Below are 48828 nucleotides of genomic sequence, written 5' to 3'. Positions count from 1 at the left end.
GCGTTTTAATTTCGTCATTTTTTCACCCAAATTTGTATGCTTATTAGCATAACATTTCTTTCTTAATGGGTGGCCAAATTAACTATGCCACTATAACTCCTTATGATAATCGGTAATGAAGGTTATGAGATTGAAGACTCTGAAAGTTATCAGCAACTCTTTGATTTGTTGGGCTTGAGTGGAAAAGGTATTTACTATCAGGAAATTAATCATCCTTTGTTTAGTAATGTCGAGGTCAAAAATGCAGTAGAAAAGTTAAATCATGAAGGTATCGTTGTTAACTTAATCCCAGTAGAGGATTTAGAAAAGCCAGAACCTATTTTTGTATTGAATATTGATAAGAATGAATTAACTGATGACGAAAAACGTAGTTTAGATAAATGTAATTTAACAAGGGAGTGGCTTGAAGGACGTCAACTCAATTATTTGCAGCTTGATACATTCGAATCAACGCCTTTTATTGAATCAATTAAATCGTCACCTGAATTTTATTTTTGTAAAAATCAACAGTACCCAGATGATTTTCCCCTCATTAAAAGTCAGTTTACTGAAATGAGAAAACAGATCACTCAAACAATAGCGAATCAGAATACTTCACTAGAAAAACTTGATTTAACAACGTTAGATGTACCAGACACGATGTTACCAGAAGTTAAATCTATTTTAGGAATCATTCTTGCTCGCGATTATTTACAAGCAACATCACTCAATGAGCAAGAAATTATGATGAGATTGGGTAATGTTGGCTTAAAGCCGTCAAGCAAGCATATTGCAAGTTTTTCGGGATTGGCTAGTTTGAAAGGTTTCACAATGTGGCTTGAAACGCTTTCTTTCGACGAACCAAAGGACGCTAAAGCCCTTTTAAATGAGTTTGCCAGTAAAGGTGCATATAAAGCATTTTCTGATCTTAATAGTATGGTAGGGGCTGAGTTTGATTTAGAGACTGAGCTGGATCCATTTTATTTTTTTATAAAAAACTATTCTTCTATGACATTACACTTTGGTGATATTAATGCTTATGAACAGAAAGATAATGCGGCTTTCATAAACTATTTTAAGGTGAGTGGGGTAAAAATTAAGCCTCAACATCGGCGAGCTATATTTAAACGTAAAATATCTGAGCAAGATGCTTATAAAGCACTAATTAGTCATTTCCCAGAGTTAAAGGTCGAAAATGTAGATGAGTTCTTCTCTTTAAGTTGCTTATGAGTACTTTTAAGTAAAAGTATTGCTATAAATTCTAAAACTGCGAAATAAATAACTATTTCGCAGTTTTATTGATAACGTTTAGAACGTCCACTCAACATGAAGTTGTGGGACTGATTCAGTGGTATCTGTGCCTAGTTTGTTATGCCAGTATTGCCACTCAAGCCCAAGTAACAGGGTATTTTCTTTCATGCTGATTGCATGACCTAAATCCCATGTAATAATAGGCTGTGCTAAAATCCATGCTTTAACGTCTTGACCGAATTCGTTTTCACGCTCTGCAATGTACTCAACATGGCCTGTCACATTAAATTTTTGTGAGCCAATAGTGAATGGGTAGCCCCATGCTACATCAATCATCCAGCTGTTTGTTTCAGTAGGAGCACCACCACGAGCAACACCTTCACTGTCATCAATGTAGGCTGTAAACAACGTTGATAAAAAGCTAAAACCTGGTGCTTGCCAGCTTAGTTTTACACCGGGTAAATATTTTAGAACCTTTGAGTCTCCAGCAGCGTTAAAGCCCGCAGTTAAACCTACGTCAGCAATCGCACCATATGAAAAATCGTTGCCTGAGATTTTTGACAGGCTAAAGGTTGAATACCATTCACCATAAAAGTCTTTATCTTGATATCCATCTTGTAAATCATCATCACTGTAGTCAATAAAAAAGAAGTTATCGCCATAGTCATAACCAGATGCATGCTGTAATGACACAACCGTTGTGTTTGATTTAGCCAAAGAAAACGGATTTTTGTGCTCACCGTTATTGATGTGTAATTGCGTTGAGCTCCAATTAGCCGCATAGCTCGAAGTACTCGCTGCACATAGCGCAGCAATAGAAAGGATCTTTTTCAAGTTCATATCTCAATATTGATGTAGTCATAACAATTCACTTGATTAAGCGAATTAGTATATAAAGGGGGATACAAAGTGAGGATTATAGCAGATACGTCCTTAAAATGACGTATCTGCTCAAAAATATTTAACTTAGGCTTTATTACGGCGTAAGCATATTACCGCAATCGCAGTAAACGCGAGAATAAAACAATAATATGACGATGTAGATACTTGCCAAGGGCTGATTTTAAACGTTGCACCTAACAATAAGGCTTGTGCGCCGTAGGGCAAAGAGCCTTGTGTTACACAGGCAAAAATATCTAATAAACTGGCTGAGCGCTTGCCAGTGATTTCACCGTCATCGGCCAGTTTTTTCGCAATAGGGCCTGCAACAATAATAGACACCGTATTATTAGCAATACATACGTTACTCGTCATTACGAGTGCTGCAATACCTAATTGATCAGCAACTTTACGATGCCATTTAGCAATAATTTTCGTGATTGCCTGAATTTTGTTAGCAATGTAATCAAGGCCACCGTTTATACGAATAAATTCTGACAGGCCGCCAATAAACATAGATAACAAGAAAATTTCCTGCATATCGGTAAAGCCTTTGTAGATATCTTTTACAAAGCTTGCGCCTTCATAACTGCCTGTAAAGCCCATTAGTGCTGCGAAAATAATCCCGCTAAACAGCACCACAAAGACATTAAATCCCATCACCGCTAGCACTAAAATAAAGGCATACGGAAGCACGAGTAATATATCGTAATCCTGTGTTTCAACCGCTTCAGCTGCCGGTGTTAAAAAGAACAATAATGCAATGGTGAGTGCAGCAGCAGGCAGAGCAATCTTTAGATTCTCGCGAAATTTATCTTTCATTTCACAACCTTGTGTACGGGTAGCCGCAATTGTTGTGTCAGAAATGATTGATAGGTTATCGCCAAACATTGCACCCGATACAATTGTACCGGCCATCAATGCCGGATCGATACCCGTTTTTTGCGCTACGGCGTAGGCAATAGGGCCAATCGCGCCGATGGTGCCCATTGATGTGCCCATGGCAGTTGAAACCACGGCAGCGATTAAAAATAAGCCCGGGAGTAATAAAGCTGGGGGAATAAGAGATAAACCGGCATTCACGACGGCATCAACACCCCCGGTTGCGCCTGCGACGGCAGAAAACGCACCTGCAAGAAGGTAAATCAAGCACATAGTAATGATATTGCTATGACCTGCACCTTTTATAAACGTTTCAACACTGTGGTTAATCGTGTTTCTATTTAAAATAAAGGCCAACATAATGGCAGGTAAAATAGCGACCGGTGCCGGTAGTTGATAAAAGGCGTAATCAACACCTTGAGATTGTAAGTATAAGCCTGCGCCTAAAAATAAGCCGACAAACACCAAAAGCGGCAGCAAAGAAAGTTTTGCTTTTGTTTTATTAAATGATGGCTGCATCATATTCCTCGTTAGATAACCAAAAACACAGCCAAAAACTTCTTTTAGCTGTATTTAGTTGTTGTTTTATGAAAGTAAAAACAACAACAGCGCCCGCAAGCCAAAGACCAAATCGGCGCAAAGGAAGAAGTTTAAATGTATAGATGGCTAAATGCAAAGGCTATCTGTTATTATTGTTGTTATTTTATAAATCCAAAAAATTAGCGCTGTATTTTTTATAAGCTAACCTGACTATTACATGAGTTTTCGATAAAATCTAGCCAGCTAATAAGAATAGATAAGGTAAAAGTATGAACCGTATAGGTGTATTTGGTGCCAATGGCCGCATGGGGCTTGCACTATTAGAGGCTGTTACAAAAAATGAGCACTCTGTGTTAACGGGGGCGTATGTCCGTGAAAATTCACCGCTTATTAATTTAGCTGTTAATCAATTAAACAGTGCCGCTGATGCGGATGTGCAATTTAGCAAAGAAACTGATGTAAAAGAGACTGACGTACTTATTGATTTTACTTTACCCGCGGGGATGCGTAATCACCTCAAAACAGCGGTAGAAAAAAATATAGCCATGGTGATCGGCACGACAGGCTTAACCCACGACGGCCTTGAAGCGTTAAACGATGCAGCAAAGCATATCCCGATTGTTTTTGCTCGTAACTATAGCGTAGGCGTTAATTTACTGCTTAACTTAGTGCAGACTGCAGCTGTGAAATTTGGCGATGACATGGACATAGAGATTTTTGAAGCGCACCATCGTCATAAAATTGATGCGCCCTCGGGCACGGCTTTGGCTATTGGTGAGGCTATTGCAGAGGCAAAAGGCTGGCAACATGATGACGTTGCACGTTTCGATAGAAGCCACGATGAACAAGCAAAATCGCAAAATGAAATCGGTTATTCGGTCATGCGAGGCGGAGATATAGTAGGTGAACACACCGCATATTTCGCAACTTCTGGCGAAAGACTAGAATTAACTCATAAAGCAAGTTCTAGAATGACCTTTGCCTTAGGTGCTGTAAGAGCTGCGGGCTGGTTGAAAAATAAGCCGGCTGGACTTTATGACATGCAAGATGTGCTTGACTTGAAGTAGTTTAGTTTCTTTTTTGGCAGTTTCAGTGAAAATTAAGTTAATAACGCTTATTTTTACTATTTTATTAATTATGATTAGATCTGAAAAGCAAATTACTGTAAAATAGCGCCAATTTGCCAAAAATTCATAAATGCGTGTTTCCAATCGCTTTAAACGGGCAGTAGAGCAAATGACTTTACTCCCGTTTTTTACTGTTAGGAGGTTAACTTGACTAAATCCGCTCTGTTAGTCCTAGAAGACGGCACAGTGTTTCGCGGTACTGCAATCGGCGCTGACGGCATGTCAGTCGGTGAAGTAGTATTCAATACGTCTATGACTGGTTATCAAGAAATTTTGACTGACCCTTCATACGCGGAACAAATCGTAACTTTGACGTACCCACATATCGGTAATACGGGTACTAACAGCGAAGACGAAGAAGCGGGTCAAATCTGGGCTAAAGGCCTAGTGATCCGTGATTTGCCACTGCTAGCAAGTAATTTCCGTAACGAGCAATCGTTAAGTGATTACTTAAAAGAACGCAATATCCTAGGTATTGCTGACATCGACACTCGTAAATTAACACGTATCTTACGTGATAAAGGCGCTCAAAATGGTTGTATCATTGCAGGCGACGAGTTAGATGAGAATAAAGCGCTCGAAGCTGCGCAAGCCTTCCCAGGCTTAAAAGGCATGGATTTAGCAAAAGTTGTCTCAACCAAGGAAAATTTTGTGTGGCGTGAATCAAGCTGGACATTAGGTGAAGGCTTTAAAACGCTAGAAGCAGCAGACGAGAAATTTCACGTTGTTGCTTATGACTTCGGTGTTAAACGTAATATCTTACGCATGTTAGTTGACCGCGGTTGTAAATTAACCGTTGTGCCGGCACAAACATCTGCTGAAGACGTACTCGCACTTAACCCAGACGGTATTTTCTTATCGAACGGCCCTGGTGACCCTGAGCCATGTACCTACGCAATTGATGCAATTAAGACCTTTTTAGAAACAGATACGCCAATTTTTGGTATTTGTTTAGGTCATCAATTACTTGCGCTTGCCTCTGGTGCAAAAACAGTAAAAATGAAGTTCGGTCATCACGGTGGTAACCACCCAGTTAAAGACCTTGACCGCAATGTGGTTATGATCACTGCGCAAAACCATGGTTTCGCAGCGGATGAAGCTACATTACCAGCGAATTTACGTGCAACTCACGTTTCATTATTCGATGGTACGCTACAAGGTATTCACCGTACTGATAAGCCTGCATTTAGCTTCCAAGGTCACCCTGAAGCAAGCCCAGGCCCACACGATGCAGCACCTTTATTCGACCACTTCATCGACTTGATGCAAGCTCGTTCTAACTAATTTAACCGGAGTAACAATGCCAAAACGTACCGACATAAAAAGCATTCTTATCTTAGGCGCGGGCCCGATCGTTATCGGTCAAGCTTGTGAATTTGACTACTCTGGTGCACAAGCGTGTAAAGCACTACGAGAAGAAGGCTATCGAGTTATTCTTGTAAACTCGAACCCTGCAACTATCATGACTGACCCTGAAATGGCTGATGCGACGTACATCGAACCAATTCACTGGGAAGTGGTAGAAAAAATTATTGAAAAAGAAAAGCCAGATGCTGTACTCCCAACAATGGGTGGTCAAACAGCATTAAACTGTGCGCTTGACCTAGACAAGCACGGTGTGTTGGCTAAACACGGTGTTGAGCTAATCGGTGCAACTGCGGATGCCATCGATAAAGCAGAAAACCGTGAGCGTTTTGACGCTGCAATGAAAAATATTGGCCTTGAGTGTCCGCGTGCTGAAATCGCTCACTCAATGGACGAAGCACACGATGTACTTACTCGTATCGGCTTCCCATGTATTATCCGTCCATCATTCACCATGGGTGGTACCGGTGGCGGTGTTGCATACAACCAAGAAGAATTTGATGAAATTTGTGAGCGTGGTTTAGATTTATCACCAACAAATGAACTTCTAATTGATGAATCATTAATCGGTTGGAAAGAGTACGAAATGGAAGTTGTTCGTGACAAAAACGACAACTGTATCATCGTATGTTCTATCGAAAACTTTGACCCAATGGGCGTTCACACGGGTGACTCAATCACCGTTGCACCAGCACAAACGTTGACGGATAAAGAATACCAAATCATGCGTAATGCATCGATGGCGGTACTTCGCGAAATCGGCGTTGAAACAGGTGGTTCAAACGTACAGTTTGGTGTGAATCCAGTTGATGGCCGTATGGTTATCATTGAAATGAACCCTCGTGTATCTCGTTCATCGGCTCTAGCGTCTAAAGCAACGGGTTTCCCAATTGCCAAAATCGCTGCGAAACTAGCTGTAGGTTATACGCTTGACGAGCTTCAAAATGATATCACGGGTGGTAAAACACCTGCTTCATTCGAGCCTTCAATCGATTACGTTGTGACTAAGATCCCACGTTTTAACTTCGAAAAATTCGCAGGTTCAAACGACCGTCTTACTACACAGATGAAATCTGTGGGTGAGGTTATGGCTATTGGTCGTAACCAACAAGAATCACTACACAAAGCATTACGTGGTCTTGAAGTGGGTGCAACAGGTTTTAACCCAATTGTTGCGCTTGATGACCCGAAAGCGAAAGAGAAAATCATTCGTGAATTGCGTGAGCCAGGTGCCGAGCGTATTTGGTATGTTGCTGATGCAATGCGTCATGGTATGAGCGTTGAAGATGTATTCGAATTGACTAAAATCGATCCATGGTACTTAGTACAAATCGAAGATATCTTAAAAGACGAAGAAACAATCAGCGAAGTAGGTATGGCTGGTTTAAATGCCGAGTTCTTACGCAAGCTTAAACGCAAAGGTTTTGCTGATGCACGTATCGCTGAAATTGCGGGTGTATCTGAAGCTGAAATTCGCAAAAAACGTCACCAATTAAATATCGTGCCAGTTTATAAACGCGTTGATACGTGTGCGGCAGAATTTAGTTCAGACACAGCTTACATGTACTCAACGTATGACGAAGAGTGTGAAGCGAACCCGTCTGATAAAGATAAAATCATGGTAATTGGTGGTGGTCCTAACCGAATTGGTCAAGGTATCGAATTCGATTACTGCTGTGTTCACGCGGCATTAGCGCTACGTGAAGACGGTTACGAAACAATCATGGTTAACTGTAACCCTGAAACTGTTTCAACAGACTACGACACATCTGACCGTCTATTCTTCGAGCCAATTACGCTTGAAGATGTGTTAGAAATCGTTCGTGTTGAAAAACCAAAAGGCGTAATCGTTCAGTACGGTGGTCAAACTCCACTTAAACTGGCTCGTGCACTTGAAGCGAATGGTGTGCCAGTTATTGGTACATCACCTGATGCAATCGACCGTGCTGAAGACCGTGAGCGTTTCCAACAACTTGTTGAGCGTTTAAACCTTCTTCAACCTGAAAATGCAACAGTAACGTCTCTAGAAGAAGCGATTGTAAAATCGGCTGAAATCGGTTTCCCTCTGGTTGTACGTCCTTCATATGTACTTGGTGGTCGTGCGATGGAAATCGTTTACGATGAAGATGACTTACGTCGTTACATGACTGAAGCGGTATCTGCATCAAATGAAGCCCCAGTATTGCTTGACCGTTTCTTAGATAACGCAATCGAAGTTGACGTTGATGCTATCTGTGACGGTGAGCAAGTGATTATCGGCGGTATTATGGAGCATATCGAGCAAGCAGGTGTTCACTCAGGTGACTCAGCATGTTCATTACCTGCTCATTCATTAACTGCTGAAGTACAAGACGTAATGCGTAAGCAAGTGACAGACATGGCACTTGAGCTTGGCGTAGTGGGTCTTATGAATACACAGTTTGCAGTGAAAGACGGCCAAGTTTACTTAATCGAAGTAAACCCTCGTGCAGCGCGTACAGTACCGTTTGTATCAAAAGCAACGGGTGTAGCACTTGCTAAAGTAGCAGCGCGTTGTATGGCAGGTCAGTCATTGGCAAGCCAAGGTATCACCAAAGAAGTGATTCCTCCTTACTACAGCGTTAAAGAAGTTGTATTACCGTTTGCTAAGTTCCAAGGTGTTGACCCAATGCGTGGCCCAGAAATGCGCTCAACGGGTGAGGTAATGGGTGTTGGTGAAACATTCGCCGAAGCGTTCGCTAAAGCACAATTAGGTGCAAGCAACACTTTACCACGCGGTGGTCGCGCGTTACTATCGGTACGCAACAGTGACAAACCACGTATTGTTGAACTTGCTAAAACTATGACTGAACTTGGTTTTGAGCTAGATGCAACAGGTGGTACTGCCAAAGCACTTGAAGACGCTGGTATTGCAGTTCGTCGCGTAAACAAAGTATTCGAAGGTCGTCCTCATATTCTTGATAGAATTAAAAATGGTGAATACAGCTACATTGTAAACACTACTGAAGGTCGCCAAGCGATTGAAGATTCGAAGGTGTTACGTCGTGGTGCGTTACAGCACAAGACTAACTACACAACGACACTGAACGCGGCATTTGCTAACTGTACTGCAAACCAAGCAGACGACCGTAGCAAAGTGACGTCAGTTCAGGAACTACACCAGCGAATGAACTAAGGAAATGTGCCAAGGGCGAGTGATTCGCCCTTGGGATTAAGTGAGAATAATATGCAATCAATTCCGATGACGGTTCGTGGTGCAGCATTACTGCGCGAAGAACTTAACGAATTAAAAACAGTTACCCGTCCAAAAATCATTGCTGATATTGCTGACGCACGTGAGCATGGTGATTTGAAAGAAAACGCGGAATACCATGCTGCTCGTGAGCAACAAGGTTTTTGTGAAGGTCGTATTCAAGAAATTGAAGCGAAGCTTTCAAATGTACAAATCATCGATATAACTAAGATGCCTAAGACAGGTAAAGTTATTTTTGGTACAACGGTTACTATCGTTAATGTTGAAACCGACGCTGAGGTTAAATACCAAATCGTGGGTGATGATGAAGCAGATATCAAAAATAACCTGATCTCTGTAAACTCGCCAATCGCGCGTGGTTTAATTGGTAAAGAGGTTGATGACGCTGTTACCATTAAAACACCTAATGGTGAAGTTGAATACGAAATCATTGAAGTTGAGTATATTTAATAGCTTAACCAAGCATTGATGAAGCCGCGGTTTTATACCGCGGTTTTTTTATGCCTGTTTACAGCCACCCAATTATTCGTTACGTTGGCGTTCTATTAACGATTATATAGAGGTGAAAATGGCAAAAATTCACTACCCTAAAGCGCTTTCAAAAGGCGATAAAATAGCCATTTGCGCTTTTTCATCAGGGGTTGAACAAGCATATCACGCACGTTTAGATCTTGTGTTGGCGGGCTTAAAAGCAAAAGGCTTTCAAGTTATAGAAGGGGCATGCTTACGCGAAGCCCATAGTCCTGCAAAACAGCGTGCAGATGAATTAATGCAGTTTTTAACAGATGACTCAATTGCCGCTATCATGCCGCCATGGGGCGGCGATCTCACCATGGAAATTTTATCTTTACTTGATTTTAATGCGATAAGCCAAGCACAACCGAAGTGGTTAGTGGGATTTTCAGATATCAGTACATTTGCATGTGCTTTAACGACACGATGTGGTTGGGCAACACTGCACGCAGCAAATTTAATGCAAATTCACCCAGACGATCCTGATGAATACTTAGCAAACATTTTCAAAGCACTACAATTAGGTGAAAAAGGTCAATTAAATCAAGTGGCCTCACCTTATTACCAGCAGTCTGTTATAGATTATTCGCACCAGCCGCAGGCACAGTTTGATTTAACTGCACCGAGCCAATGGCGTTGTATAAACTACAAAGACACACGTAAAATTGAAGTGTCAGGGCGCTTGATAGGCGGCTGTTTGGATACGTTAGGTTTACTATTACCTTCTAATTACTACGCATTACATGAATTTAAAAAACAGTATGCACCTGAAGGACTTATTTTATATTTAGAAAATGCAGAGCTCAGCCCGATGGCACTTGCACGCTGTTTGTTATCGTTAAAATTGAATGATGTTTTTACCGATGTAAATGCCGTTGTGTTTGGTCGCAGCCCTGCAATAAATAACGACTGCTACTTTGATGAATACCAAGCAATTGAGCTCGCATTTAAAGGCAACTTATTTCCGGTTATTGTCGATGCAGACATTGGACATGTTGCGCCAAATTTAGCGCTTATTAATGGTGGTTTTGCAACGATTACTGCTGACTTAAGTGAAGGTATGGCGCGTAATGTGAAGGTCAATACAACGTTAAATTAAATATTACGCCTACGAGAGTAGGCGTAATACACGGCATGTAGCGCTTAAATCACTGAAATAATAGTATCTTTATCTAAACGCGATTTTGGTAATGCAGCATTATAATCTTGCTCAGGTTCGTGATAGCCAATTGCCAAAGCAACTTCACAGACATACCCATCTAGCTCATCAGCGAAAAGCTCACCGAGTAAATCTTTATCAACCCCTTCCATCGGAGTAGAGTCAATGCCTAAACGAGCCACGGCATGCATGGTATTGCCTAACGCAATATACGTTTGTGACTTAGTCCACTGTGCATTATTGCCTTGTTCATCGGTATTTAAATCAACAAAAGCAAAGGCACCAAAAGCGCTTTCTTTGTTTTCTGCTTTTGTACGTCCATTAGCAATGTCTGCCTCTATGACTTTTTCATAATCTTCACGTTTGTAGCGAGGGTTATAAGCAAATAATATAGTGTGTGAGGCGGTCTTCGCATGTAATTGATTAAACTGAAACTTGTTTGCAAAGCTGTCGTGTAAACGCTGTTTTGCTTGGTCTGATTCAATTACTACGAATTTCCATGGTTGCGAGTTAATCGATGAAGGAGTTAAGCGCAGTGCTTCTAAAATAACGGCCAAATCATCTTGGCTAATGCGTTTAGTTGCATCGTAGCGCTTGCTTGTATAACGGCGTTGTAAGTCTGAAATAATAGGGTGTGTCATGTAATTGCTCCCGCATGTATAACAATATGACCGAGTGTACGCCTTGAATACTTAGTGATAAAGCGCATAATTCAATAAACATTATCAAAAAATTTTAGTTAATATGTTGGTTGAAGATCTGAAATTAATCCTCAAGGTCGCTGAATTCCGCAGCATTACTACCGCTGCTGCAAAACTAGATATGCGCTCAGCAACAGCGAGTGCAGCAATAAAGCGTGTTGAGGCAGCACTCGGTACTGAGTTATTTGTGCGAACAACGCGTCATTTACGTTTATCAGCAGCTGGTGAGCGCTTTTTGCCTCAATGTCAGCAGGCAATTGCCATGCTTGAGCAAGCAACTCTTGCATTAAAAGGCGAGCATGATGAAATTGAAGGGGAGCTCAGAGTGGCGTTATCATCTGATCTGGGCCGTAATATGATTATTCCTTGGCTTGATGAATTATTAGATGAGTACCCCAAACTCAGTTTGAGACCGCATATCAGTGATAGTAATGTTGACTTTTACCGTGATTCAGTCGATTTTGCACTGCGCTATGGCTCGCCATCAGATTCCAATCTTTATGGTTTCAAAATTTGTAATGTGCCACGTATTTTATGTGCAACCCCAGACTATTTAGCCAAGCATGGTATGCCTAAGCACCCAAATGACTTAAAACAACATCAGGGGCTTTTTTATCAACTGCAAGATATCATTAATAATGTCTGGGATTTTACTGACGGCACAGAACGTTTTAAGGTAAAAATGCAAGGTCGCCGTGCCTCTAATGATGGTGATTTAGTCAGACGATGGTGTGTTGCAGGTAAAGGCCTTGCAGTTAAATCATGCATTGATATCAGTGATGATTTGCTTAATGAACGTGTGATACCTGTTATGCAAGACTATCCACATTTATGTGCAGAGCTGTGGCTTATCTGTCCAAGTCGGCAATCAATTACACCTGCTGTTCGTTTAGTTCGGGATATATGCCGCGAAAAAACCAAAGCTATACTCAATCAACTGATTGAAAAGGGTATTTTAGATAAGCGGGTACTCGATAACTAATTATTTTAGGTATAGAATAACGAGGCTTTTTCATCTTTATGGCTAAGCAACATTCTCAGAGCAGGGTGAAATTCCCCTCAGGCGGTATACTTTGAATTAAAGTGAGCCCGCGAGCGCTTTAGTCATGCTAAAAGTAAAAAGAGGCCACGTGGCGTGGCTTCTTTTGTTATTGCAGTTTTTCAATCGCGTCGTGTGCGCTGTTACTTTCTGGGTCTAGCTTGAGCGCTTTTTTGTAACTTGCTAATGCTTTTTGTTTATCACCGGCTGCTAAATATGCTTCACCTAAACTGTCAAACGTATTTGCGGAATCTGGATAAGATTGATTGTTGAGTTCAAACACCGTGATTGCAACGTCTAGCTCACCCATCTGCATTAATTCATAGCCAAAGTAGTTTAGCGACCTTTCTCTTGGCGTATTACCATCACTCACCATTTGCTGATAGGTTTTCTTTAGCCCTTCAATACCTTCACGTTTAAATACGTTATAAAGTTTGCTATCTACATGCTCTGTCGCTTTTTCGTAGGGTTTGTCATAGTAGATTGCAAGTAAGCCATTAGTCATGGGGGTGAGTGGCGCACCACCGGTATTATTTAAAATGATAACCAGTAATTTGTCTTCGATTATCCTACTTATAAATGCATTAAAACCATTGATGCCACCGCCATGTTGAATACGTGTAAGGGGTTTTCCATAGGTGCTTTTATCAAGGTTAGTTACTTCCCAACCAAGCGCATAATTTCTTTGCTCAGACACGTGATACATCTGCTTTTTATATTCTTTGTTCAATAACTTATCTGAGTAAAGGGCTTGATCCCATTTTAGTAAATCTCGTGCTGTTGAATACATAGACCCAGCAGCATACGGGATAGACATATCTAAGTAGTCTGTATTGCTGTAGCCAGTTAGGCCATTGTCGTAACCCGATACGCGAAATTTAATTATTTTATTGTGAGAATCATAGCCAGTGTCGTTCATTCCGAGTGGATCTAAAATATTCTTCTGTAATACGTCTTTGTATTTTTGACCCGTTACCTTTTCAATTACTGCACCTAAAATAAAGTAGCCTGAGTTGCTATAACGAAATTCAGTGCCGGGTTCGAACAATAGATCATCACTGCACAATAAGCGGATAAATTCATCAACGCTGTAGTTGTTTTTACTATATTCGTCGCGAAATGTTTTTAATTGAGTGTAATTACTAAGCCCAGAAGTATGGTTGAGTATTTGTCGAAGAGTAATTTTTGCTGCGATATCTTGCCTGTAATCAGGAAGGTACGTTGCCAGAGGTTCATCAAGTTTGAGCTTACCTTGTTGCGCAAGTTGTAAAATGAGCATGGCAGTAAATTGTTTTGTAATCGAACCTATTCTAAATTTACTTTTCTCGCTGTGCTCAATATCCCATTCAAAGTTTGCGTAGCCATAACTTTTTTCAAACAGTACTTTTCCATCTTTAGCGACTAGTACATTGCCATTGAACTGCTTGTAGTCATGAAAACCTTGAATAAAGTGAGCCATCTCAGTTTGCATATCTTGGCTGCGGGCAAGGCTTGTAAAAATAATTATTGAAATGATAAAGAGCAGTTTTATGTAATTTATAAATGTTTTCATTGCTGTCCTTGTTTTGTTTTGTGTTGGGTTACATTAATCGATGTAAAACCTCATTTCGCATGGCTTGATTGATAAGGCTTACCATTCTGACGTGATTTAAATTACTGTAATGCACCACTGAAACACTCTCATTTTGTAGCGCTTGCCAATAATATGCAGGACTTACTGTATCCCCATTACTCACATAGAGTATTGTTCTAGTTCTATAAGCTGGCTTTTTGTTAGTTAGTAGGGCGTTCAAATCGAGTTGAGATTTATCGATACCGCTGTCACTAATTACATTTTCTGCAGCGTTTTTAAAGTCATCATCTCTGACAAATAGGCTTAAGGTAGGTTGATAACTTTTAGCTACGGACATCAATGCTGAATCAAAGTTTACCATTGGCGCAATCATAATTTGTTGATTGATATTGGGTATATTTTCAGCGAGTTGTATCGCTGCAATACTGCCCATAGAATAACTTAGAATATCGATTTGTTTATATTGGCTGTTACTTAAATAGTGTATTAATACATCAAGACTGTTTAAACCAAATTTAAATTCTTGGTACTGATTGCTTGCAGGCATAACGATGACATCTTTGCCCGTAAAGTGGCTGAGCCAACGCGCTTGAATGCTATATATCATACTATTTACACCGTGACCTGGGAAAAGAACAATCACTGAATCGTGGATCTTTTTTGTTCCATTTATTGAGGTTAAGGTTGTGTTAAAAGTTTCAATTACATCTTTAGAATTTAACTCAAAATAAAGCCTAAACTCTTGACCTTTCCCAAAATACTTTTTTAAATCATTGTTAGAAAAAGTTCTAAACGTTAAACAATGCTGTTTAGTTTTACATATTTTGGTGGGGAAACCTTTGTAAGCATCACTCAACATCTGATTGTCAGGGCCATCGAATGATATTTCCTGCACAGGTTTAGTCACTTGATAAGCAATAAAAGTCTGGCAACCACTGAGTAAGAAAATAAAAAAAGTACAGAGAATAAAACGCATAAGTCCCTTTATGATTATTATAGTATTTCCATTAATAACAGTAACTTATCAATCGAACGCCGATAATGCAACAATGATACATTTCGATTTCGGGACTATCAGTAATTTGTCAGTTACCACCTTGCGGTAAAGCCACGGTTGTCTATGTGTACAAAACCACCATGATGAGACGCAGGTTTATAGCGGCCAATACCGCCAGTGTAGCGGCTTTGCTTTTGAAATTTTTCGAACAGTTTATAAAGTACATCGACATCGGCAATGGTGAGCTTGCCATCACCGTTTAAATCGTCCATGCGGCCATCGCCGTTTTCATCTATGTATAAATCAAATGCATCACCATATTGATGACGACTGTGTCGTCCATTACCAATAGAGCGGTTGTAATGAGGCGTACGGTAGCCACTGATAAAGGCAAATTTAGTTACTTTAATTCCTTCACGTTGCACAAATTTAAGTAAATCTTCGAGCATCATTAACCCGTCGTTATTAACATAAAGGTATTTTGGGAAACCACTCACTTGTTTACAAATCACATTTCTAACTTGCACATGAGGTGTTAATTGGCGTGTTAAATCCTGCTCTGTTATTTCAATAAGCCCTGATGGGGCACTGTACTGTGGGTTGTTTTTGTATGGTGCAGGGTACGTGCCAATTTGGTAATTATTCAGTACTTTGTTTTTGGCGTTAAACGGCTTTTTTACAATAACCATTAAGGTGCGTTCAGCGTGTGAATTTGTCAGTACTAAAGAATAAAACCCAGCTTTTTCAGGAGCATAAACGGCGAGGCTTGCTGGGCCTAACCGTTCTGTTTTTACATCTGACACATCGGTAGCAGAAAAGTCAGCCGTGTTATCAAGGGTGAGCACTTCATTCGCATCCATTACAATACTGTGCAGCGAGTTGTTGAGCTCAAGTGCACTGATAGGCAGCGTTATGCATGCAAACAACGTACTGATAACCACTAGGCTAAATTTCATAGATACCTCTAGATTGAATCATTTGAAAGTGGCTTAGTGAGTTTTTTTAGTAACACAGGATCGCGATTATACACATCAGAGTAAAAATGCAGTCCATCATCTGTATTTGCAGCCACGGTCCAATACATTAAAAAGACATCAAGCGGGTTTGACAGGGTTACTTTTTGTGTCTCTTTAGCTGAGATAGCGTCATCAATTTTACTGCGAGACCAACCATCCGAGGTTCCTAATATTTTTTCAGCGAGTGTGAGTGGCTCATCAACCCGCACACAACCATGACTGAATGCACGTTGGTCTTGCTGGAATAAACTTTTTGCAGGAGTGTCGTGCAAATAAATTGAGTATTTATTTGGGAACATGAATTTGATTTGTCCCAGTGAATTATTTTCTGAAGGTTGCTGTACAAACCAATACGGGAAGTTTTTGCGGCTCGCATTAGCCCAGTCAATGCTCTTGCTATCTACGGGGTTACGGCGGCTATCTACTACCACAAAGTCCTTTTCATTTAGATAGTTGGGGTTATCTTTCATTTTCTTAATAATCCCTCCAGAAATACTCCGTGGTACTGTCCAAGTCGGGTTCATTACTATGTAACTCATTTGCCCTTTGAATATGGGGGTTTTTGTGTAGTTTTGGCCTACAACTACATTGGTTTTCCATTGAAGTTTGTTATCTTCGAACAGATAAAGCATATACCCCGCAATATTAACGATTAAAAAACGCTCGGTAATGGTGTTGTCTACCCAGCGAATGCGCTCTAAATTAACCAAGATATCATTAACATATTCACTGTAATCTCTATTGAGCAGCTTTATGGTTTCATTTCCTATCACACCATCGTCAGCAACTTGATGTAAATATTGGAATTTTTTAACAGCTTCAACAAGTTCAGTGTCGTAACTGGTTTCATCTGAAATACCAGAAGAGTAGTAGTTTAAGCGTTGTAGTTTTTGTTTTAATAGTGGCACAGCGGGGTCTGATTGACCGGGTTTTAATACCTTATTTTGTAATGTGATATTCGCAAGCTCACCTTTGGTGTCAAGTTCGCGATAAAAAACCAATGCATCTTTCAAGGTTTTATAGTGGGGCAGAGTGGGTTTTAAATCATTAAGGCCTTTTTCGAGGCTTTTTGATTTTACATGTTTAAGCAGCGCTTTTGCAGCGGCATCTGGGGTGACATCAGACTGCTCGTAATTCCATGTGTCGGATAGTAGTTTAGGGTTCACTTTACCGCGAATCAGGTGTTTTGCGTAAGTCATGATGGCATCGGTCATCAGCACATCGAATTGTGCTTCGACGGCTTGCGTGCCGCGCTTGTCAATTTCTTTTGCCAATGCCATCAGCGTGTCAAAGTGGTAATCGTTAGGGAAAAGTCCTTCAAGCTCAGCTTGTGCAATTAGATTAAGAGCTTGTTTTGTGTACGCAAAATCAGACCAAACACGTTCAAAGTTATTTGCTTTGTAGGTGGCAACAGTCATTTCAGGGGAGTGGATTAGTTCGCTTTCTACAGAATGAGATTCGCCAATTAAAATAGGTTCAAGCTGTTGTTGTAAATATGGGTTTTCAGCCAGCGCAGGAATACAAAAAGATAAACAACTAACCAAGGCAGTGTAGCGAATAAATTTCATAGCTATGTCCTTATAACGTGTTTGTAAGAGTGACACTAATTAGCATTAATACTTAATTATTCAGAGGGGTAAAACCTGATGCTGACAGCGTTAAAAATTTCTGATTTTGAACAACGAAATTTTGCAGTGCTCGCGACGAGGGTTTTCGCCTAAAAATAACTCTTAGAATAAGCAAATTAGTATTCTTTGAATTTGTTTCTTTTTTACACACTTAAGCTTAGCAAAGTTATGAAAATTTTAGGAACATATTTGTTTATTTTTTAACAAAAAACGCTTGGTAAGAAAGCTTACCAAGCGCTTGGTTGGGATAGGGAGAGGGCTTAGTTACTCGATGTCTGTAGTGGGGCATCAGGCGTTGTTTTTTTGCCTCTTAGTTTAGCAATTAAACGCTTGAAGTCTTCTAATGCTACGTACTGACAAGGAATTAAAATTAATGTAATCACGGTCGCAAATAACACACCAAACGCCAGCGATACAGCCATTGGGATAACTATTTTGGCTTGTAAACTGGTTTCCATAATTATTGGCAATACACCTATAAATGTAGTGATCGACGTTAATAAAATGGCTCTAAAGCGGCGTGCCCCTGCTTGCATTACTGCCTCTTTAATTGCGACTCCTTCTGCTCGGGCTTTATTAACAAAATCGACCATTACGAGTGAATCATTCACAACTACACCTGCAACCGCAATAATGCCGAACACCGACAGGCTGCTCATGGTCATCCCTAAAATCATGTGACCAAACATGGCACCAATCACACCAAATGGAATAACCGACATGATAATAAATGGCTGAGAATATGAGCGAAGTGGAATCGCTAATAATGCAAAAATAATCATCATCGACAGAGCAAAATCACGTACTTGCTCAGCCACACTGTCCATTTCTTCTTGAATACGTCCTGCTACATTACTTTCTACACCTGGGTAGTTTTTAAGTAGGCTGGGTAAATACTCATCACGAATTTCTTTTGCGATTGCAAATGGTTCTGCTTGCTCGGTATTAACCGCAGCCCACACATTAACAGTACGCTTTGCATTTTCTCGGCGAATACGGTTAACCCCATCTACGATATTTACTTTAGCAACTTCTGCCAGCGGCACTTCAACACCCGTTGGCGTAATGATACGTGCATCGGTAATGTCGCTCACAGCATTGCGTGATTCTCGTGGATAGCGAATCATGACTTTGATCTCTTCACCTTCGCGAAGAATACGTTGTGCCTCTAATCCGTAGTAACTAAAACTCACTTGCGAAGCAACATCAGACAGTGTAAGACCTAAGCTATACGCAAGAGGTTTCAGTTCTAGCTGTACTTCATCGGTCGCCGATTGTAGTGAGTCATTAACGTCACCAACACCTTCCATGCTGTTAAGTTTCTCTTTAAGTTTTGCTGCGACTTCTTTTAGTTTGTTAATGTCTTTGCCTTCTAAGCGAAAACTTACATCGCCATCATCACGGCCGCCATTCATTATGCTGTCTTGAATGTTAAGTGTTTTTACACCAGGCAGTGGCGGCATTTGTTCACGCCATAACGCACTTAACTGAAATGTATCGATAGGGCGTAAGTCAGGCTCAACTAAAATAGCCATAATATTGGCATTGGTGCGACCTCGTAAGCTGACTGATAAGTCACGGATCATCGATTGACCATACTGCTCTTGCAGTTGCTTATCGACATTTAATATGACGTTTTCAATTGTTTTTGCTGTCTCAAGCGTTGCTTGCTCAGATGACGATAAGTTCATTTCGACTGAGATGCGCGGAAAGTCATGCGGAATTTTAGGGTTCGCAACAAACTTCACTAAACCACCTGCAAACATACCACCGCTCACAATAAGGACACAAATAAAGCCAACAATAACGGTATATCGATAGTGGATACAGTGACCAATAAATGGCGTGTAATAATTATCGACAAAGTTTTTCAAACCGTTATCCATACCTAAACGCAAACGATGTAAAGGGTTTTTAGGGTTGGCAGGTTTATTTTTCATTGCCGCTAGGTGAGCTGGTAAAATAAGTTTCGATTCAATCAAAGAGAAAATTAAACATAAAATAATAACCCCACCAATGGCTTTAGAGAACGCAGAACCAGGTCCCGACGCCAATGTTTGCGGTAAGAATGCAGCAATGGTTGTTAGTACACCAAATGTGGCAGGAATGGCAACGCGTTTTACACCACGTACAACGTTATCAAGGCTATGGCCGTGTTTTTCAATTTCAGCACTGGCTGACTCACCGACCACAATGGCATCATCAACGACGATCCCCAGAACTAATATGAAGGCAAACAAGGATGCAAGGTTAACGGTGATATCTAAAAAGCCCATTGGCATCATTAAAAAAGCACCTAGGAAAGACACAGGCAACCCCATCATGACCCAAAATGCTAATCGCAATGGCAAGAATAGGGCGAGTACCACCATCACCAAAATACCCCCCCAAATCATATTATCGATCATCATATTTAGACGACCTTCAAGGTAGTAAGTTAAATCGACAATAGGCGATAATTTTACACCCTCTGGTAAGAGTGGGGCTTTATCAGCAAGGTACTGTTTAAGAACCGCTGCAACTTTGGTGATATCTTGATCTTTAGAGGCATTAACTTCAAACGTTAATGAGTTTTTGCCATTGTATTTTGAGTATTGCAGACCCTCTTCAAAGCCATCGTTCACGGTGGCTACATCGCCAAGTAGCACTTGTGCGCCATCGGGTAGGTGCAATAACGGGAGGTTCTCAAACTCTTTACCACGGTAAGCTTGGTTTTCAACACGCATTGAAATATAACCATTTTCAGAGCGAATTTGACCCGCCGACATATTTGCCGAAAAGCTACGCACGGCAGTCGCAATATCCCGGAAGGTTAAACCATACTCGCGCAGTTTATCAGGGCTTATTTCAATACCAATTTCATAGTTTAGGCCACTGTGAAATTCAACTAAGTTGATTTGCGGTAACGCTTGAAGTTCATCTTTTATGTCGTTACCCAGCTCTTTTAGTTGGTAATTGCTCATATCGCCATAAAGCGCCAAGATCATGACTTCTTGCTCGTATTTATCACGGCGAACAATAGGCCGTTCCATCTCTGCAGGAAAGGTATTAATTGAGTCAACTTGCATCTTGATTTCGTCAAGCACTTCTTGCGGATCGTATTGTTCTTCAATTTCGATCCAGGCTTGTGAAAACCCGCGGTTCGAATAGGTAATTAAGCGTTTAATACCTTCGAGTCCTTCAAGTGACTCTTCGACTTTTATTGTGATGCCTTCTTCGACTTCTTGTGGAGCAGCACCCGGATAAACAGCTTGAATGCTGATCCAGTTACTTTCAAACTGTGGGAACATCTGTTTACGAACAGACATAGCTGTTAGTAAACCGCCCACTAAAATAAAGATCATGAGGAGATTTGCTGCAACAGGGTTGCGAGCAAACCACGCGATTAAACCTTTTTCTCTTTGCGTGGTCATGGCTTAGTCCTCTTTTAACGCGAGTTGCGTGGTTGGCGCGCTTAACTCAGCGTTATCTAACTTTACTGCCATCCCCTCAGTGGGGTACTCAAGGGCTGAGGTAATGAGTTTTTCGCCATTCGCAAGGCCGTTATCCGCGATCACCATACCATTTTGTTCACGCACGATATGAAGGGTTTTAAATGTCAGTGTTTCGCCTTCTTGTAAAACGGCAATTTTGTTGTCTTTTACTAAGTGGTGTGGCACAACAATGGCATTATCTAAAGCGCGACCTTGAATAGTCGCGTTGATGTATGAGCCAAAACGTAATGGATTTTTTTGCTGGTAGGGCGTAGCAACTTGGGCAACTAAATAATTCATTCGACTGCGTTGGTCTACCACACCTTCAGTGCGAACAATGGTAGCTTGCCATGTGGTTTGTTTACCAGCAAACTCGGCGCTAATAGAAACGTTTGCACCAATACCTTGATTATCCAAATACTGTAAGTCTTTATCGGCAACGGGTAAGCGGATTTCAGCAAGTGAGGTAGAACTTAAACTGCCAAAGCTGTTACCCGGGTTAACAACACTGCCTAAACTAATTAAGCGTTCTTCGATAATGGCATCGTAAGGGGCTTTAATATAAGTACGTTCTAAGTTGCGTTTAGCGCGCTTAACGCTTGCTTGGGCTGCACGGTAATTAGCAAGCTTTTCAGCGAGTTGTGGTTTACGTAGGTAAAGTTCAGAGGGAATAACTTGATGAGAGTCGCCTTTAATACGATCCCACTCAGCTTGCGCAACAGAAACTTGTGCACGTTCAATCTCCAGTGCAGAACTTGCTTGTGCAAGCCCAGCTTCGGCTTCGATAAGTGCTGCTTCGTAATCATTTGGGTCAATTCGTGCTAGAATGTCGCCTTGCTTAACAAATCCGCCTTGTACAAACTGATCAGAAAGCGATACAACTTGGCCGCTAACTTGCGCTACAAGCTCGGTGTGATTCTTTGGCTTAACAATGCCGTACGATTTTACATCGAGAGTAATCGTATCGAAGCTCAATGGTTTAATCGATACAAGCGGACGCGTATCTTGTTCTGGTTTTTCGACAGGGGCTTGCTTCATTGAGGCAAACGCAAAAGCCATTCCTAAGCCGCCGACTAAAACGGCAATAGGGAGAATGATTTGTTTTTTACTAGCCACGGGATATTCCCTCACGGTTGACGGTAATGATTAAATTTAAAATTTGTTAGGCTAAGCATACGCAATAAAGTGTTTACAAGGCGTTTGAAGATGTAACAAACCATTACACATATTACAAAGACGCGATAAAGGTTCTTAAAGAGGTACGTGATGACAGATAAAATGGCATGTAGATTAGGCTGTGGCGCCTGTTGTATTGCACCTAGTATTAGCTCACCCATTCCAGGGATGCCAAATGGCAAAGCGGCCGGAGAGCGCTGTATTCAGCTTGATGAGAATAATTTGTGTAAATTATTTGGTGACGAATCAAGACCCAAAGTATGCAGTGATTTTTCTGCCACGATAGATGTGTGTGGCACGACTAACGAACAAGCATTGTATTTAATTACCGAACTTGAACAGATGACATAAATTTGGCTGTTGTTGCTGAAAAGCTTTAAACAATATTTATCATAAAACATTTAGCAAGCTGGTTCTATTTTAGTTACGATACATTGATTTTGTAATTAAGGAAGAATATGAGACACACATCCAATGAAGCGTGGTTATTTTTGTTGTTAGTTGTATTAGCTATCGTCATGCCATTCATTATCGGTTTAGTGGTGGTAAAAACTTACCGAAGATTTAAACCCATAGAACAGGCTGATACGGATTCTGTATCGATTATGAGTTCGATTGAAAGCAAAGATAGTTTTTTTAAAATATTATTTGTGGGTTTTTTAGTTAGCTCCCCGATATTTTATGGCTTATATCATTCATTTTTAGCCTAAGAATGTTATTGAAAATGCCAGTCTTATTGACTGGCATTTTTGGTTTGTGAACTACCAGCTATACGTAGCGCTTAGTGTGTATTGCTCGCCCCGTCCTGGAGTGCCGGGGACTTCTTCGAATGATTCATCCCATATGTTGTCTGCTGCTAAGGTAATAAACACATTTTCAAGCTGAGCCGGAGTGAATTTTAGCGTCAGTTGCGTAAAGAAGGCTTCATCGCTTGAGCGTCTCAGGCGATTGCTGTGCTGTTTACGCCATTCATTATCAATACGCAGTTCAAGTACGTCCATTGGTTGCCAAACTGCACCGAGTGTTACACGGTGATCTGGATAGTTTAGGGCGTAAAAACTCGCATCAATATCCGCTGCGCCATAATCTTCGGACTTTTCTAAATAGGTGTAGCTGGCAATAAGCTCGGTGGTGTCAAACGACTTATTAGCTAGGAACTCAACCCCTAAAGTATCAATATCAACAGGGTTGGCAAAACGCGCTGAGGTTGCATCAAAGCGGTAGGTCCAGTCAGTGAGGTTTTTATCTTTACGATAAAATATCGCTGAATCTAAGCGCCAAGTTTGCTCTTCAATTAGTAAGCCTAACTCGAGGTTGTCGGTCGTTTCGCGCTCAAGGTTGTAGTTACTTCTGAATAAACCACCTGTTTCGCTGCCACCAATCGCTGTATAACCTGGTACTTGAGTTGCCTCTGCGTATGACGCATACCACGTGTGTTCACTGCCATTTTGATTGACAACTTTAAGGCTCGCATCAGCAATGAAGGAGGTATCTGAACTATCACGATTTGTGTTATCAAATGCTACACCCGCACGCACGGTAAGCTGTTTGTCAGTAGCAAGTGCCGTTGTGTATTCTGGCAATACGCTTAACTTCGTGTAATTGCGTGAAGTAAAGTTGTTTTCAAGAGAAGTAGACTCAATAGAATCTGCAATAAATTGCCCTGAGTAGTTAATTGCATATGCCGTGTTGAGTGCGTGGCGGCCCGATAACCCCAGTGATTTTACCGTTGTTTCGTGAAAAGCTTCAAAAATAGCGGGGTTTTCACGTGATAATACATAGTGATCGTTATGTTTACGATAATAACCGGTCACTTCAAATGTATTGCTCGCACCGTACAAGTGTTTGTGGTTTAACATTACCAATGTGGTTTCAAGATCTTCGGTTTCATTAAAATTAAACGGCGTGTATAAGTTGGGCCAACCAAAAAACTTTGCTTGTTTACCGAACATTAAATCAGTTTGTGAAGTGTCACTTGCCAGTTGAATGCGTGCCGATGCGCGTTCAAAATCATGGTCACCATTCTTAATAGAACCATCACTTTTTGAATGCGAATACTCACCTTCAAAGCCTAAGCGCCAATCAGGCATGCTCTCAAGCTTTTGGCTGTGCGCTGCATGAATACTCTGTAAGTTAAAGCCATTGCTACCAACCCCTAACGAAGCACTCCCCGTGCTTGTAATAGGTCGCCAGCCAAATGAAACGGTCCCTACAGAGCTATTCATGCCATATAGAGCGTTATCAGCACCGGTTAGAACAGCTGGGCCTGTTAGCATCTGCGGTGCAATAGGAATTTCTGCAAAGTAATGCCCTGACTGTGGATCGAATAAGGTGCTGCTGCCAACACGAAAGCCGGTATTTTCAAAAATACCCCCCCGTATCGTCACATCGGCTTGTGCCTCAGCCATATTACGTGATTGTAAGTCGACACGTGGGTCGTATTCTAAATTTGAAACGGGCGCATCAAAGGTGCCAACAGGTTCTTTATTGGCTGTTGCTGATACTTCAACGGTGATTTGTTCAATGTTGTTTGCTTCTTCTGCAAACAGTGAGCAAGTGACGAATAATGCAGGAAGTGTGAAGTGTACCGCTCGTACCATCTAAAACTCTCTTATGATTACTGTGTTGAGAGCAGTGGGGTTAATTACCGTATAAACATGGCAAACCACTGCAAAATTGCGGCTATTGTATCTGAATCACTGAGTTATACCACTCCAACCAGCATTGATTTAGGCATAAAAAAACCGCGAATTAATCGCGGTCTTTTATCGAAACATGTAATTATTGCTTCACTGACTGTGGCGGAAAGTTACTTAAAATATTCGCGACAGTTTCTTTGATCACTTCAGTACGTTTTTCTGGTGACTGGTTCTTTTGTAAACGACCTTCTTTAGCTCCACGCCAAACAAGTTGGTTAGAAGCGCGGTCGACAACATCTAAAATTAATGTGCCTACTTCGTACTCACGCGTTGTTGTTTGCGTGTTGTAGCCCATGCCCCAATAATTCCAGCGTGCGCCATAACCAACATTAAACGTATCTACATCGATTTTAGTATCAACTGATGCATGGTAGTTAATAAGTACATCAGCTTGTGCAACGTCAACCAGTTGCATACCACTTTTTTCAAGTTCAGCATTTACCGCTTCGCGGACACGCTTTTCCATTAATGGACTGATTTGGTAGTTTGCAACATTCTTTGTTAGGCTCGCGTTAGGAACCCACGAGAAAGTTTTATAGTTGCTAAAGTCAGCTGATTTATCGTAATCCCAATCAGGGGTTTTAGCACAAGCCGCTAAAAATAAAACAGCCGTTGCGATTAATAAGTTCTTCATACTGTTTGCTCCTTGGCAAAAATTTCCACTACTTGATTGATAACATAACACAAAAATAATTCAACTGAATGATTATTTAGTTACTATGGCACATTTCAAAAAAAGTAATGTAATAGAATGTAAATATAGTCATCCTTGACTGAATCATTTATTAATTTATGTGATTAGGCGCTGTGTTCGACCTCAATCCAGTCTTTTTCATCGACCCAGTTTTGTGCCCCATCTTTTACTGTCCGAATAGGTACGATGTAGTCACAACTCACTTGTGGCTTAACAGATGCAAAAATTGGCACAAAGCCAAAACTCAATGCGGTTTCTATTATTGCTTTTTGGTTTTGTGGGTCGATATCCGCCGCTTCATCAATATAAATAGGGATACGGTATAAGTTTTGTTCTTGATCACTTAACAGGTAGCGAATAAACAGCATGCCACATAGTAACTTAATTGTTATACGTGTGCCGTTAGAGCCCGCAGAGTCAATTTTTTCAAAATGCTCTGTTTCACCTGCACGGTTTACTACCTCAAAGCGAATATCAAATAAATCGGTCAGTGTTAATCCCGCTTTATCTGAAGCGAGCTTAATTAAATGATCTTTTGCTTCGTTTACTGCCGACTCACTGTACGGCTCTTGGCTTAATAAATCGAGAGTATCACCTTGCTCAAACTGGTTTGAGGTACTGATAATGGTGTCGATGCTATCAACCAACATTTTTCGCGGGATCACATTGATCTTAAAGGCTTGTAAGTTTGAAATACGATGCTGACTAATGCCTTTGTTAAAGCTATTCATTTCGCGACGAAGGCGATCTAGGTCTTCACGCAGGCCTTTAATGGTGGCTGCTACTTCGGTAAGGGCAACTCGGCCTTGGCGCTCAACCGCATCGCGTTCGTTATCAATATTGTGAAACGCGCTTATTAGTTTTTCGTACTTAGTGAACTCATCGTTTTCGTTATCGAACTTTGTAATTCCTGCATTGTAAATATGCATGTAGGTATTGCGCACGTTGATATCAAAGTTTCTCAGCTCTTGGCAATCTTTATTAAAATGATGAATGAGATCACTTAAGTTATCAAAATCAATGCTGATTTCGATCATGTACGGCGTTACTTTGCCCGAGTAAAAATCGAGAGTATGGTCAATTCGCTCCGACTTAACTTGGCGTAAGCGGTCAGCTTGGCGGGCGAGTAGATCTTTTTTCGATTTGATAATTGAACGACGATCACTAATTGACCCACTGTTTTTTTGGATATCTTGTAGGTAGTCGTCCACTTGTTCGCGTTCAGCATTTAGCTGCTCTTTAAGCAGGGTTTGCGCATCAACAGATTGCTGCATGATTTCAAATTGCTCAAAGCGTTTTAACGCCTCTTCAGAGGCCATTAGCTCATCATAAAGCGCGTCTTTCTCTTTTTGCTTTTGGGCGACATTGGCAGCAACTTCGCGCTGTTGTTTAAACTCTTTTAATGAGTTTTCAAGTGCGGCTAATTGTGCGGTTAATTGCTCTTTGTTTTCGCCAGTTTGCATTTGCACTGGGCTAAGCTTTTTGAGCTTAATCGTTGCACCCGGTAGGGTAAGAATACCGCCTTTTACGTTGGCTGATAATTGCTCTAAAAATTCCCCAAAGGCATCTTCGTCAGTAATCTCGACATCCCCATTGCTGGTGGTTGCAAACGAGAGAATATCGGGATTGAGAATACGCGAGATTTCTTCAACCTCTTTTAAAGACAAGTCTTCACGCATACGAGTAAAGAGGTTGAACTCTAAGTTTTTCAGCTGCAGCTTTAAGCTTTTAATTTGCTTTTGTGTTTCGCTGATGCGGTAATCAAGCGTGTGTAAGCTTTGCCCTTGTGCGCTGTTTAATGAATGCGACAGCGACTCATAGTCTTGCTTAAGCTGGGTAAGGCTAACTTTTAAAGTGGCTTTATTAACCAGTTCAAACTCAGATTTTAATGCTCGGTAGTCTAAAAACCATTGCTCAATTTGCGTTTGTTTGCGCTCAATATCGCGAGACTGTTGAATGTATAACTGTTGCTTTTGTTCAAATTCGTGTTTTTCGTGCTCGATATCTTCAAGGGCAATATTGAGCTCTGCTAGCTGCTCTTGTTGATAGCTTTCAAAGTCAATTAAAGCTTGGTCAATCTTAGGTGCGTACGCAGCCAGTTTACCTTTTAATACGGTTTGATTTTCAAGCATAGATTCAAGGGCTGCAATAGGCTCTTGCATTGATTCAAGGGCTTTTAACTCGCGTTTGGCACGGTTTACTTTGTCGAATGAGCGACGCCATACTTCATAAAAGTCTACCCGAGAGTTTGACATATGACGCTCAAACACACGCAGCATAAAGCGTTTAACATCACTGGCACCGAGCTTGTGCAAGTTAAGAATACGGCGGAAGATTTCTTTGTAAATTGCCGAGTCTTGTACGTTATTCAGCGGGATCATTTTTAAATTGATATCGCCATCAAACGGCGTCGCACCACCAGTTAAAAGGGCGTTGAGCTCTTGTGCTTTAAGTTCAATAGGATTGAATCCTTGCTCTTTTAAATGATTAAACAGCTTAGTGAACTTAACAATAGTTTTGCCTTGGGTGTAATGGTCAAGGTGTAGTTTGCCCTGATAGCAAAAAAACTGATGTGCGAACCCTGCAATTTTACCCAAACCAGCAACCCCAATGACTACTGGGCCGTTTGGTAAGTCGGCTTCAAGTAATATATATGATTGGTCGGATGAAAAATAAAACTTTCGGGTTTCATCTAAATCGTGACCATCCCACTCGGTAAGGCGTAAATCATTAATTAGCGGAAACTGCAGGGCATTAATAACAGAGCTTTTCCCGGTATTGTTAGGGGCACAAATCGAGCTACTCTTATCAAGCGGGATCACGCATTTTGCATAGCCAGCGGTATTTAATAGCGCAAGCTTACTGAGTCCGTATAGGCTTTGGCTTTGCATTATTCGTCATCTCCTAGGTAGGTTTCTTCGTTTACTTCCATTAATGCATCGATATAACGATAAATAGGGGCTTGTAGCATAAAGCCGTTTTCAACTTCGCGGGCAAGTCCTAAGCGCACCATACGTAGATACACATCTTTACGTAAATCTGAGCCAGAGAAAATTTCAAGTTGATCAAACAAATGTTTATTAATTTGCACAAGGGTTTGCATGAGCTCTAAGTCATTAACTTCGTCGAACAAAGCACGCATCGGGTCTTTACCTGTGTTGGCATAGTGTTCAATCAAAATGTAAATAGTCAGTGCAATAGCGCGCGAGATCTTGCCCATATTAGGTGTGCTTTCATCGCTGCCAAAGTAGTAATAGCCACGGCTATCGTGTTGTAAATCATGACCGAGTGCATTGAATAGGGCGCGATAAGCATCAATGTGTTGATCAAGCTCTTGCCACATTAAGGTGTCTTGCTCGCTAATGTGATAGCCTGAGGTGAGCTTTTTATTAATCGCTTGTAGATGTGTTAAATCATCTAAATTAATATCTGTCATAGTTATTGCTCTGTTGCTTGTTTGTCATCAGCAGGCGATGAATTAAACGGGTAGAGTGAAAAGTGCTGCTGGGCAATCTTTATTTTTACTTTTTCTTGGCTTTGGCTGATTTCAAGGTCGCCATCGCTAATGAGTTTTTGATATAAAAACAGCATTTCGTCAGCGTCAAGGTCGGGGTAGCTTTCATCTAAGAAACTAAGCAGCGGTTGTGACTTTTTAGTGGCCTTTTTGAAGCGCTTTTTAAACTGTGATTTTACATCGTTGTAATCGGGGATATTAGGGCTTTGGTACGCCGGCACATCTTGATGCTCTGGTAGCTCGTATTCATCGTGCTCAAAGTCAACTAAACCTGCCATATAGGCGATAATATGGCGTTGTTGACCAAGTGAAAAGCGTTGTGAATCAGAAACAAAATTAGGTTGCACGGCGCTCAGCATGTTATCAACGCCATTTTTACGCACAAGCCCAAGTACTTTCGCTGCTTGGCGGGTGATTAAGTTATTACGGCGCAGCTCTTCACGCAGTGGCATTAGCATATCAGCACTTTTACGCAGGCTTTCGCGACCCACTAAATGCATTTCTAAAATACGCGTTCGAAGTTGCTCAAGCATGCGTTTGTCTTGGTATGATTTTCCGAGCCGATCAATTTGTTCAATCTGAAGGCTTATTTGCGTTTCAATGGTGTTAAAACAAGCATGGAAATCGCCGCGTATATCAACCATTTCAAGCATTGGCTCTATGTATTCGTCAAATGCTTCTATAACAGCTTGATAGCGTTTTTGGAGCGATTGTACTGCGTTATTAGCTTTAGCTTGTTCAACAATATTTAAAATAGCGTTTTCGTTATGGCTAAACAGTTTCATTATTTTGCGAACCCGATCATCCATAATTCGGCTAAAGCGACGCAGCTCGTCGTAATCTTCAATTTCTCCGGCTTTTGCTAAGCGGTTGCCCAAGCGTGCTAAGTCATCGACTAATACGTTGATCTCTTGTGCTAAACCCAAATGTTCTTCTTGCAATAAAAAGGTTGCAAAGTCAGCAATTGCGCGGTTGATTTCTAATTGCGAAGATTTTGCCAGTGGAATAATAATATCTTGATTCAATAAACGATTTGTTTCTTTATAAATGCGTTCATTTGACCAGCTTGGCTGTTTTTGTTTTATCGCATTTTGTACGTCTTTTAAGCTGAAATCAGCCATCTTAAAACGTTTAAATAAGAGTTCTAACACCCCCCAATGCTCTGTAAGGGTATTTAATAACTTTTTAGCTGGGATCATACGGCTCCAGTAAATCAAAATTTTGGTGTTAGCGTTTAGTAGTAATTTATGTAATTGAGAATAGTTTTATGACTTAGATGCTGCTAGAATCCGCGCCGAAACACTCGACTTACAATTTTTACATTTTTATAAAGGTTGTTCAAACACCATGGTAACCCCACTTATCCTAACCCTGATAGCGGTGGCATTTTTGCTTATCGTTATAGAGGATATTATCCATGTAAACAAGGCCAAAACGACGCTTTTTTTTGGCACTTTATGCTGGATTATCTTGTTTATCTCTCCAATTCATGGGCAAAGCCCAGAAACTATACAACATCAACTTGATCACAATATTTTAGAAATTGCTACTTTGTGGTTATTCCTAATGGCTGCTATGACCTTTGTCGCTTATTTAAACTCGAAAGGGTTTATTCAAAATATTGTTCACAAAATTATGCCAAATCAAATCAGCGAACGAAAGCTGATGTTTTTGATTGGTGGTTTTGCGTTTTTGTTTTCTTCTATTTCCGACAATATCACAGCAACATTAATTTCGCTTGCAGTAGTGATGTCGCTAAAGCTTGATCCAAAAAAATTAATAAAATACGCGACCCTCATTGTATTCAGTGTGAACTCTGGTGGGGTATCACTTATTACGGGTGATGTAACGACCTTAATGATTTTCCTTGATGAGAAAGTCACCATCGGTAACTTGTTATTGCTTATTGTGCCTTCACTTGCAAGTGTGGCGCTATTGGCTGTTATGCTATCTACGGGGATGTCAGGGAATGTCGTATTCGAAAAACAAGCTGCCCGCCGCATAGAAAAGACCGACATCACCATTGCGGTGATCTTTTTCTCGACGATTATCGCAACCCTAACACTCAGTGTGCTTTATAGTGTGCCACCACTATTAACCTTTTTATTTGGTTTGTCGTTAATGTTTTTAGTGGCGCAATTTTTAATGCGCAAGAAAGACGTTAACAAAAAAATTATTGATTATATTCGTGAAATTGAATACGACACGCTCTTATTCTTCGTGGGTGTATTGCTACTCGTAGGTGCGCTTAAAGAAGTGGGTATGCTGTCTAAATTTACGCACTTATATGAGCTTATGGCGCCTGAGTATGCAAACTACTTAATGGGCTTGTTGTCGGCTGCGGTTGATAACGTGCCGCTAACGGCTGCATTACTGAAAGCCGATATTGTCATGAGCCCTCAGCAATGGTTATCGTTTACCTATGCAACAGGTGTCGGAGGCTCAATGCTTATTATCGGCTCTGCAGCGGGTATTATCGCAATGAGTAAAGTAAAAGCATTAACGTTTATGAGTTATTTAAAAATGTCGCTGTATTTATTAATAGCTTATACAACGGGTTATTATGGCTCATACCTAGCGGGAAGTTTTATTTAATACTTGACAGCTAGACGTCTAAACGATAAGTTTCAAAGCCTGCTTTTTATAGCAGGCTTTGTTATTTTAACCAGGTGTTAACTTAACATTCAGAAGAGGTGCGATACTTAGGTATTTAATGTGAGGTGACGATTGCCAATGACCATTAAAGAGGGAAGTACTCGCCGAGGAAAGTAATCGGTCGTCGCGGTTATTTTTCGGTTTATGGGGCTGAATCCTCAAAACTGTCACCAAACTAGGTGGAGAGCTTCTGGCAGTGGACTACTCTTTTTTATCAAAGCACCCCTTGCCGAGTTCTTCTTGAATTAATGTGGATTGTTACCCACAAAAGGAGACGACATGAATACCCAATTAGCCGCCAACTCGAAATCAGATTATGTAGTTGCAAAATTTGGTGGCACCAGTGTAGCTAACTTTGACGCCATGAGTCGTTGTGCAGAAATTGTCTGTGCAGATAATCAAGTACGCGTTGTTGCAGTGAGTGCAAGTGCGGGCGTAACCAATCATTTAGTTGCACTGTGTAAAGGTGATTTAAGCGCAGCACAGCGCGATGAACACATCACAGGTGTTATTGCTATTCAAGAAAATATTTTAGCTGAGCTGTCGCTGGATGCCGATTTAGCTCATGGCTTTGATGAAACCTTAAAAGCATTTCAAACGCTTGCAGCAGCAGGGGCTAAATCGGCCGCTGAGCAAGATGAACTGCTGAGCTATGGTGAGCGCTTGTCATCTTATTTATTTACTCAAGTACTGCGTGGTCAGGGCTTAGATGCTGTGCGATTTGATGTGCGTAAAGTCTTAAAAACAGATAGTCAATTTGCAAAAGCTACCCCAAACATTGCTGCAACAGCCGCGGCAGCACAAAAACATTTAGTGCCCTTATTAGCAGAACAAGTTGTGGTAACCCAAGGCTTTATTGGCAGTGATGAGCACAACCAAACAACCACGTTAGGCCGTGGTGGTTCTGACTACAGCGCGGCATTGCTTGCAGAAGCAATTAACGCTAAAAGTGTGCATATTTGGACTGATGTAGTGGGTATTTTCAGTACAGATCCGCGTTTATGTGTAAAAGCCACGCCTATTGCTCGACTAAGCTTTGACGAAGCAGCTGAAATGGCAACATTTGGGGCAAAAGTATTGCACCCCGCGACTATTTTACCGGCAAGTCGCAGCCATATTAGCGTGTTTGTTGGCTCAAGCCGTGAACCGCAATTAGGGGGCACATGGATTGAAAAAGAAAAGTCAGAGCAGCCTGGTATTCGAGCAGTCACACAGCGTAAAAACCAAATTCTTTTAACGGTTAAAAGCCCAGAAATGCTTTTAGCCAGTGGTTTCTTAGCGCGTGTTTTCACTATTTTAAGTGAGTTTAATATCTCGGTTGATTTAGTAACAACCTCTGAAATCAGTGTGGCAATTACCTTAGATAACGCACCTAACGCATCACGCCCAGAGCTTGATCAAGCCTGTTTAGATAAACTCTCTGAATTTTGTCATGTATCGGTTGAGAATAACTTAACGCTGGTGGCATTAATTGGTTCAGAAATTCAATTGCGTCAGCAAGAAACTAACTTAATGCAGGTATTGAGTGATTTTAATATTCGCTTAATCTGTCATGGTGCAAGTAAACATAACCTGTGCTTTTTAGTTGAGCAGAGTGAGTCTGACCTTGTTGTTCAAGCTATTCATAGTCGTTTATTAGAAAGCCAAAACGCGGCGTAAGTCGTCAAATGTCATAAAAGAGCACTGCCAGTCAGTGCTTTTTTGTACCACCACGCTAATATCAAAATCATTTACGGTTCGGCTTGATGCGGTCAAGCTATGTTTTTCAATTTCCTCAAACACATTTGGGCTCAAGAGCTTAGCGATAGGCTGTGCAGTTGCTTTGGCCAACGCTTCTTTGAGTGTCCAAATTCTAAAAAAACACCCAGCTTGCTCGTTTATATCGTTAAAGGCGCTAATTAGGTTGACTTCCTCTGGGTGATAAAAGTGTTTGGCAAGTTTTACAAAGGGGCGTGTTTTTGTGCAGTGTTCAATATCGAAACCAAATTTATGTTGCTCAGGGTTGAGTGCTGCGCCGATAAAACCACGCGAATGCGATAAACAGGCCCAAATGGGCTCACCCTCAGGCGTGTGTAGTTTAAGCTTGCTGTCTGAGTCATCAAATTGGCTTGAAATGTCGCAAAGAGGTGTGTTTTTAAATGCTGGAACGCTGAGTTTTAATAAATACTTAAGTGTTAACCTCGTGGCAATGTACTCTTGTTTTGCCGCTTGTACTTTGCGCTTTGTAAGTACGCTTTGCTCAAACTGGCTGAGTAATTTACTAACCGGCAGGGCACTAATATCGATATGTGAAGCATCCACAAGTACGATCTGTTTATCAGCAGAACTTACTGCTGAATCAATTTTTAAAGTGTTAGAAAAATAGTGACTGCTCATGGTTTGCGGCTTTCGCATATACTCAGAATTAGATTTGTTTATTTTTACAGCAAATGCACGGTTGCAGGCACACACAAACGCAAATTGTTTACGCAGTTGACTGTAATTATGGTTTAATGAGGAAAAATAATAACAGAAATGTAGATGTATGGCACAAGTTCGTGACGGCTTCCAAAGTCGTATTGGTTTTGTTCTCGCCGCTTCTGGTGCGGCAGTAGGTTTAGGTAATATTTGGGGTTTCCCAACGCAAGCGGCAAACCATGGCGGCGGTGCATTTTTACTTGTTTATTTTATTGTTATTTTCTTATTAGCGCTTCCAGCCTTGTACACCGAACTGTATTTAGGTCATCAAGCGCAAGCAAATCCTGTTAAAGCGTTATCAAGTGCATGGCAAGATACCTCGCCAAAAGTCGGTGCCGCAGCGGGTTACATAGGCCTTTTTGGCGCCATTGTGATGCTAAGTTTTTATTCGATTGTTGCAGGCTGGATGCTCGCATATGCGCTAGAACCAATCGCTAGCTTTTTTGGTTTAGCTAAGCTCAGTGACTTTTTACACAGTGATTCAATGGCGCGCAATTTTGTGTTTACGCCACTCATGCTTATCTTAACAGCCAGTATTATTTTAAAAGGGGTTAAATCGGGTATCGAGACCTGGTCACGCCGCTTAATGCCACTATTGTTAGTGTTGCTGGTGGCTTTAATTGCTTATATTGCCACCCTTGATGGCGCAATGGATGGCTTTGCTGCTTATTTAGTGCCTGATTTTAGTCAAATTTTCGATGCAAACTTAATTATTGCCGCGATGGGGCAAGCGTTCTTTTCATTGTCGTTAGGTGTGGGGTGTATGATGGTATATGGCTCATATTTAAAGCCAGACGCCAACTTACCAAAACTAACAGGCACGGTTGCATTGCTTGATACGGGTGTGGCATTTTTAGCAGGGTTATTAATTATTCCTGCCATTTTTGTTGCTCAGCACAACGGCGTTGAGGTATTCAGTAATGGTAAGCTAGTCGGTGAGGGGCAATTAATTTTTGCAATATTACCTGAGCTTTTTAGCACTATGGGGCAAGTAGGCTTACTGGTTGGCTTGTTGTTTTTTGTGTTGATGTCGATTGCATCGGTGACCTCAACTATTTCATCAACTGAAATTCCTGTCGCATTTTTAGTTGAAAATCACAGCATTGAGCGTAAACAAGCCACGTTATTTGTAACCTTAGTTGTGTTTGTTGCTTCATCTTTGATCATTCTTAACTTTGATTGGTTATTTGGCTTAGTGATTATGGTATTAACACAATACCAATTACCGCTGATGGGGCTGTTTTATTTCATTACTGTAGGTTGGTTATGGAAACGTGGTAACAAATTACACCAAGTGGCGAGTGGCTCACATTATTGGTTCGCTCAGTACATTCGTTTTGTGTGTCCGTTACTGATGACCGCAGTGTTCGTGAATGTGGCGCTGTTGAAATAAAACTATCAGCTTAATTCGAAAGTCACTTGTTTAAAAGGCGTAGGGCGCAAACCTTACGCCCTTATTGTTTAAGTGCATAGAGCTATTTTAAGCGCATAGAGTTATTTTAAGCGCATAGAGTTAAGCGCATAGAACTATTTTAAGCGCATAGAATTAAGCGCATTTAAATAACTTCATTAGTCAGTGGCAAGCCTTGGCTTAACTCATTAGCACTTTGCAGTGTGGTGCAAGCTATTTCGTTAAGGGCTTCTTGAGTGAAAAAACCTTGGTGCCCTGTAACAAGTACGTTTGGGAAACTGACTAAGCGAGAAAAAATGTCATCTTGCATAATTTCTTCACGGTGATCTTTAAAGAACAGTTCTGATTCTTGTTCGTAAACATCAAGCCCCAGATAGCCAATTTTTTTTGATTTTAGCGCATTGATACAGGCTTTACTGTCTAGTAGCGCACCGCGTGAGGTGTTGATTAACATGACACCTTCTTTCATTTTTTCAAATGCAGCTTCATTAATTAAGTGATGGGTATGCTCATTTAGTGGACAGTGCAAAGAAATGACATCACTTTGCGTGAGTAGGGTATCTAAGTCACATAGCGTAAATGGCCCTGCTTTTACTTTAGGATCACACACTAAAACGTTAGCGCCAAAACCATTTAAAATATTTACCAGTGCTAAGCCAATTTTACCACAGCCGATAATGCCAATGGTTTTTTTAAATAGGTTAAAGCCGAGTAAGCCATTTAAATCAAAGTTGCCTTCGCGAACGCGATTAAATGCTTTATGTGTTTTGCGATTAAGTGTCAACATGAGCGCAATACAATGCTCTGCAACTGCTTCTGGGCTGTAAGCGGGTACGCGGCAAACCTTTATTCCATGCTCTTTGGCGGCTTCAAGGTCAACATTATTAAAGCCAGCACAGCGTAATAAAATGGCTTTAACACCATCGTTCGCTAAAGCAGAAATGACGTGTTTATCGACGGTATCGTTAACAAACACGCATACAGCATCAAAACCTTTGCTTAATGGTGCGGTTGTTATATTCAGTGATTGCTCAATGAAGCTCAGAGAAACAGACTCACTGTAATTAGTTGAGTTATTGTCAAAGAAGGGTTTCTCATATTTTTGCGCACTGAATAAGGCCAGCTTTATCATTTAAATTACTCTCTATCACCATTTTGAGGGTTTCAGGTTTGGTACGCGGGGCGTACCGTGCAATGAGTTGACCTTCTGAGTTTATAAGAAATTTGGTGAAATTCCATTTAATTGCGCGGTTTTGCGCAATTCCACGTGTATGGCATTTTAAATAATTAAATAACGGATGCGCCTCAGGCCCATTAACGAGCACTTTATTAAAAAGAGGAAAGCTTACATTAAAGTGTTGCTGGTAATACGCTAATAATTCTCCACCTTCGAGTGGCTCATTATGACCAAATTGGTTACAGGCAAAACCCAGCACAGTAAAATTATGGTCTTTATATGTGTTGTAAAGTTTTTCGAGACTTGCCATTTGCATCGAAAAATTACATTTACTGGCAATGTTAACAATAAGAGTGGTTTTGCCTTGTAGCGACGCAAGGCTAAAATTTTCACCAGACGCAAGCTGGGCATTAAAACGATATATACTATCCATGTTTTACCTGTGTGTTTTTAACTTACTTAAAATTAATGAACGCTTTTTCATTCGCTTTTTAGTTATTCGATTGAGATAATGAAATTGTTACTAATTTATCACTCAAATAGGTCAGTTTTATGTCAATGAAAGTCGCCTTCATCGGATTAGGTGTCATGGGTTACCCTATGGCGGGTCATCTTGCTAACGCAGGTCATCACGTGACTGTTTATAACCGCACAACAGCAAAAGCACAAAAGTGGGTATCAGAATATCAAGGTCACTACAGCGAAACGCCAAAAGAAGCGGCAAAAGACGCTGACATTGTGTTTATGTGTGTTGGTAACGACGATGATTTACGCTCAGTGGTGTACGGCGAAAATGGTGTACTGGCTAGCATGCAAGCCGGTAGCTATTTAGTTGACCATACAACGACCTCAGCAGAAGTCGCTCGTGAAGTGGGTGCTAAAGCTAAGCAACAAGGTATTGCGTTTTTAGATGCCCCTGTGTCTGGTGGTCAGGCTGGTGCAGAGAATGGTGTTCTCACTGTGATGGTGGGTGGCGCAGAGGCTGACTTTGGTGTTGTGCAACCTGTCATGGCTGCTTTTAGTCGTTTTAGCCAACTATTAGGTGAAGTAGGTTCAGGGCAGCTTTGCAAAATGGTGAACCAAATTTGTATTGCCGGTGTAGTGCAGGGCTTAGCAGAAGGACTTCATTTTGCTAAACAAGCTGGTCTTGATGGTGAAAAAGTAATTGAAACAATTTCTAAAGGTGCCGCAGGTTCATGGCAAATGGAAAACCGCTACAAAACAATGTGGGCAGGTGAGTACGAATTTGGCTTTGCAGTCGATTGGATGCGTAAAGATTTAGGCATTGCTCTTGATGAGGCAAAAGCGAACGGCGCAACGTTGCCTATGACGGCAACAGTTGACCAGTATTATGCCGATGTACAAGCCTTAGGCGGCGGCCGATACGACACATCTAGTTTATTAGCACGTATTGAGGCATTGCATAAAAAGTAATGGGGTATTGGTCATAAATAGTGCCTAGCATTGCTAGGCACATGTGAACTCTTATAAAAACTATTTTAATAGCAGCTAACTTGCGAGACTAATCTTTGCTCATTTTCAGCCCTCGTAAAGGCAATTTTACAATGAGTGCCTATATTAAGTGAGCCCCCATAGACAATATCTACAAAAGGTTGTGTATTACTGGTACTTAGGTTTGCATTGAAGAGTGTTGAACCATCTGAGTTCTTAACTGTTTTCGTTAAATCTGCGACTAAGCTATATTTGCCATTTTTTATCTCTATTAGTGCAAAAGGTTCGCCGCGACTGTCTTTTACTAAGACGATATTTTGGTCTCCACTATCAAACAAGGATGCAAATACATCTTTGAAATCTATAGTTCCGCTTGCAAAGTTTTTGAAGTCTTCACTGAAACTTGTTCCATTGTTTTGCACACTTGGCTCTGAGGTATTGCGGTTATTTCTGGTTACAACTGTGGAAGTAAATGCGCTATGTAATGCACTTGATTCAAAAGCTTTTTTAAAGCGAGTGAAGGCACTAAAAGTATCAGAAACACTTGTTGGTGCTGAGCAAGCATTACAATTAATTATAAAGTCATGGTGGAACTGTTTAAATATAACTGACCTAGATTTAATGACATTTGTAGAAAATGAGATTGAATCATTATTTTCAGAATAAAGTGTTGTATCAATCTTCTCGTAATCTATTCCCCTCTCATTACACTGACCCATATAGCTAGCATCAGGTTTATATATACAAGCGCGTATGTAAGTTTCGAAATCCATTTTGGATTCAAAAGAGTAGGCATGGCTTATGCCAATGAATAAAATGACAAATAGGGTAAAATGCATACTTTTTTTCATAAATATTCCTTTATTTATATAATGTTAGAGCATTGCTTTTTGTATAAACGGTTTAATCTTATAAGGTGCCATTTTCACAAAAAGCATGGTAATTGATGGTTATATTACATACTTTGTGCGTAGTTATACAGTGCTTTTAAAATGTGCAGATTTTTTTCATTATCGTCGTGCTCATGAGCTAAATTTTCGAGCGTAATCATAAAATCGTGTGCACTAATAGAAGGACTGTCATCGCCGTGCATTAATTTATTTTGGCAATACATACGCCACTGTGCAAGTTCGTCTTGGCTTAAGGTGTGTGGCCAGTTGCGAGCACGGTATCTAAACAACAAGGTATTAAACTTTTTGTCTTCAAAATCTAACTGCATTGTGGCCAGTTGCTCAGGGCTTGCATCGCGAATAATGGCAAATTTGGCTTTATCGGCATGGCTCGTAAAGCCATCATAAAGTTGATAGTCAGGGTTATGTGTTTCACCGTAGTCACGTTGTTCGTTAAATACTTCGGTTACTTTGTCGCGAAGTTCAGTATTGGCTTTTAATATAGCAAGGTTTTGCAAACACTTTTCGCGGTCTATCCCTAGGCGTGCGGCATTTTCTGGTAATAGTGTTTTAGCGGGCGCAAGAATAGGGCACTTATTTAAGTGAACTAGTTTTAAGCCGACAGGGGCCTCGTTTTCGCCAAGGTCGGTGTGTTTGGTGTAAAGGCGTGTCCGTAACTCTTCAACCGATAAATCTAATAACACCTGCGGATCATCTGTTAAATTAAAGCAGATGATGGCGTTTTTGTTTACTGGATGAAAACTCATCGGCGCTATCCAGCTAGTACAGCCTTGGCTTGCCGGTATGCGTGATGAAGTATGTACCAGCGGTGTCATGTTGAACACATCAACTAAATCAGCCAGCGCTTTTTTAGAGCGTAAACCAAAAAAGAATTGATACAGCTTGGGTTGTTTTTCTTTTATAAGCTTTGCAAGCGCAATGGTTGCAGTAACATCACTTAACGCGTCGTGAGCTGCGGCATGTTCTATGCCGTTAGCAACAGTTAAATGCTCAAGTTTAAAGCTGGGTGTGCCATCATCTTTTAATGGCCACTCAATACCTTCTGGTCGCAACGCATAACAAGCACGAACAAGGTCAATAATATCCCAACGGCTATTATTGTTTTTATACTCTCGCTCGTAAGGGTCATAAAAATTACGATATAGACTGTAACGTGTTACTTCATCGTCAAAGCGAATACTGTTATAGCCAGCTACACAGGTGTTAGGCTGACTAAACTCGGCATGAATTTTTGCTATAAATTCGGCTTCAGGCAGTCCTTTTTGCATGGCTATTTGTGGTGTAATGCCGGTTATTAAACACGCCTCTGGGTGCGGTAAATAGTCTGCCGCGGGCTTACAATATTCAATGAGCGGCTCACCAATAATATTTAAATCAAGATCGGTACGTATGCCAGCAAATTGACTCGGGCGGTCTTTTTGCGGACTGGCGCCAAAGGTCTCGTAGTCATGCCAGTAAATTGTTGGTTGCTGTTGTTCTTGATATGCCATGCATTAAACCTTGCTAAGCGTATGTGCGCTTACCATTAAATTTATTAGTTAACAGAATTATGGCATAGAGCCTTATTAGTTTATAGAGCAAAGCGTAAAGGTGTTAGGGAATGTCTATTTTACCAACAAGGGTAGAACAAAAAATAGCCTATTGATTGTTTTTTATGCTTATATAGAGATTAAGAGTGTTGTGTTACTAAAATAGCAATATAAGTGGCGCAGTACTTGCTAAGAAACAGCATCTTTAACAATGAAGGAACAAAAAAATGACTTTATCAGCCCTATTACTATCTACTTTAGCATTCGACGCAGCACCAGCAACAAGTTTTGATACTACAAAGCTACAGGGTTCTGGTGGTATCGTTATTTTGGTTCCACCAAAAAAAGAAAACTTACAAGGTTCGGGTGGAATCGTTATATTAGTACCAAAAAAGAAAGAAAACTAAGCACTTATAAGAGAAAGCCAGCTCAAATGCTGGTTTTTTTCTATCTATAGGATTATGATTGTGCGCATCTTTAATAGGATGTGTCATGCAATATCTAGTTGATTTATACAATGAATTACTTGTGGCTACAGCAGTGCACGAAGTTTTTTCAATTCAAGTGATCATTGCGCTTTGTTATACAGTAGCTCTAATAAATTCTTTTTACCGAGCTTATAAACATAAAGAGCATTTTAGCGATTTCCTCTCAATTGCGGTAGTCTCATCAAAATACTTAATTACTTCACTCCTTATGGAAAAGGTTTTACTTTTCATATCTGATGGTGGCAGTGGGGAGTTTGCTCAAAATATTTACCTCGCGTTAGCGGCGATAAATGTTTTAAGTATGATTGTTTTGTATAAATTACATACAACGTTTAGTTATGTATTTGGTGAATTATTTTTTTGTATAATGAAATTAACTTTACTACTCGCATTAGCTCACATCATCTTATGGTTCAAACTTGTCGTACTGTTTATCCAAGCCGAGCACGCCTATATTCATTACATTTACAGTTTTGTCGTCCTTTACATTAGTATTGCTTTAGCTGTGGTGATGCTTTTCCCCAGTTTGCTTAAAACGAAGTTAAAATTTTTGGTGAGTCCAAGTTGGCCACACTAGAGATTGGGCGCGAATCAGATATTTCTTATATATCAGCCTCGTACTATCATTTATAATGCTTTTTCCTGATGTATTACGAACCAAGTTTGGGTGTATAGTAACATTTAGTTTACCGAGGGAACGTGATGCTTGAACTAATTTACAGTGCAATTGCCGTTTTAGCTATCTTGCTTATAGCAAGTACATGGCTAATTGCGCGTAAAAACATATTTGAAGATCAAATAAGAAGCAAATCGGTTGAAGTCGTTTGGTGTACCATTCAGGCTGAAAATGAAACCGATATAAATAAAGCGCTCAAATTATTTAATAAAGCCGAAGCTTTAAAAAGTGAAATTGCGGCTTTACTAGGCGAGTCGCCAAATGTAGCCAACTTTAAATTTGCCGAACCAATAGATTTTACTGATGATGCGTTAAAAGATTTATCGCTGGGCGAATTGCAGCGCTACTATGATAAACAAAATAATATTGCCGATATCTATAATGAGTTGTACAAAGGCAAGAATTAAAAAAAGCCAAGTTATTTAACTTGGCTTTGTATTTTTAACTCGTTTTCAATCTGTTCTACATGAATTTCTGCCAGCTCACCCAGTGTTTCTTGATTGTGATTTTCACCCTTAATTAAGCCAGCCATAGACATTTTTTTGATACTTTTGATAATGCCGTTCTTAATCGCTTTTAATTGGTCATTACTTAATTGCACCGTGTGTTGATTTTGACCATTAAGTAAATAGTCAAAACTCACGTGTGTTGCTTTACTCGTTTTATCAATTAATGAATAAGGGATGGTGGCACTGAAAATACAGTGCTCACTAAATCCGCTTTGTAATGATAAATGGTGCTCAAGTTCTGCATTATTTTGCACATTGTATTCAGCACATAAGCGCTTAAAAATGTTACTCACATGCTGTTGCTCTGTGCTGAGAGATTGATCAAACATATAGCAAGTCCTTGCACATTTTTTCTTTATATTAAACGACTTTAGTCCAAATCGCATTCATAAAGTGATGTTTAAATTCACTTTTTTATGAGATTAGTAATGCCATATGATGATACAAACCTATACCGACTAATACATTAAACGGAAAGGTTATCCCAAGCGAGCTTAACATGGCTAAGCCAATATCTGCATCGGGGATTGCTGCTTTAATCGCTGCAGGTGCTGCAATGTAAGATGCGCTAGCAACTAAGCTTCCTAAAATTACGATTGAGCCAAGCTCAAGCTGCAATGCGGTGCCAACTCCAACACCAATCGCACCTAATAAGTTGGGTGTAATAAGTGCAAACAACGCTAAGCGCCAATGATGCCATGGAATAGGGCGTAATGTTTGTGCTGCCATAAGACCCATTTCAAGTAAAAATAAGGCTAATACAACTTTAAAGCTATTGGTTAGTAAGCTCGTAACTTGGCTGCCTTGTTGTGTACCATACATCATGCCGATAATAACGCCACCCACAAGCAGAATAACACTTTTGTTTGTTAAGGTTTCATGCCACAGCGCCTTAAGCGATAGGTTACCTGCAGAGGCTTTATTACCTAGTCGGCGATAAAGCAATAAGCCAACAATAATGGCCGGCAGCTCAAGCATGACGAGATACAGGGTTACTTCGGCACCTACCACAAGTGAATTTGATTCGGCGTACGCCAAAGCAACAGCAAATGTACCTGCACTCACCGAGCCATAATGTGCTGCAATACTTGCACTGTTTGCGACCGATAAATTAAGCAAGCGTTTGAGCACGGGGTAAAGTAGAAGAGGGATACACGCTCCGAGTAACAATACCGATCCCATTTCAGGTAATAATTGCCAATGTATATTTCCGTGTAGCACCATGCCACCTTTTAAACCAATTGTTAGCATTAACAATAGGCTGAGAGTTTCATAAGTTGCTTGCGGAATTTTTAGATCAGATCGTAATAAACCTGCGGCTAACCCTAAAACAAAAAACATGACAACAATATCAGGCACTTTTTTCTCCTCTTAGTTAAAAGCGCCGCTATTCTAAATAAAAAAACACATAGTAAATAATTAAATGAATGCTACCATCATATAGGTTTTTATCTATGAGGTGGGGTTGTGGACTTACGACATATTTCTTTTCGGCTATTAGAAGTGTTTATGTGTGTAGTTAAAACACGTTCAATTAGTGAAACGGCAAGGCAATTACATTTAACGCAGCCAACAGTATCGCAGCAAATAAAGCGACTGCAAGAAACTGTAAACGAGCCTCTCATTGTGGTTAACCAGCAGCGTATTCATATTACCGAAGCGGGGTTTGCTTTATTTCAAACTTGTCAGCAAGTGTTTGGTCATTTTGACGATTATCAAGATTATTTGGTTGAATTGAGAGGCGGTGAGCGGGGACGTTGCAAAATAGCGATTGTAAATACAGCGCAATACATCCTGCCAAAACTATTAGGGCCATACAGTAATTTACACCCGCATGTAGAGCTTCCGTTAGAAATAGGAAACAGGGCCGAAGTATTGGCTCGGTTTGAAAGAGGTGAAGATGATATTTATGTATTTAGTCATCCACCGTCGCTTGAGCACGCGAAAGCAGGGCGTTTTTTACAAAATCCCTTAGTGTTTATCGCGCCGATGAATCACCCACTGGCTAAATCTTCACACGTAACACTGCATGATTTAATGACTGAGCGCTTTTTATTGCGTGAGCCTGGTTCGGCGACACGCATGTTATTCGAAAGTGAGTTACAAAGCCGTGGCTTTGTACTTAGTGACACCGTGCAAATGGCAAGTAATGAGGCTATTAGGGTTGCCGTCGGTTCTGGAATGGGATTAGGTGTTGTGTCTCGTCATGTTTTGCCAGCACACGATAAAAGCTTTTGTATGCTTAATGTTGTTGATGTTCAGCTGGCAAGTCATTGGTATTTTGTTGTTCGGACAGATCGGCATTTATCTCATGCTGCACGTAATTTTTTAAGATTTGCAGAACTTAATTTAGAACAGTGCTTAGACAAAGAATGGGTTACAAATGAGCTTCATACGCTAAACCACAGTTTAACCATGAAGACGTAGCTACATGTATATTTTGGTACGTCACTGGTTTGCCATGATAGTTGGAAACCTTTACTGCATAACAGCATACAGTAAAGGTTTATAAAAATTTAATTTTACTTATCAATGTTTTACAGTTTTAAACTTTCCAGCGCTGGTTTTAGCTCAGGGTAATGAAAGCGATAGTTGTGCGCGAGTAATTTATTCGGCATGACGAACTGACCATGGATAAGTAAGTCTGACATTTCACCCATCATCAGCTTAAGTAACCAACTAGGCATTCTGAGCATGGCGGGGCGCGAAAGTACCGTCCCTAATGTTTGGCTAAACTCATTATTGTCAACTGGGTTTGGAGCTGTGGCATTAATTGGCCCATGCAAGTCGTCGTGGGTCAGTACAAATAATATCAGCTGAATCATATCGTCAATATGGATCCAAGACATACCTTGGTGACCATGCCCTAAAGGCCCACCAAAACCAAACTTGAATGCAGGTAACATTTTACTCAGTGCGCCACCTTGTTTGGCAAGAACAACACCCGTTCTCAGCAAGCAAACACGGGTTTTGCTTGATTGCGCTTTGGTGGCTGCATGCTCCCAATCTCGACAGAGAACATGGCTGAATTCTGGGTATATATCATTAAATTCCTCATCTATATGTTTGTCGCCTTGACGACCATAAAAACCAATGGCGCTACCAGAAATAAAGGTATGAGGAGGCGTTTCACACCGGCTAATCGCTTTAGATATTTGCAATGTTAGGTTTATTCGACTGTCGAGCAAACGGCGTTTTTGTGACTCGCTCCAACGTTTGTTAACAATAGGCTCGCCAGCCAAATTTATCACTGCATCTATATCTTCAAAATCAACCTCATCCAACGACTTTACAGCATGCACTTGATGAGTCAGTAATACATTGGCTTGAATAGGATTTCGGCTCAGTACTGTGACTTTATGATGGTTTAAAAGAAATGGGCACAAATGCTTTCCAATGAGGCCTGTTCCACCTGTTAATAAAATATGCATAGGGCACCTTAATTAAATGAGTGTATGTTTTTTATACATAGCGACTGAGCTTTTTGCAAATTTGTACGTAATAAGTATTGAATAAGTTCAGTTATCTCCCTCAATTCCTTGAAAAATTTTATATGTGTGTAACTGGCTTTGCTTGGCTTCGTACATTGCCTGATCAGCAAATTTTAATAATTGTGTATGGTCAGTTGTGTGATCGGGTGAGACAGCAATACCAATACTTAAAGTGACTTTTAAGTTATGCTGCTCAACCTCAAAGGGGCTGTTGAACTTATCGAGCAAGTGCTTGATCATCGCATCAATATAACTTAGTTTTCTGAGGTGGTGAGCCACAATAATAAATTCATCACCGCCATAACGATATACATCATCATCAGCACGCACAGCGCCAGTTATTCTTTTTGCAGCTTCAACAAGCACTTTATCACCAACGACATGACCGTATTGATCGTTTAATTGTTTAAACTGATTAATATCGATAAATATAACAGCCATCTTATTGTTCTTTGAGCTTGCACTAATGGCGAATTTTAATTGACGGTCAAGCTCTGTTCGGTTCAACACACCTGTAAGGTGGTCATGACTTACCAAAAAACTTAATTTGTTGGTGCGCCTGTAAATAATGTTGCTCATACGATGAAAACGTCGAAGTAAATAGCCAATTTCATTGGTGTCACATTTTTCAATACGATCAGGTATTTCGCCTTTTTCTAGCTTTTCGGTATTTTTAAGTAATCTCTTTAGCGGTTTAAACAGCTTATTGTTAATGTAAAAAGCACAAAAAATGGATAGGAAAATAAATAACGGAATTTGCACAGATACGACTTGCGTAATAAGTAATCGATGCTTCTGAAAATCTGCGTTTCGCTCAGCCAACCTCGTACGCTCAACATTTTGAAATTGTTTTATTAACGCCTCAATTTGCTCCATTAACGCTTTACCTTCGTTGGTGTAAACAATGCTTTTTGCCTCTTCGGCTGCATGAGGCGTATTTTGTTTTATTAAATTAATCGTTAAATTCAGTTCGGCGAATTTTTTCTCAATCAGTGCATCAAGTTGTGCAAGGTTTTGTTGCTGTTTTTTGTCATTCAGAGTCAGCTTATTGAGTATTAGGAATTGTTCTTTCGTTTTTTCTAAACCACGGTAGTAGGGATCAAGATAATTGAGGTTCTCTGTTAAAAGATAACCTCTTTGGCCCGTTTCAGCATTAATAATATGGTTATAGAGTCGTTCAGATTGATCAATAATCTCATGAGTATGATTAAGTACATCAAATTTTAAACGGCCTTCTCTGTCGAGAATAAAGACAATAAAAGTGTTTATCAAAACGACAATAAACAAAGTGCTCAATAATAATATTAATTGTGTTCTAAGAGACATTGAGAGGCCAGAGCTGAGAAATGAGTGATTTATAATAATAAAGTATTGTCGATACTTAGAAATTTTCCAATTTTCGCCTCAATTTAGTGGCTTAAAATGACGTAGTTTGAGTGATAAATGACGAAATCACTTTTTATCTTCACTACAAGTTAATTGATTTTTATAGCGTGTATTGTGTCGCGTTTAAAATTACATACATTGTTAAAGCTCAATACAAAGGGGATCTAAAGTTCTTTTACTTACGTATTTAAAACATGATACATAAAATACGTGACACGCTATGACTATTAAACAAAGTGCAGTGCCTACATCAAGGTTTTCAAGGGCTGCAAGCCTTGGTGCTTTAGTCTCGAAAGTGGCGGGAAATATGCTGTTTTCAAGCGCAAAAGCATGGGTCGCTGGCAAGGAAACCTCTCGTCAAGAACTATTATTACAGCCTAAGAATATTCAGCGTCTTACCGAGCAGCTTGCCCATTTACGTGGTGCCGCGATGAAATTGGGCCAACTGTTGTCGATGGACAGTGGTGAGTTACTTACGCCCGAATTGTCGGCAATTCTCGCTCGATTACGTGCTGAGGCGACACCTATGCCACACAAACAGCTCGTACAGGTAATGCGCAACCACTGGGGGGATGCGTGGCTAGAGCACTTATCGCACTTTGAATTACGGCCGTTCGCTGCTGCGTCGATAGGGCAAGTGCATATTTCCTACACTGAAATGGGGAAAAAACTGGCGGTGAAAGTTCAATACCCAGGCATTGCAAAAGGGATTGCCAGTGATGTTGATAACCTTGCTTATCTACTCAAAATAAGTGGCCTGCTCCCAAAAAATGTGGACCTGCAACCCCTTATTGATGAAGCTAAGCAGCAATTGATAAATGAAGCAGACTACGAACTTGAAGCACGATACCTAACACGTTATCGCGCTTGCTTAGCCGATGATGAAAACTACGTTATTCCAAAAGTGGTTGATGAGCTCAGCTCAAAGCAGATACTAGTCATGCATTTTGTTGAAGGGCAAGAGATAGAGGCACTTGTAGATGCACAGCAAGCGTTAAGAAACAAAGCGGTAGAACAGTTACTGCGTTTGTTTTTAAATGAGCTATTTACCTTTAAGCTGATACAAACAGACCCTAACTTTGCCAACTATCAGTATCAAATGGAGCAGCAGCGTTTAGTGTTATTAGACTTTGGCGCAACACGTGAATTACCTCAACATATAAGCAATGGTTATTTGCAATTATTATCAGCAGCCGCCAAAAATGACAGGGCAGAAGTTGCAGCAGCAGCCAAGCGTATCGGGTATTTT

41 protein-coding genes and 1 riboswitch (1 of these 42 running past the window's edge) are annotated in these 48828 nt (G+C 40.5%); of the genes, 18 read left to right on the top strand and 23 right to left on the bottom strand.

Going from position 1 to position 48828, the window contains the following annotated elements:
- Positions 1-102 precede the first annotated feature (102 nt).
- The gene (locus tag ACSSVW_RS05050) at positions 103-1209 is read left to right on the top strand and encodes a hypothetical protein (RefSeq protein ID WP_454178970.1); all 1107 of its coding nucleotides are present in this window, start codon (positions 103-105) and stop codon (positions 1207-1209) included.
- 78 nt (positions 1210-1287) lie between these two features.
- Here the strand turns inward: ACSSVW_RS05050 and ACSSVW_RS05045 are convergent, their stop codons facing one another.
- Both ACSSVW_RS05045 and ACSSVW_RS05040 read right to left on the bottom strand, forming a co-directional pair.
- On the bottom strand, positions 1288-2070 hold the full coding sequence (locus tag ACSSVW_RS05045) for a nucleoside-binding protein (protein ID WP_065978699.1): 783 nt from the start codon (positions 2068-2070) through the stop codon (positions 1288-1290).
- 126 nt (positions 2071-2196) lie between these two features.
- Entirely contained in the window at positions 2197-3510 is a 1314-nt protein-coding gene (locus tag ACSSVW_RS05040) for a Na+/H+ antiporter NhaC family protein (protein ID WP_036967666.1), read from the bottom strand.
- 290 nt (positions 3511-3800) lie between these two features.
- On the opposite strand from ACSSVW_RS05040, the gene dapB reads away from it, so the two are divergent.
- The 5 genes from dapB (at position 3801) to ACSSVW_RS05015 (ending at position 10867) form a co-directional block, all read left to right on the top strand.
- On the top strand, positions 3801-4598 hold the full coding sequence (dapB, locus tag ACSSVW_RS05035; protein ID WP_454178969.1) for a 4-hydroxy-tetrahydrodipicolinate reductase: 798 nt from the start codon (positions 3801-3803) through the stop codon (positions 4596-4598).
- Between the two features lie 207 nt (positions 4599-4805).
- Positions 4806-5942 (top strand): glutamine-hydrolyzing carbamoyl-phosphate synthase small subunit, encoded by a 1137-nt coding sequence (gene carA, locus ACSSVW_RS05030; protein ID WP_454178968.1) that lies wholly within the window; start codon positions 4806-4808, stop codon positions 5940-5942.
- Between the two features lie 16 nt (positions 5943-5958).
- Positions 5959-9177: a carbamoyl-phosphate synthase large subunit gene (gene carB, locus ACSSVW_RS05025; protein WP_036967675.1), complete on the top strand. Its 3219-nt coding sequence runs from the start codon at positions 5959-5961 to the stop codon at positions 9175-9177.
- 51 nt (positions 9178-9228) lie between these two features.
- Positions 9229-9705 carry a transcription elongation factor GreA gene (gene greA / locus ACSSVW_RS05020; protein ID WP_036967677.1) on the top strand — a complete coding sequence of 159 codons (477 nt, stop codon included), beginning with the start codon at positions 9229-9231 and terminating at the stop codon, positions 9703-9705.
- Between the two features lie 118 nt (positions 9706-9823).
- The gene (locus tag ACSSVW_RS05015) at positions 9824-10867 is read left to right on the top strand and encodes a S66 family peptidase (RefSeq protein WP_454178967.1); all 1044 of its coding nucleotides are present in this window, start codon (positions 9824-9826) and stop codon (positions 10865-10867) included.
- 44 nt (positions 10868-10911) lie between these two features.
- Here the strand turns inward: ACSSVW_RS05015 and ACSSVW_RS05010 are convergent, their stop codons facing one another.
- On the bottom strand, positions 10912-11568 hold the full coding sequence (locus ACSSVW_RS05010; RefSeq protein WP_065978694.1) for a nitroreductase family protein: 657 nt from the start codon (positions 11566-11568) through the stop codon (positions 10912-10914).
- A gap of 103 nt (positions 11569-11671) precedes the next feature.
- Between ACSSVW_RS05010 and ACSSVW_RS05005 the strand changes: the two genes are divergently transcribed.
- The gene (locus ACSSVW_RS05005) at positions 11672-12610 is read left to right on the top strand and encodes a LysR family transcriptional regulator (protein ID WP_036967684.1); all 939 of its coding nucleotides are present in this window, start codon (positions 11672-11674) and stop codon (positions 12608-12610) included.
- Between the two features lie 166 nt (positions 12611-12776).
- Here ACSSVW_RS05005 and ACSSVW_RS05000 read toward each other — a convergent pair whose 3' ends face one another.
- The 6 genes from ACSSVW_RS05000 to ACSSVW_RS04975 form a co-directional block, all read right to left on the bottom strand.
- Entirely contained in the window at positions 12777-14219 is a 1443-nt protein-coding gene (locus ACSSVW_RS05000) for a serine hydrolase (protein WP_454178966.1), read from the bottom strand.
- A 28-nt stretch (positions 14220-14247) separates the two neighbouring features.
- On the bottom strand, positions 14248-15216 hold the full coding sequence (locus tag ACSSVW_RS04995) for an alpha/beta hydrolase (RefSeq protein ID WP_454178965.1): 969 nt from the start codon (positions 15214-15216) through the stop codon (positions 14248-14250).
- A 113-nt stretch (positions 15217-15329) separates the two neighbouring features.
- Complete coding sequence (locus tag ACSSVW_RS04990) at positions 15330-16193, bottom strand: D-Ala-D-Ala carboxypeptidase family metallohydrolase (RefSeq protein WP_454178964.1); 864 nt, start codon at positions 16191-16193, stop codon at positions 15330-15332.
- Between the two features lie 8 nt (positions 16194-16201).
- Positions 16202-17821 carry a L,D-transpeptidase family protein gene (locus ACSSVW_RS04985; protein WP_454178963.1) on the bottom strand — a complete coding sequence of 540 codons (1620 nt, stop codon included), beginning with the start codon at positions 17819-17821 and terminating at the stop codon, positions 16202-16204.
- A 320-nt stretch (positions 17822-18141) separates the two neighbouring features.
- Positions 18142-21294 carry an efflux RND transporter permease subunit gene (locus ACSSVW_RS04980; RefSeq protein WP_036967697.1) on the bottom strand — a complete coding sequence of 1051 codons (3153 nt, stop codon included), beginning with the start codon at positions 21292-21294 and terminating at the stop codon, positions 18142-18144.
- 3 nt (positions 21295-21297) lie between these two features.
- Positions 21298-22470: an efflux RND transporter periplasmic adaptor subunit gene (locus ACSSVW_RS04975; RefSeq protein WP_036967700.1), complete on the bottom strand. Its 1173-nt coding sequence runs from the start codon at positions 22468-22470 to the stop codon at positions 21298-21300.
- Between the two features lie 162 nt (positions 22471-22632).
- Between ACSSVW_RS04975 and ACSSVW_RS04970 the strand changes: the two genes are divergently transcribed.
- On the top strand, positions 22633-22881 hold the full coding sequence (locus ACSSVW_RS04970) for a YkgJ family cysteine cluster protein (RefSeq protein WP_174403858.1): 249 nt from the start codon (positions 22633-22635) through the stop codon (positions 22879-22881).
- 107 nt (positions 22882-22988) lie between these two features.
- On the top strand, positions 22989-23240 hold the full coding sequence (locus ACSSVW_RS04965) for a hypothetical protein (RefSeq protein ID WP_065978689.1): 252 nt from the start codon (positions 22989-22991) through the stop codon (positions 23238-23240).
- A 51-nt stretch (positions 23241-23291) separates the two neighbouring features.
- Here the strand turns inward: ACSSVW_RS04965 and ACSSVW_RS04960 are convergent, their stop codons facing one another.
- The 5 genes from ACSSVW_RS04960 to ACSSVW_RS04940 all read right to left on the bottom strand — a co-directional run bounded on the left by ACSSVW_RS04960 (position 23292) and on the right by ACSSVW_RS04940 (position 30636).
- Positions 23292-25130, bottom strand: coding sequence for a TonB-dependent receptor plug domain-containing protein (locus tag ACSSVW_RS04960; RefSeq protein ID WP_454178962.1), 1839 nt, complete (start codon positions 25128-25130; stop codon positions 23292-23294).
- Between the two features lie 181 nt (positions 25131-25311).
- Positions 25312-25863: a DUF4136 domain-containing protein gene (locus ACSSVW_RS04955; protein WP_036967710.1), complete on the bottom strand. Its 552-nt coding sequence runs from the start codon at positions 25861-25863 to the stop codon at positions 25312-25314.
- Between the two features lie 164 nt (positions 25864-26027).
- The gene (locus tag ACSSVW_RS04950) at positions 26028-28814 is read right to left on the bottom strand and encodes an AAA family ATPase (RefSeq protein ID WP_199525227.1); all 2787 of its coding nucleotides are present in this window, start codon (positions 28812-28814) and stop codon (positions 26028-26030) included.
- Positions 28814-29359, bottom strand: coding sequence for a condensin complex protein MksE (locus tag ACSSVW_RS04945; protein ID WP_062564547.1), 546 nt, complete (start codon positions 29357-29359; stop codon positions 28814-28816). The genes ACSSVW_RS04950 and ACSSVW_RS04945 overlap by 1 nt, the downstream gene beginning before the upstream one ends.
- A 2-nt stretch (positions 29360-29361) precedes the next feature.
- Complete coding sequence (locus ACSSVW_RS04940) at positions 29362-30636, bottom strand: hypothetical protein (protein ID WP_036967717.1); 1275 nt, start codon at positions 30634-30636, stop codon at positions 29362-29364.
- Between the two features lie 148 nt (positions 30637-30784).
- On the opposite strand from ACSSVW_RS04940, the gene nhaD reads away from it, so the two are divergent.
- Positions 30785-32032 carry a sodium:proton antiporter NhaD gene (gene nhaD, locus ACSSVW_RS04935; RefSeq protein ID WP_074989311.1) on the top strand — a complete coding sequence of 416 codons (1248 nt, stop codon included), beginning with the start codon at positions 30785-30787 and terminating at the stop codon, positions 32030-32032.
- An 85-nt stretch (positions 32033-32117) separates the two neighbouring features.
- Positions 32118-32290, top strand: a riboswitch (Lysine riboswitch).
- Between the two features lie 81 nt (positions 32291-32371).
- Positions 32372-33751 carry a lysine-sensitive aspartokinase 3 gene (gene lysC, locus ACSSVW_RS04930; protein ID WP_454178961.1) on the top strand — a complete coding sequence of 460 codons (1380 nt, stop codon included), beginning with the start codon at positions 32372-32374 and terminating at the stop codon, positions 33749-33751.
- On the opposite strand, the gene ACSSVW_RS04925 is transcribed toward lysC, so the two are convergent.
- Positions 33728-34468: a 4'-phosphopantetheinyl transferase family protein gene (locus ACSSVW_RS04925; protein WP_454178960.1), complete on the bottom strand. Its 741-nt coding sequence runs from the start codon at positions 34466-34468 to the stop codon at positions 33728-33730. The two genes, lysC and ACSSVW_RS04925, sit on opposite strands and share 24 nt — an antisense overlap.
- Positions 34469-34616: 148 nt before the next feature.
- On the opposite strand from ACSSVW_RS04925, the gene ACSSVW_RS04920 reads away from it, so the two are divergent.
- Positions 34617-35942 carry a sodium-dependent transporter gene (locus tag ACSSVW_RS04920; protein WP_454178959.1) on the top strand — a complete coding sequence of 442 codons (1326 nt, stop codon included), beginning with the start codon at positions 34617-34619 and terminating at the stop codon, positions 35940-35942.
- Positions 35943-36105: 163 nt separating this feature from the next.
- On the opposite strand, the gene ACSSVW_RS04915 is transcribed toward ACSSVW_RS04920, so the two are convergent.
- Both ACSSVW_RS04915 and ACSSVW_RS04910 read right to left on the bottom strand, forming a co-directional pair.
- On the bottom strand, positions 36106-37089 hold the full coding sequence (locus ACSSVW_RS04915) for a 2-hydroxyacid dehydrogenase (protein WP_180311636.1): 984 nt from the start codon (positions 37087-37089) through the stop codon (positions 36106-36108).
- Positions 37055-37570 carry a glutathione peroxidase gene (locus ACSSVW_RS04910; RefSeq protein WP_065978532.1) on the bottom strand — a complete coding sequence of 172 codons (516 nt, stop codon included), beginning with the start codon at positions 37568-37570 and terminating at the stop codon, positions 37055-37057. The genes ACSSVW_RS04915 and ACSSVW_RS04910 overlap by 35 nt, the downstream gene beginning before the upstream one ends.
- A gap of 119 nt (positions 37571-37689) precedes the next feature.
- Between ACSSVW_RS04910 and ACSSVW_RS04905 the strand changes: the two genes are divergently transcribed.
- On the top strand, positions 37690-38571 hold the full coding sequence (locus ACSSVW_RS04905) for an NAD(P)-dependent oxidoreductase (RefSeq protein ID WP_036967732.1): 882 nt from the start codon (positions 37690-37692) through the stop codon (positions 38569-38571).
- Positions 38572-38636: 65 nt separating this feature from the next.
- Here ACSSVW_RS04905 and ACSSVW_RS04900 read toward each other — a convergent pair whose 3' ends face one another.
- Together ACSSVW_RS04900 and sbcB are read right to left on the bottom strand one after the other, a co-directional pair.
- A complete protein-coding gene (locus ACSSVW_RS04900; protein WP_454178958.1) occupies positions 38637-39440 on the bottom strand; it encodes a hypothetical protein in 804 nt (267 codons plus the stop codon).
- Positions 39441-39544: 104 nt separating this feature from the next.
- Positions 39545-40990 carry an exodeoxyribonuclease I gene (sbcB, locus tag ACSSVW_RS04895; protein WP_454178957.1) on the bottom strand — a complete coding sequence of 482 codons (1446 nt, stop codon included), beginning with the start codon at positions 40988-40990 and terminating at the stop codon, positions 39545-39547.
- A 266-nt stretch (positions 40991-41256) separates the two neighbouring features.
- Here sbcB and ACSSVW_RS04890 point away from each other — a divergent pair, with 266 nt between their 5' ends.
- The 3 genes from ACSSVW_RS04890 (at position 41257) to ACSSVW_RS04880 (ending at position 42600) form a co-directional block, all read left to right on the top strand.
- Positions 41257-41436: a hypothetical protein gene (locus ACSSVW_RS04890; protein WP_036967738.1), complete on the top strand. Its 180-nt coding sequence runs from the start codon at positions 41257-41259 to the stop codon at positions 41434-41436.
- Positions 41437-41521: 85 nt separating this feature from the next.
- Positions 41522-42094 carry a hypothetical protein gene (locus ACSSVW_RS04885; RefSeq protein ID WP_196857261.1) on the top strand — a complete coding sequence of 191 codons (573 nt, stop codon included), beginning with the start codon at positions 41522-41524 and terminating at the stop codon, positions 42092-42094.
- 125 nt (positions 42095-42219) lie between these two features.
- Positions 42220-42600, top strand: a complete 381-nt coding sequence (locus tag ACSSVW_RS04880; protein ID WP_074989319.1) for a hypothetical protein — start codon at positions 42220-42222, stop codon at positions 42598-42600.
- 11 nt (positions 42601-42611) lie between these two features.
- Here the strand turns inward: ACSSVW_RS04880 and ACSSVW_RS04875 are convergent, their stop codons facing one another.
- Positions 42612-43031 carry a hypothetical protein gene (locus ACSSVW_RS04875; protein ID WP_065978526.1) on the bottom strand — a complete coding sequence of 140 codons (420 nt, stop codon included), beginning with the start codon at positions 43029-43031 and terminating at the stop codon, positions 42612-42614.
- A gap of 85 nt (positions 43032-43116) precedes the next feature.
- Positions 43117-44061, bottom strand: coding sequence for a sodium-dependent bicarbonate transport family permease (locus tag ACSSVW_RS04870; protein ID WP_065978525.1), 945 nt, complete (start codon positions 44059-44061; stop codon positions 43117-43119).
- Positions 44062-44169: 108 nt separating this feature from the next.
- Between ACSSVW_RS04870 and ACSSVW_RS04865 the strand changes: the two genes are divergently transcribed.
- The gene (locus ACSSVW_RS04865) at positions 44170-45129 is read left to right on the top strand and encodes a LysR family transcriptional regulator (protein WP_036967747.1); all 960 of its coding nucleotides are present in this window, start codon (positions 44170-44172) and stop codon (positions 45127-45129) included.
- 110 nt (positions 45130-45239) lie between these two features.
- Here ACSSVW_RS04865 and ACSSVW_RS04860 read toward each other — a convergent pair whose 3' ends face one another.
- Together ACSSVW_RS04860 and ACSSVW_RS04855 are read right to left on the bottom strand one after the other, a co-directional pair.
- A complete protein-coding gene (locus tag ACSSVW_RS04860) occupies positions 45240-46133 on the bottom strand; it encodes a TIGR01777 family oxidoreductase (protein ID WP_036967749.1) in 894 nt (297 codons plus the stop codon).
- Positions 46134-46220: 87 nt separating this feature from the next.
- Positions 46221-47519 carry a diguanylate cyclase domain-containing protein gene (locus ACSSVW_RS04855; RefSeq protein WP_454178956.1) on the bottom strand — a complete coding sequence of 433 codons (1299 nt, stop codon included), beginning with the start codon at positions 47517-47519 and terminating at the stop codon, positions 46221-46223.
- A 280-nt stretch (positions 47520-47799) separates the two neighbouring features.
- Between ACSSVW_RS04855 and ACSSVW_RS04850 the strand changes: the two genes are divergently transcribed.
- Positions 47800-48828, top strand: the 5' portion of a protein-coding gene (locus tag ACSSVW_RS04850) for an ABC1 kinase family protein (RefSeq protein WP_454178955.1). The gene runs 303 nt beyond the window's last position; 1029 of the gene's 1332 nt are visible here — the first part of the coding sequence; its start codon is at positions 47800-47802; its stop codon lies off the right edge, out of view.

Source organism: Pseudoalteromonas sp. MBR-15, assembly GCF_053628915.1.
This window is presented reverse-complemented; position numbering and strand designations above follow the sequence as displayed.

Coding starts and splice junctions, on each gene's coding strand:
- ACSSVW_RS04955 (WP_036967710.1), bottom strand. CDS start 25,863: ATGAAGAACTTATTAATCGCAACGGCTGTTTTATTTTTAGCGGCTTGT.
- ACSSVW_RS04920 (WP_454178959.1), top strand. CDS start 34,617: ATGGCACAAGTTCGTGACGGCTTCCAAAGTCGTATTGGTTTTGTTCTC.
- ACSSVW_RS04905 (WP_036967732.1), top strand. CDS start 37,690: ATGTCAATGAAAGTCGCCTTCATCGGATTAGGTGTCATGGGTTACCCT.
- ACSSVW_RS04900 (WP_454178958.1), bottom strand. CDS start 39,440: ATGAAAAAAAGTATGCATTTTACCCTATTTGTCATTTTATTCATTGGC.
- ACSSVW_RS04995 (WP_454178965.1), bottom strand. CDS start 15,216: ATGCGTTTTATTCTCTGTACTTTTTTTATTTTCTTACTCAGTGGTTGC.
- carB (WP_036967675.1), top strand. CDS start 5,959: ATGCCAAAACGTACCGACATAAAAAGCATTCTTATCTTAGGCGCGGGC.
- lysC (WP_454178961.1), top strand. CDS start 32,372: ATGAATACCCAATTAGCCGCCAACTCGAAATCAGATTATGTAGTTGCA.
- ACSSVW_RS04960 (WP_454178962.1), bottom strand. CDS start 25,130: ATGGTACGAGCGGTACACTTCACACTTCCTGCATTATTCGTCACTTGC.
- ACSSVW_RS05045 (WP_065978699.1), bottom strand. CDS start 2,070: ATGAACTTGAAAAAGATCCTTTCTATTGCTGCGCTATGTGCAGCGAGT.
- ACSSVW_RS04945 (WP_062564547.1), bottom strand. CDS start 29,359: ATGACAGATATTAATTTAGATGATTTAACACATCTACAAGCGATTAAT.
- ACSSVW_RS04925 (WP_454178960.1), bottom strand. CDS start 34,468: ATGAGCAGTCACTATTTTTCTAACACTTTAAAAATTGATTCAGCAGTA.
- ACSSVW_RS05010 (WP_065978694.1), bottom strand. CDS start 11,568: ATGACACACCCTATTATTTCAGACTTACAACGCCGTTATACAAGCAAG.
- ACSSVW_RS04885 (WP_196857261.1), top strand. CDS start 41,522: ATGCAATATCTAGTTGATTTATACAATGAATTACTTGTGGCTACAGCA.
- ACSSVW_RS04990 (WP_454178964.1), bottom strand. CDS start 16,193: ATGAAATTTAGCCTAGTGGTTATCAGTACGTTGTTTGCATGCATAACG.
- ACSSVW_RS05040 (WP_036967666.1), bottom strand. CDS start 3,510: ATGCAGCCATCATTTAATAAAACAAAAGCAAAACTTTCTTTGCTGCCG.
- ACSSVW_RS05005 (WP_036967684.1), top strand. CDS start 11,672: ATGTTGGTTGAAGATCTGAAATTAATCCTCAAGGTCGCTGAATTCCGC.
- ACSSVW_RS05000 (WP_454178966.1), bottom strand. CDS start 14,219: ATGAAAACATTTATAAATTACATAAAACTGCTCTTTATCATTTCAATA.
- ACSSVW_RS05015 (WP_454178967.1), top strand. CDS start 9,824: ATGGCAAAAATTCACTACCCTAAAGCGCTTTCAAAAGGCGATAAAATA.
- ACSSVW_RS04875 (WP_065978526.1), bottom strand. CDS start 43,031: ATGTTTGATCAATCTCTCAGCACAGAGCAACAGCATGTGAGTAACATT.
- ACSSVW_RS04860 (WP_036967749.1), bottom strand. CDS start 46,133: ATGCATATTTTATTAACAGGTGGAACAGGCCTCATTGGAAAGCATTTG.
- ACSSVW_RS04890 (WP_036967738.1), top strand. CDS start 41,257: ATGACTTTATCAGCCCTATTACTATCTACTTTAGCATTCGACGCAGCA.
- sbcB (WP_454178957.1), bottom strand. CDS start 40,990: ATGGCATATCAAGAACAACAGCAACCAACAATTTACTGGCATGACTAC.
- greA (WP_036967677.1), top strand. CDS start 9,229: ATGCAATCAATTCCGATGACGGTTCGTGGTGCAGCATTACTGCGCGAA.
- ACSSVW_RS04970 (WP_174403858.1), top strand. CDS start 22,633: ATGGCATGTAGATTAGGCTGTGGCGCCTGTTGTATTGCACCTAGTATT.
- ACSSVW_RS04980 (WP_036967697.1), bottom strand. CDS start 21,294: ATGACCACGCAAAGAGAAAAAGGTTTAATCGCGTGGTTTGCTCGCAAC.
- ACSSVW_RS04940 (WP_036967717.1), bottom strand. CDS start 30,636: ATGATCCCAGCTAAAAAGTTATTAAATACCCTTACAGAGCATTGGGGG.
- ACSSVW_RS04880 (WP_074989319.1), top strand. CDS start 42,220: ATGCTTGAACTAATTTACAGTGCAATTGCCGTTTTAGCTATCTTGCTT.
- ACSSVW_RS04910 (WP_065978532.1), bottom strand. CDS start 37,570: ATGGATAGTATATATCGTTTTAATGCCCAGCTTGCGTCTGGTGAAAAT.
- ACSSVW_RS04985 (WP_454178963.1), bottom strand. CDS start 17,821: ATGAAATTTATTCGCTACACTGCCTTGGTTAGTTGTTTATCTTTTTGT.
- ACSSVW_RS04965 (WP_065978689.1), top strand. CDS start 22,989: ATGAGACACACATCCAATGAAGCGTGGTTATTTTTGTTGTTAGTTGTA.
- dapB (WP_454178969.1), top strand. CDS start 3,801: ATGAACCGTATAGGTGTATTTGGTGCCAATGGCCGCATGGGGCTTGCA.
- ACSSVW_RS04855 (WP_454178956.1), bottom strand. CDS start 47,519: ATGTCTCTTAGAACACAATTAATATTATTATTGAGCACTTTGTTTATT.
- nhaD (WP_074989311.1), top strand. CDS start 30,785: ATGGTAACCCCACTTATCCTAACCCTGATAGCGGTGGCATTTTTGCTT.
- ACSSVW_RS05050 (WP_454178970.1), top strand. CDS start 103: ATGATAATCGGTAATGAAGGTTATGAGATTGAAGACTCTGAAAGTTAT.
- ACSSVW_RS04950 (WP_199525227.1), bottom strand. CDS start 28,814: ATGCAAAGCCAAAGCCTATACGGACTCAGTAAGCTTGCGCTATTAAAT.